52 protein-coding genes, 2 pseudogenes and 1 riboswitch (1 of these 55 running past the window's edge) are annotated in these 57,671 nt (G+C 43.7%); of the genes and pseudogenes, 26 read left to right on the forward strand and 28 right to left on the reverse strand.

All coding sequences use genetic code 11. From position 1 onward, the window contains the following. Positions 1 to 74: 74 nt before the first annotated feature. Together R8N47_RS09050 and R8N47_RS09055 are read right to left on the reverse strand one after the other, a co-directional pair. A pseudogene (locus tag R8N47_RS09050) lies at positions 75 to 167 on the reverse strand (thiol:disulfide interchange protein DsbA/DsbL); the annotation flags it as partial. 83 nt (positions 168 to 250) lie between these two features. Then, positions 251 to 631, reverse strand: coding sequence for a hypothetical protein (locus R8N47_RS09055; protein WP_025767950.1), 381 nt, complete (start codon positions 629 to 631; stop codon positions 251 to 253). Positions 632 to 909: 278 nt separating this feature from the next. Between R8N47_RS09055 and R8N47_RS09060 the strand changes: the two genes are divergently transcribed. The 10 genes from R8N47_RS09060 to R8N47_RS09105 all read left to right on the forward strand — a co-directional run bounded on the left by R8N47_RS09060 (position 910) and on the right by R8N47_RS09105 (position 9,949). Further along, positions 910 to 1,206 (forward strand): isoamylase early set domain-containing protein, encoded by a 297-nt coding sequence (locus tag R8N47_RS09060; protein WP_053349287.1) that lies wholly within the window; start codon positions 910 to 912, stop codon positions 1,204 to 1,206. A gap of 213 nt (positions 1,207 to 1,419) precedes the next feature. Beyond that, entirely contained in the window at positions 1,420 to 2,133 is a 714-nt protein-coding gene (locus tag R8N47_RS09065; RefSeq protein WP_053349288.1) for a response regulator, read from the forward strand. Next, on the forward strand, positions 2,133 to 3,431 hold the full coding sequence (locus tag R8N47_RS09070; RefSeq protein ID WP_042522686.1) for an ATP-binding protein: 1,299 nt from the start codon (positions 2,133 to 2,135) through the stop codon (positions 3,429 to 3,431). The genes R8N47_RS09065 and R8N47_RS09070 overlap by 1 nt, the downstream gene beginning before the upstream one ends. A gap of 119 nt (positions 3,432 to 3,550) precedes the next feature. Further along, positions 3,551 to 3,943, forward strand: coding sequence for a glycine zipper family protein (locus R8N47_RS09075; RefSeq protein WP_005373677.1), 393 nt, complete (start codon positions 3,551 to 3,553; stop codon positions 3,941 to 3,943). A gap of 127 nt (positions 3,944 to 4,070) precedes the next feature. Then, positions 4,071 to 4,427: a diacylglycerol kinase gene (locus R8N47_RS09080; RefSeq protein ID WP_017635149.1), complete on the forward strand. Its 357-nt coding sequence runs from the start codon at positions 4,071 to 4,073 to the stop codon at positions 4,425 to 4,427. A gap of 21 nt (positions 4,428 to 4,448) precedes the next feature. After that, positions 4,449 to 6,104 carry a phosphoethanolamine transferase gene (locus R8N47_RS09085; RefSeq protein WP_005373681.1) on the forward strand — a complete coding sequence of 552 codons (1,656 nt, stop codon included), beginning with the start codon at positions 4,449 to 4,451 and terminating at the stop codon, positions 6,102 to 6,104. Positions 6,105 to 6,227: 123 nt separating this feature from the next. Then, on the forward strand, positions 6,228 to 7,160 hold the full coding sequence (locus R8N47_RS09090; protein ID WP_042522689.1) for a Gfo/Idh/MocA family protein: 933 nt from the start codon (positions 6,228 to 6,230) through the stop codon (positions 7,158 to 7,160). A 218-nt stretch (positions 7,161 to 7,378) separates the two neighbouring features. Beyond that, positions 7,379 to 7,810 carry a YccF domain-containing protein gene (locus R8N47_RS09095; RefSeq protein ID WP_005373685.1) on the forward strand — a complete coding sequence of 144 codons (432 nt, stop codon included), beginning with the start codon at positions 7,379 to 7,381 and terminating at the stop codon, positions 7,808 to 7,810. A gap of 692 nt (positions 7,811 to 8,502) precedes the next feature. Beyond that, positions 8,503 to 8,841 carry a hypothetical protein gene (locus R8N47_RS09100; protein ID WP_017635147.1) on the forward strand — a complete coding sequence of 113 codons (339 nt, stop codon included), beginning with the start codon at positions 8,503 to 8,505 and terminating at the stop codon, positions 8,839 to 8,841. A gap of 259 nt (positions 8,842 to 9,100) precedes the next feature. Beyond that, positions 9,101 to 9,949: a patatin family protein gene (locus R8N47_RS09105; RefSeq protein WP_042522690.1), complete on the forward strand. Its 849-nt coding sequence runs from the start codon at positions 9,101 to 9,103 to the stop codon at positions 9,947 to 9,949. 142 nt (positions 9,950 to 10,091) lie between these two features. Here the strand turns inward: R8N47_RS09105 and R8N47_RS09110 are convergent, their stop codons facing one another. Then, positions 10,092 to 10,940 carry a pirin family protein gene (locus R8N47_RS09110; RefSeq protein WP_064369375.1) on the reverse strand — a complete coding sequence of 283 codons (849 nt, stop codon included), beginning with the start codon at positions 10,938 to 10,940 and terminating at the stop codon, positions 10,092 to 10,094. Between the two features lie 401 nt (positions 10,941 to 11,341). Between R8N47_RS09110 and R8N47_RS09115 the strand changes: the two genes are divergently transcribed. The 5 genes from R8N47_RS09115 (at position 11,342) to R8N47_RS09135 (ending at position 14,235) form a co-directional block, all read left to right on the forward strand. Beyond that, entirely contained in the window at positions 11,342 to 11,551 is a 210-nt protein-coding gene (locus tag R8N47_RS09115; protein WP_005373691.1) for a cold-shock protein, read from the forward strand. A 240-nt stretch (positions 11,552 to 11,791) separates the two neighbouring features. Further along, positions 11,792 to 12,001: a hypothetical protein gene (locus R8N47_RS09120; protein WP_005373692.1), complete on the forward strand. Its 210-nt coding sequence runs from the start codon at positions 11,792 to 11,794 to the stop codon at positions 11,999 to 12,001. Between the two features lie 50 nt (positions 12,002 to 12,051). Next, complete coding sequence (locus R8N47_RS09125) at positions 12,052 to 12,192, forward strand: PA3496 family putative envelope integrity protein (protein ID WP_017633782.1); 141 nt, start codon at positions 12,052 to 12,054, stop codon at positions 12,190 to 12,192. 237 nt (positions 12,193 to 12,429) lie between these two features. After that, positions 12,430 to 12,529: riboswitch (purine riboswitch) on the forward strand. A gap of 89 nt (positions 12,530 to 12,618) precedes the next feature. Next, a complete protein-coding gene (locus R8N47_RS09130) occupies positions 12,619 to 13,635 on the forward strand; it encodes an adenosine deaminase (protein WP_017819853.1) in 1,017 nt (338 codons plus the stop codon). A gap of 126 nt (positions 13,636 to 13,761) precedes the next feature. Continuing rightward, positions 13,762 to 14,235, forward strand: a complete 474-nt coding sequence (locus R8N47_RS09135; protein ID WP_005373699.1) for a peroxiredoxin — start codon at positions 13,762 to 13,764, stop codon at positions 14,233 to 14,235. Between the two features lie 50 nt (positions 14,236 to 14,285). Here R8N47_RS09135 and R8N47_RS09140 read toward each other — a convergent pair whose 3' ends face one another. The 4 genes from R8N47_RS09140 to R8N47_RS09155 all read right to left on the reverse strand — a co-directional run bounded on the left by R8N47_RS09140 (position 14,286) and on the right by R8N47_RS09155 (position 18,899). Further along, positions 14,286 to 14,693 carry an SPOR domain-containing protein gene (locus R8N47_RS09140; RefSeq protein ID WP_005373701.1) on the reverse strand — a complete coding sequence of 136 codons (408 nt, stop codon included), beginning with the start codon at positions 14,691 to 14,693 and terminating at the stop codon, positions 14,286 to 14,288. A gap of 212 nt (positions 14,694 to 14,905) precedes the next feature. Continuing rightward, complete coding sequence (locus R8N47_RS09145) at positions 14,906 to 16,075, reverse strand: D-alanyl-D-alanine carboxypeptidase family protein (protein WP_017819852.1); 1,170 nt, start codon at positions 16,073 to 16,075, stop codon at positions 14,906 to 14,908. Positions 16,076 to 17,258: 1,183 nt separating this feature from the next. Further along, entirely contained in the window at positions 17,259 to 18,116 is an 858-nt protein-coding gene (gene yghU, locus R8N47_RS09150; RefSeq protein WP_005373705.1) for a glutathione-dependent disulfide-bond oxidoreductase, read from the reverse strand. A 216-nt stretch (positions 18,117 to 18,332) separates the two neighbouring features. Beyond that, positions 18,333 to 18,899: a TetR/AcrR family transcriptional regulator gene (locus tag R8N47_RS09155; protein ID WP_054576133.1), complete on the reverse strand. Its 567-nt coding sequence runs from the start codon at positions 18,897 to 18,899 to the stop codon at positions 18,333 to 18,335. A gap of 99 nt (positions 18,900 to 18,998) precedes the next feature. On the opposite strand from R8N47_RS09155, the gene R8N47_RS09160 reads away from it, so the two are divergent. Continuing rightward, a complete protein-coding gene (locus R8N47_RS09160) occupies positions 18,999 to 19,541 on the forward strand; it encodes a dihydrofolate reductase family protein (RefSeq protein ID WP_054576134.1) in 543 nt (180 codons plus the stop codon). A 64-nt stretch (positions 19,542 to 19,605) separates the two neighbouring features. On the opposite strand, the gene R8N47_RS09165 is transcribed toward R8N47_RS09160, so the two are convergent. The 3 genes from R8N47_RS09165 to R8N47_RS09175 all read right to left on the reverse strand — a co-directional run bounded on the left by R8N47_RS09165 (position 19,606) and on the right by R8N47_RS09175 (position 23,620). Continuing rightward, a complete protein-coding gene (locus R8N47_RS09165) occupies positions 19,606 to 21,060 on the reverse strand; it encodes a sucrose-6-phosphate hydrolase (RefSeq protein WP_064354873.1) in 1,455 nt (484 codons plus the stop codon). Positions 21,061 to 21,091: 31 nt separating this feature from the next. After that, a complete protein-coding gene (locus tag R8N47_RS09170; RefSeq protein ID WP_054577739.1) occupies positions 21,092 to 22,015 on the reverse strand; it encodes an aminoimidazole riboside kinase in 924 nt (307 codons plus the stop codon). A gap of 165 nt (positions 22,016 to 22,180) precedes the next feature. Further along, positions 22,181 to 23,620 (reverse strand): sucrose-specific PTS transporter subunit IIBC, encoded by a 1,440-nt coding sequence (locus R8N47_RS09175; protein WP_017819848.1) that lies wholly within the window; start codon positions 23,618 to 23,620, stop codon positions 22,181 to 22,183. Positions 23,621 to 23,856: 236 nt separating this feature from the next. On the opposite strand from R8N47_RS09175, the gene R8N47_RS09180 reads away from it, so the two are divergent. Further along, positions 23,857 to 24,843, forward strand: a complete 987-nt coding sequence (locus tag R8N47_RS09180) for a LacI family DNA-binding transcriptional regulator (RefSeq protein WP_064354874.1) — start codon at positions 23,857 to 23,859, stop codon at positions 24,841 to 24,843. A gap of 63 nt (positions 24,844 to 24,906) precedes the next feature. Here R8N47_RS09180 and R8N47_RS09185 read toward each other — a convergent pair whose 3' ends face one another. The 5 genes and pseudogenes from R8N47_RS09185 to R8N47_RS09205 all read right to left on the reverse strand — a co-directional run. After that, entirely contained in the window at positions 24,907 to 26,280 is a 1,374-nt protein-coding gene (locus R8N47_RS09185) for a carbohydrate porin (RefSeq protein ID WP_031777226.1), read from the reverse strand. A 743-nt stretch (positions 26,281 to 27,023) separates the two neighbouring features. Next, positions 27,024 to 27,902, reverse strand: coding sequence for an alpha/beta hydrolase (locus R8N47_RS09190; RefSeq protein ID WP_017819845.1), 879 nt, complete (start codon positions 27,900 to 27,902; stop codon positions 27,024 to 27,026). A gap of 32 nt (positions 27,903 to 27,934) precedes the next feature. Further along, positions 27,935 to 29,878, reverse strand: a complete 1,944-nt coding sequence (locus R8N47_RS09195) for a TonB-dependent receptor domain-containing protein (protein ID WP_033906196.1) — start codon at positions 29,876 to 29,878, stop codon at positions 27,935 to 27,937. A gap of 151 nt (positions 29,879 to 30,029) precedes the next feature. Next, positions 30,030 to 30,983: a LysR family transcriptional regulator gene (locus R8N47_RS09200; protein ID WP_017819843.1), complete on the reverse strand. Its 954-nt coding sequence runs from the start codon at positions 30,981 to 30,983 to the stop codon at positions 30,030 to 30,032. Positions 30,984 to 31,179: 196 nt separating this feature from the next. Beyond that, a pseudogene (locus tag R8N47_RS09205) lies at positions 31,180 to 31,503 on the reverse strand (IS1-like element transposase); the annotation flags it as partial. Positions 31,504 to 31,897: 394 nt separating this feature from the next. Here R8N47_RS09205 and R8N47_RS09210 point away from each other — a divergent pair. Further along, complete coding sequence (locus tag R8N47_RS09210) at positions 31,898 to 33,502, forward strand: S8 family peptidase (RefSeq protein WP_064354875.1); 1,605 nt, start codon at positions 31,898 to 31,900, stop codon at positions 33,500 to 33,502. 258 nt (positions 33,503 to 33,760) lie between these two features. On the opposite strand, the gene fabG is transcribed toward R8N47_RS09210, so the two are convergent. The 4 genes from fabG to R8N47_RS09230 all read right to left on the reverse strand — a co-directional run bounded on the left by fabG (position 33,761) and on the right by R8N47_RS09230 (position 37,636). Next, positions 33,761 to 34,480, reverse strand: coding sequence for a 3-oxoacyl-ACP reductase FabG (gene fabG, locus R8N47_RS09215; protein ID WP_064354876.1), 720 nt, complete (start codon positions 34,478 to 34,480; stop codon positions 33,761 to 33,763). Between the two features lie 299 nt (positions 34,481 to 34,779). Continuing rightward, entirely contained in the window at positions 34,780 to 35,574 is a 795-nt protein-coding gene (locus tag R8N47_RS09220) for a metal ABC transporter permease (RefSeq protein ID WP_005373725.1), read from the reverse strand. A 3-nt stretch (positions 35,575 to 35,577) separates the two neighbouring features. Beyond that, a complete protein-coding gene (locus R8N47_RS09225) occupies positions 35,578 to 36,504 on the reverse strand; it encodes a metal ABC transporter solute-binding protein, Zn/Mn family (protein ID WP_169644445.1) in 927 nt (308 codons plus the stop codon). After that, the gene (locus R8N47_RS09230) at positions 36,494 to 37,636 is read right to left on the reverse strand and encodes a hypothetical protein (protein WP_064354878.1); all 1,143 of its coding nucleotides are present in this window, start codon (positions 37,634 to 37,636) and stop codon (positions 36,494 to 36,496) included. The genes R8N47_RS09225 and R8N47_RS09230 overlap by 11 nt, the downstream gene beginning before the upstream one ends. Positions 37,637 to 37,844: 208 nt before the next feature. Here R8N47_RS09230 and R8N47_RS09235 point away from each other — a divergent pair, with 208 nt between their 5' ends. Next, complete coding sequence (locus R8N47_RS09235) at positions 37,845 to 38,516, forward strand: cupin domain-containing protein (protein ID WP_064354879.1); 672 nt, start codon at positions 37,845 to 37,847, stop codon at positions 38,514 to 38,516. Positions 38,517 to 38,589: 73 nt separating this feature from the next. Here the strand turns inward: R8N47_RS09235 and R8N47_RS09240 are convergent, their stop codons facing one another. Further along, entirely contained in the window at positions 38,590 to 38,829 is a 240-nt protein-coding gene (locus R8N47_RS09240; protein WP_005373737.1) for a YdcH family protein, read from the reverse strand. Positions 38,830 to 39,057: 228 nt separating this feature from the next. Here R8N47_RS09240 and R8N47_RS09245 point away from each other — a divergent pair, with 228 nt between their 5' ends. Continuing rightward, the gene (locus R8N47_RS09245; protein ID WP_064354880.1) at positions 39,058 to 39,861 is read left to right on the forward strand and encodes an SDR family NAD(P)-dependent oxidoreductase; all 804 of its coding nucleotides are present in this window, start codon (positions 39,058 to 39,060) and stop codon (positions 39,859 to 39,861) included. Positions 39,862 to 39,938: 77 nt separating this feature from the next. Here R8N47_RS09245 and R8N47_RS09250 read toward each other — a convergent pair whose 3' ends face one another. Together R8N47_RS09250 and R8N47_RS09255 are read right to left on the reverse strand one after the other, a co-directional pair. Then, a complete protein-coding gene (locus R8N47_RS09250; RefSeq protein ID WP_064354881.1) occupies positions 39,939 to 40,841 on the reverse strand; it encodes a LysR family transcriptional regulator in 903 nt (300 codons plus the stop codon). A gap of 80 nt (positions 40,842 to 40,921) precedes the next feature. Then, positions 40,922 to 41,791, reverse strand: coding sequence for an AraC family transcriptional regulator (locus R8N47_RS09255; protein WP_005387011.1), 870 nt, complete (start codon positions 41,789 to 41,791; stop codon positions 40,922 to 40,924). A 124-nt stretch (positions 41,792 to 41,915) separates the two neighbouring features. Here R8N47_RS09255 and R8N47_RS09260 point away from each other — a divergent pair, with 124 nt between their 5' ends. Both R8N47_RS09260 and R8N47_RS09265 read left to right on the forward strand, forming a co-directional pair. Further along, the gene (locus tag R8N47_RS09260; RefSeq protein WP_064354882.1) at positions 41,916 to 43,064 is read left to right on the forward strand and encodes a PLP-dependent aminotransferase family protein; all 1,149 of its coding nucleotides are present in this window, start codon (positions 41,916 to 41,918) and stop codon (positions 43,062 to 43,064) included. Between the two features lie 411 nt (positions 43,065 to 43,475). Then, positions 43,476 to 44,504 carry a hypothetical protein gene (locus tag R8N47_RS09265; RefSeq protein ID WP_064354883.1) on the forward strand — a complete coding sequence of 343 codons (1,029 nt, stop codon included), beginning with the start codon at positions 43,476 to 43,478 and terminating at the stop codon, positions 44,502 to 44,504. 79 nt (positions 44,505 to 44,583) lie between these two features. Here the strand turns inward: R8N47_RS09265 and R8N47_RS09270 are convergent, their stop codons facing one another. Continuing rightward, positions 44,584 to 44,910, reverse strand: a complete 327-nt coding sequence (locus tag R8N47_RS09270; RefSeq protein WP_025767966.1) for a DUF4156 domain-containing protein — start codon at positions 44,908 to 44,910, stop codon at positions 44,584 to 44,586. A 224-nt stretch (positions 44,911 to 45,134) separates the two neighbouring features. Between R8N47_RS09270 and R8N47_RS09275 the strand changes: the two genes are divergently transcribed. Beyond that, positions 45,135 to 45,845 carry a biotin/lipoate A/B protein ligase family protein gene (locus R8N47_RS09275; RefSeq protein ID WP_064354548.1) on the forward strand — a complete coding sequence of 237 codons (711 nt, stop codon included), beginning with the start codon at positions 45,135 to 45,137 and terminating at the stop codon, positions 45,843 to 45,845. A gap of 51 nt (positions 45,846 to 45,896) precedes the next feature. On the opposite strand, the gene R8N47_RS09280 is transcribed toward R8N47_RS09275, so the two are convergent. From R8N47_RS09280 to R8N47_RS09290, 3 genes are read right to left on the reverse strand one after another with little or no spacing between them, the layout of a single operon-like run. Further along, a complete protein-coding gene (locus tag R8N47_RS09280) occupies positions 45,897 to 46,934 on the reverse strand; it encodes an HlyD family secretion protein (protein WP_064354547.1) in 1,038 nt (345 codons plus the stop codon). A gap of 1 nt (position 46,935) precedes the next feature. Further along, positions 46,936 to 48,252, reverse strand: a complete 1,317-nt coding sequence (locus R8N47_RS09285; RefSeq protein ID WP_064354546.1) for a glycosyltransferase family 2 protein — start codon at positions 48,250 to 48,252, stop codon at positions 46,936 to 46,938. Further along, complete coding sequence (locus tag R8N47_RS09290; protein ID WP_064354545.1) at positions 48,239 to 49,594, reverse strand: diguanylate cyclase domain-containing protein; 1,356 nt, start codon at positions 49,592 to 49,594, stop codon at positions 48,239 to 48,241. Before R8N47_RS09290 ends, R8N47_RS09285 begins: the two co-directional genes overlap by 14 nt. Positions 49,595 to 50,312: 718 nt before the next feature. On the opposite strand from R8N47_RS09290, the gene R8N47_RS09295 reads away from it, so the two are divergent. After that, positions 50,313 to 51,881 carry a DEAD/DEAH box helicase gene (locus R8N47_RS09295; protein ID WP_064354544.1) on the forward strand — a complete coding sequence of 523 codons (1,569 nt, stop codon included), beginning with the start codon at positions 50,313 to 50,315 and terminating at the stop codon, positions 51,879 to 51,881. Positions 51,882 to 51,986: 105 nt separating this feature from the next. On the opposite strand, the gene R8N47_RS09300 is transcribed toward R8N47_RS09295, so the two are convergent. Beyond that, positions 51,987 to 54,866, reverse strand: coding sequence for an MGH1-like glycoside hydrolase domain-containing protein (locus tag R8N47_RS09300; RefSeq protein WP_064354543.1), 2,880 nt, complete (start codon positions 54,864 to 54,866; stop codon positions 51,987 to 51,989). A 220-nt stretch (positions 54,867 to 55,086) separates the two neighbouring features. Between R8N47_RS09300 and R8N47_RS09305 the strand changes: the two genes are divergently transcribed. Next, a complete protein-coding gene (locus R8N47_RS09305; RefSeq protein ID WP_005392753.1) occupies positions 55,087 to 55,998 on the forward strand; it encodes a LysR family transcriptional regulator in 912 nt (303 codons plus the stop codon). On the opposite strand, the gene R8N47_RS09310 is transcribed toward R8N47_RS09305, so the two are convergent. Next, on the reverse strand, positions 55,951 to 56,886 hold the full coding sequence (locus R8N47_RS09310) for a LysR family transcriptional regulator (RefSeq protein WP_064354542.1): 936 nt from the start codon (positions 56,884 to 56,886) through the stop codon (positions 55,951 to 55,953). The genes R8N47_RS09305 and R8N47_RS09310 overlap by 48 nt on opposite strands. Positions 56,887 to 57,086: 200 nt before the next feature. On the opposite strand from R8N47_RS09310, the gene grxB reads away from it, so the two are divergent. Next, positions 57,087 to 57,671, forward strand: the 5' portion of a protein-coding gene (grxB, locus tag R8N47_RS09315; RefSeq protein WP_029825713.1) for a glutaredoxin 2. Its footprint extends 45 nt past the window's final position; only the first 585 of its 630 coding nucleotides appear in the window; its start codon is at positions 57,087 to 57,089; the stop codon falls past the right edge of the window.

The following is a 57,671-nucleotide window of genomic DNA, read 5'->3' on the forward strand; positions in this document are numbered from 1 at the left end:
ACCATTTGATCACATGACAAGATGTGCATCTACCTTAAATTTATGATTTTTATCAAAATCATTAGGGGATTCCTCAGAACTTTGTAGTGCTTCCCTTCTTCAAATTGCGCTGCATGAGCGGTAAAAGTCAGTAAAAGTGCACTACATAAGGCAAGTAGTTTTTTCATTGTTTATTTCCTTGTGGCATTCAAATGCCAAATCATTTCATTTGGTAAAAAGGGGTAAACCCCAAGTAATTTGAGATGAGGAATTAAACAATCGGAGGACGATAAAGCTTGGTGATCACTGTCACTACTTTTTCGACTAGAGGCCTACCAATCAAAGCAAGGCTATAAGGAAGAAGCAGTAAGTCGTTTTGAGATAAGTTGGCGGGAATTTTGACCATGCAGGAAGAGCTACAACTCGTGTGAGATTGTTGTGCCTTATTGATGGCTGACTCATCGTGATGTGATTCTACGCAGTCGTCATTGACGCCAAGTTGTTTGTGCAGAGCAGCCTGTTGAACAATAAGATCGCGTACTTCAATTGTTTTCATCGGAGCGGAAGCCTGCGCCACAGGAGCGACACTACTCAAAAGCATAGCAACTAAGCAAACTATCGCAGTCAACAATGTACGGTTCAACTTCAACATAGCTACATCAAGGAAAATGGTGATTTAAGATAATACATGATAACGGTTTGACTTCAAGATACGGACTCTCGGCTCGCTAACAAACTCTGTTCTTCGACTATTTTAGGCTAGTGAATTTTCTCTCTAACGCTCCCTCAGTACACGAAACCAGCACAACGAGCTATTCACCGTTCGGATACTCCCCTCATCAGATACCAGCAACAATTCGATAAAACTTGAAATCATTATGAAACACGAGTAATAGTTAGAACAGTTTTTGTACGAACAAGGAAAGATCAATGCTTAAAAAAAGATTCTTTAAGACAAAAGATGAAGTCGAAGTCACGTTCGAGCTAGATAAAGATCAGTGGGACTCTGTCCAAATTGCTGGAGACTTCAACAACTGGCAGCCAGAACCGATGAAATTAGTGAAGAAAAGTCGTCAGTTTAAATTTAAAACCCGCTTACCTAAAGCGCGGAATGTTCAGTTCCGTTACTTGCTCGATGACGCGAAGTGGGAAAATGACCCACAAGCTGATGCTTACGTTCCAAATGCATTTGGCAGCGACAACAGCGTCGTATGTACCACCGAATAAGCGGTAATTTCGCTTTAAGATTCCATACCTAGGCGCAAACGTTGCGCCTTTTTACATCTCTCGAAATGTGATTGGTGATTAGATTTAAATCATTAATTGGCAATTTTATCCAATTAACTCATCCGATAACCTTATTCTGAGAAAGCTTTATTTGAAATAATTCGTAAATTTGTTTAAGTTCCATTGATATTAAATATTGTATACATCACTTAAATGAACGCACAACAAATCAAACCATCTCTAATCATTGTGGAAGACGATCCCAAATTACAAACTATGTTGGGAGAGTATTTTGTTGAACAAGGTTTTCAGGTCAAATGTATCGACAATGGGACGGACGCACCTCATGCGATTATTGACACACAACCAGACGTGGTGCTGTTAGATTTGATGCTACCCGGGCAAGATGGTCTGAGTGTATGTCGTCAAATCCGAGAATGCTACAAAGGCAAAGTGTTGATGCTGACAGCAAGTGATGATGACTTCGATCATGTCGCCGCATTAGAAATAGGCGCAGATGACTTTGTTACTAAACCCATCAAACCTCGCGTATTACTGGCTCGTATTCGCATGCTATTAAGAAGAAAAGAGGCGGCGCCTACCGAGTCCGAAAACGGCCTACAAATTGGTGTTCTGTGTTTAAACCGATTGCGTAAATCGTGCGTAATGAACCAAGAAGAAATTGCGCTGACAGACGGCGAGTTCGATTTGTTGTGGGTTCTTGCAACGCATGCTGAAAAAACACTATCACGTGAGTGGCTGACCAAAACACTGCGTGGTATTGAATACGATGGAACAGACCGCACCATTGATAATCGCATAGTGACACTGAGAAAGAAGCTAGGCGATGCTTCTTGCTCACCACAAAAAATCATTACCGTTCGCGGCAAAGGCTACCTATTTATGCCTGATGCATGGAATGAATAATGAGACGGATTTATCTGGAAAGCTTTGTTGGCCTTATCATTCTGTTTATGGCTAGCTTGTGGGGATACGAGTTCTTAGTTTATGAGATCAACACAGATTATGACTACCTGTTACAAGAGCATGAGGGTCAAGCTTTTCACGATCTGATCTACCCTATCTATAAAGAACACGGATTAGAATATACTCAACAACAGTTGGAACAATTTGCCACATCAAGCCATCGTTTGTTGGTGCCTCATACGCTTGAAGAGCTTCCAACAGACATCAAAAAGGCGTTTGAAAATGATACCTCCGTTAACGTCGCTTACGATGAAGAAAGGGATATCTGGTTCCGCCTAGATGCGAGCACGCCTATCTTTAAAATGAGCGATAATCCGAATAGCCCTGTGGTTAAAGCTGCCAACTTTGATGACAATATCGTTTGGTTGTTCTTTTTAGCTGGATTTGCTCTGTATTGCATATTGTTGATCTGGTTCTTAAGCCGTCGGATTCGAGAGCTAGAGAGAGTGACCGTTGAGTTTGCCTCAGGTAACTTCAAGGCTCGAGCTAGTACCTCAAGCGCTAAGTCTGTTGGGACGTTAAACAAAAGCTTTAACACGATGGCCGATAAAGTATCTCGCTTGATCACTAGCAATAAAATGCTAACTAACGCCGTTGCACATGAATTGCGTACCCCAATCTTCCGCTTACAATGGCAAGCAGATTTGTTATCGGATTCAACCTTAACTGAACAACAGAAAAAGTATGTTTACAGTATCGTCGAAGACATTGACGAGATGGAAGAAATGGTTGAAGAATTGCTTTACTACGCAAAGATGGAGCGTCCTGACACAGCATTACAAACTCAAGAAGAAGTCGTCCTATTCAACTTAGTCAAAGAATTACGACAGAGATGGCAAAAAGAGACTACGCTCGCTATCTCGCTTCAAGAAGTAAACTCAGAAAACGTTCTCGCGTTTGCTGACCCAAAATTGTTAAAGCGAGCCTTAGATAACTTGCTGCGCAATGCAATGCGGTACGCAGATAAGCAGATTTTAGTGGAGATAAAACACGATCAGCACCGCTGCTTCATCAATGTTCATGATGATGGCATAGGTATTGAAGAAAAGCATTGGCCTCATCTATTCGAACCATTTTACAGCGCGGATGAATCTCGCAACAAAAAGACGAGCGGGTTTGGGCTCGGTTTGGCGATTGTCAGACAGATAATGGAGCTTCAACGTGGAGAAGTTTCGATTTGCCATAGCCCACTTGGAGGAGCTTGCTTCACACTTAGCCTCAAAAAATCAGACAGTTAACTTAACCTTCCTACCCCGTTTACAGAAGACGACACTTCAATACACTCAAGCGACAGAGCCCAACAATAAAACAGTGTACATTTAATCCATAAGATTCACACACTAAATGGATAGTACTCATGTATAAATCTTTTATCCTGATTATGGCGCTTACTTCTACGCTTACAGCTTGCGCCTACAACCAAAAACCTGTCGTCGACATGACCAATGTTGACCCTAGTACATATGAACAAGACTTTCTTTACTGCCAAGGCTATGCAGAAAATGTCGACAAATCAGAGGCAGCGAAATCTGAAGCCACTAATGGGGCAGTTACAGGCGCATTGATCGGCGCAGCTGCTGGTGCGCTAGAAGACGGATTAGGTGGAGCGGCTGTCGGTGCTGCTGCCGGCGGTGCTGTAGGAGCTGGAGCTGGTGCTTTGAGTGGAACAAATGATTCAACCAAAACCCAATCTCTCGTATTGCGTAAATGTCTCCAGAACAAAGGCTATACCGTCTACGATCTTGATTAAATAAGCACTTTTCTTAAATTATCGCGCGATGGATTCTATTCACAAATGTTTCACGCTGTAACGATTAATCTCGTTACCTCTCTGGGATATGTGTTCCATCCCAATGCTTAAATAGTAAGGTCATATTTTGAAGCCAGGTAAAACAGGTATACGCCGTGTCATGGATGCGACCGGCTATTCATTTCAAGGATTGAAAGCCGCATGGACACACGAAGCCGCTTTTAGACAAGAATTGATTCTCGCCTTGGTGCTTTCCGTCTGTGCTTTTTTCCTTCCTGTCACCACATACGAAAGAGTGCTGATGATCAGTAGCCTGTTCTTGGTATTGATCGTCGAACTCATTAATTCCGCCGTAGAAGCGGTTGTCGACCGTGTTAGCGATGACTGGCACGAGCTCAGTGGTAGAGCCAAAGATATTGGTTCAGCAGCAGTATTTGTTGCGTTAACTCTTGCCCTTTTTATTTGGGCTTCGTTCTTGCTCTAATTTTTATTCAAGACACTCATTATGAAGACACATGATTTACAACAGAGAGGTATCTCTTACGTTACCTTTACTTTCCTGTTGGCGCTGTATTTCGCTCTCGTCGTAAACATCCCTATTTATAAAGAACTGATCGGCATCTTTACACACTTAGATAATGTCAAGATTGGATTTATTATCACAATACCAATTTTCTTTCTTGCCGCGCTCAATTTCCTTTTTAATTTATTTAGTTGGCCTTGGATCGGCAAGCCGTTCTTTATAATTTTAATCATTGTTTCAAGTATGGTGAGCTACGCAAGCTATAACTATGGCACACTTTTCGATTCTGGAATGATTGCCAATATTGTTGAAACCGATTCGAGCGAGGCGAGTTCTTACCTGAGTGCTCACTCTGTAATTTGGACGCTGATTATGGGAGTTATCCCAGCGATAATTATCTTTAAGGTCAAGCTGCAATCTCAACGTCACCAATTACTGTACTTCTCTGTTACCAAATTAGTATCGATGCTGTCGTCGCTAGCTGTCATCGCCGTCATTGCCAGCGTGTACTATCAAGACTACGCATCTGTAGGGCGCAACAATAGCCACCTAAAAAAAATCATCATACCCACCCAGTTCGTTTACAGCGCGACCGGGTATGTGAAGGAGAAATATTTCACCACGCCAGAGCCATATCGAGAAATCGGCACAGATGCAAAGCAGTCAGATAGCGCCGTACAGCAAGCACAGCGCAAACCAACACTACTGGTTTTTGTCGTAGGAGAAACCGCTCGAACGCAGAACTACCAACTCAATGGCTATACACGAGAGACAAACCCTTATACTAGTAAACTGGATGTTATCTCATTTCAAGACGTCGCGTCTTGTGGCACCGCGACTGCTGTATCTGTGCCTTGTATGTTTTCACAGCTCACGCGAAACGAGTTTGAACGCACCAAAGCGGATAACCAGGACAATGCTCTCGATATAATGCTGCGCGCTGGGGTTGACCTCATTTGGAAAGAAAATGACGGTGGGGATAAAGAAGTAGCCCACAAGATCAAGAAAATTGAAGTGGATCGAAAGCAAGTAAACCCTATGTGTAATGGCCAAACTTGTTACGACATGGCGCTATTAGATCATTTTGATCAGGAAGTCGCGGATATGCACGGTAACCGAGTGGTCGCCATGCACCTTATAGGAAGCCACGGTCCGACCTACTTTCAGCGTTACCCAAGAGACAACGCCTTCTTTAAACCAGACTGTCCACGTGCAGACATCGAAAACTGTAGCATCGAACAAATAGTGAACACATATGACAATACAATACGCTACACCGATCTTGTATTGGCAGAAACCATCAAAAAACTTAAAGCGTTAGAGTCTGAGTATAATACCGCGCTAATTTACATATCGGATCACGGTGAGTCACTAGGCGAAAACGGATTGTTCTTACATGGTATGCCTTATGGCCTTGCACCAGATTTCCAAAAACGTGTTCCTTTGATTATGTGGCTGTCTTCGGGCTTTAAACAAGCGAAGCAGATCAATACCGACTGTTTGTATAAACAAGCACAGAATGCAGGCCAATACTCACATGATAACGTGTTCCACTCTTTATTAGGCATTATGGATGTACAAACTCAAGCCTACGATAGCAAGTTAGATATATTCAAAGCCTGCCGAGCCGTTTCCTAAATCATTCAATAAAGCCTGGCTCAAAGTGTGAACCAGGCTTTTTCTAACAAGGTATTTAAACTCATCGCCACGCCAAGCGTTATACTGACAGTCCGCGATCCATACATCGAGATAAGGACTAGGATGAAAATTGGTATTATTGGTCTAGGGGATATCGCTCAGAAAGCGTACCTTCCTGTTATCACTCAGCTTCCAAATATCGAACTTGTATTTTGTACCCGCAACCCAAACACACTTGAGAGCCTGGCTAAGCAGTATCGAATCTCAGAGATCTGCCAAGACTACCAGCAACTTCTACACTTTGGCGTCGATGCCGTCATGATTCATGCGGCAACAAGCGTACACCCTCAAATAGCGGCATTTTTTCTGCAGCATGGAATTCCAACCTTTGTCGACAAACCATTAGCGAACAGTGCTGATGACGTGGAAAAGCTGTACGACATTGCCGAAAAAGAGAGACAGCCACTCTATGTGGGCTTTAACCGTCGTCACATTCCACTTTACAACCAACATATGCCACAAGTGCAGCAAGGCAACATATATGACTTAAAGTCGCTACGCTGGGAAAAGAACCGTCACCAACTACCGGGGGATGTTCGTACCTTTATATTTGATGATTTTATTCACCCATTAGACAGCGTTAACGTCACAGCCAAAGCCGATCTAAAAGATGCTTATGTAACTCATCAACTTGAAGGTGGTCAGTTGGCGCGTTTAGATATTCAGTGGCAACATGGAGATACTTTGCTCCACGCCTCGATGAATCGCCACTTCGGTATCACTACAGAGCGCGTTCAAGCTTGTTATGCAAACAAGGCAGTTGAGTTCGACTCCTTCGTTGAAGGCAAACTATGGCAAGCTAACCAAGAGCAAAAAATCAATTTGAAAGACTGGACGCCAATGCTGACGAGTAAAGGTTTCCATTCGATGTTGCTCGATTGGTTTGGCGTCGTTGAGTCTGGAAATATTGCTGATGAAGTAGTAACACGCAACATTGCCAGCCATCGATTGGCAGAGCAAATTTGTCAATATCTCGAGAAAGTTGTCTCTAGATAATGCGATTCTTGGCTATATGCTTGATTGAGTATTACGCTCTATACTAAAAAGACTTGCCTTAGGGAAGGCATTCATTCTCTGTTAAGACTACGGCGATTATTCTATCAATCAGGTGAATGAGGGCACAAAAGCACACATCGACAAAACAGACGGTTTAGATTTGTTTTACGGTGCTCTCAGGTATCTGAATCATCACATTCAAGAATAAAGGAAATAGAATGAGAACACTTGGTAACATCATTTGGTTTGTATTTGGTGGCGTATTTATGGGGTTGCTATGGTGGTTTTTTGGTATTTTGGCCTTTATTAGCATCATCGGAATACCTTGGGGGCGTGCGTGTATCGTTATGGGTAATTTTTCCTTTTTCCCATTCGGTAAAGAGGCCATCTCACGCGATGAATTGACCAATGAAATGGACATTGGCACGAGTCCGCTCGGCGTTATTGGTAACGTCCTTTGGTTTGTATTTGCAGGCCTTTGGTTAGCTATCGGTCACGTACTTTCTGCCGCAGCATGCTTTGTCACCATAATCGGCATTCCGTTTGCGCTCCAACACCTCAAGCTAGCGGTTATTTCACTCGCACCAATTGGTAAAACGGTTGTATCGTCAGAAGAAGCTGCAATGGCTCGATACAACATCAATCGTTAGCAAAAAGCTAATGCGCTTTCTATCCTCTGGGCAGTCATGCTCAGAGGGTAACGCCCGTCAAAAGTAAGCCTATAATCGCTATCGCATATTCAATAATGGCTGATTGTATATTCATACCGTCACCTTTACGTTGAAGTTTATCCTAGCTCAGCACTGCTTTACTTTTATAATTAATCAATACACCCAAGTGAGTTCAAGATGCTAGACTCATAGCGTCGTCACTGATTCAAACTCCAAGAACGACGTAACGAAAAAGCGAGCTATCCTATGCTCGAAATATGGGTTCTTTCCCCCTCGAAGTAGAGTTCAACAACAAAAAAGACGAACTATAAGCATAGCCAAAATTAATGCTTTTCGACCTAAAATATCTCACATCAATCAAAGAAAGCTTCTAAGATTTTCTCTTTTTGAGTAAATATAGACAGTTACAGTAGCGAAATTCTTCTCGGTAAAAATCCCCACTCAATCTCATGATCAGTTTTTTAAAAAAACAACAAAAATTCGTTGTTATCTAGAGTAATTATTTTATTTGTCGCAGAGCAATTCCATCAATATCATTTGCGACATCGGAGTGCTAGAGCATTGAAATTTTTAGCATTTATCACAGGTATAGAACGTAAAAAAACTTTTATTACTTATTTTTCTTTTTTACATATGTTCTAACTCAACGTCTATTCAGACAGGAATATACCGTGGATAAATATCAAGCAGCTTATGCTAAACGTCTAGAGAAACTAAATGGGGATCCATCTCCTAAAACGATAGCCCGCCTTTCGGCTTGGGATGCGTTTTTTAACAAGGAGTACGAGCTCCAAGACTTGGAATACCAGCTATCGGACGCTGCGCACCAGCACTATGAACAGTCGCATGCGAAGAGCGACATTAGCTTCAAAGAATTCAAACGAGCGTTCTATAATGAATCCATCAAAATTTACAATTTAACTGATGGCGCTTCTATCCAGAAAGTATTCACCCCATTACTTTTGCTTACAACGCTCTGGATAGTGTTTGTATGCCTATTTAACAAGTGATCATCAAACTATTCCAACAACGATCAGTATGGGACTACAGGTATGGCTCTATGTAAGGGGGCTAATTCGCTCGGTCTCCTTCACTAAATTAGCGACTCAATTACCCGCAATTCCATAAGCTAAAAGTGACAAGGGCATCCGTTGATGCCCTTTTTATTCAAAGGAACGCAACCAATAGACCTTTGGCCCACTTGGGTATAAAACCATTATGCGTTAAGCTGCACGCTATTATCCGATTGATAAAGAGTGGAGCGAAGTGATGGAAAAAGTAGGCTCTCGAGCATTGATTGTCGAAGGTGGAGCCATGCGAGGCGTATTTTCATGCGGCATACTCGATCATTTTCTTGCTAGCGAGTTCTCTCCATTTGATAGCTTTTGGGGAGTGTCTGCGGGTGCTAGCAACTTGGCTGCCTACTTAGCTAAAATGCCCGGACGTAACTTAAAAATCTACCTCGATTACAGCTTAAGAAAAGAATTTATCTCTCCATCTCAACTTCTACGTGGTGGTGATATGATGAACTTAGACTGGATGTGGAATGTCACCCTCGAAGAACTTGGAATCGATAAATCTGCGCTCAAAGCTGATTCACGACCTTTCTTTTTAGGCGTGACGCGTCAAGACAATGGGCAAGCGGAGTACCACCTTCCTGATGTCGACGACTTGGCAGAAACAATGAAAGCCAGCAGCGCACTGCCTGTACTTTACCGAAATGGCGTATCACTGAACGGAATTCAATACGTTGATGGTGGCGTCTCAGACGCACTTCCTGTTGCAGAAGCAATAAAGCGAGGAGCCAAAAAGATTATGGTTTTACGCAGTCAGCCCGCAAGCTATCAAAAGCCAAGAGGAAAATTCAGCGCCCTAACTAGGAGGATGTTGAAAGAAACGCCCGGATTAATTGAACCTATGTTGACACGTGAAGTTCGCTACAATCAGACCTTAGCGCTGATCAACAACCCACCACCTGGTATCGAAATCATTCAAGTGTGTCCTCCTGAAACATTCAAGTTGAAACGGCTGAGTCGATCGCCAGCACCACTGCGTCATGCTTATGAGTTAGGAATTGAAGCAGGAAAGGAAGCCATCATACGCTGGAGTCAGAAGTAGAAAAAAGCCACGTGGATTAAACGTGGCTAACGCAAATTCGATGGCAGTGGATTATCGTATTTGCTTCTGGTCGAGCCCAATATTCAGGCTCAAAACTGTTTTAATTTGCTCGCTAACTGAGAAAGCGAGTAGGCTGTCAAAACTAGTAAGTTTCAAACAACCCAGAGTTGTAGTCTTGGATGGCTTGTTCTATCTCTTCCATGCTATTCATGACAAAAGGGCCATAATGCACCACGGGTTCATTAATTGGCTCACCTATAAAGATCAGTGCACCACTCTCTTTTTCGGCCTGTAATTCAACCCATTCACCTTTCGATAAAATGGCCATTTCGCCTTGATTGATCTCACGACCTTTTAATTGAATACGACCTTTATAGACATAGAGCATCATGTTGTTGTCTTGCTCCGTGTTCAAATTCAAAGCTTGACCACCCATCGCTCTCCAATCGGCTACCGTGGCAGCAACACCTGTCTCTGTTAGCGGCCCCTGAATTCGTTCGTTGTTTATAGTCATATGACCCGCAATCAAACGTACAACCCCCGTATTCGGAGTATCAAACTCAGTGATCGTTTCAGGTTGAAAGTCATGATATTGAGCTGGCTGCATCTTATTTTTCGCAGGCTGGTTAATCCAAATTTGGAAACCATGCAGTTCGCCTTCCTTCATAATAGGCATTTCGCTATGGATGACGCCTCTTCCTGCCGCCATCCACTGTGCACCACCGGAACGAAGCTCGCCAACATTATCCATATGATCACGATGCTGGAAATGACCTTTCAACATATAAGTAAGCGTCTCGATACCGCGGTGCGGATGCGGAGGGAAACCGCCGATATAGTCAGCGCGGTCTTCTGATTTGAGTTCATCCATCATCAAAAATGGAGAAAAGCTAGCATGATTGAAACCCGCTACACGGCGAATTTTCACTCCATCACCATCAGCAGTAGGTTGCGCAGGAATAAGCTGACGAATTTCTCTGAATGTACTCATACTAGTTCTCCTAGTTTATCTTTGTGACCGTTTACAAATCGCATGTTCAATCTATGGCTATCGATAAGGTTCTATTTTAGGTTGATGAGCTAAAATTATGAGCCATACTATTCGTTCTACTTATTCAACTTTTTCGAACAATACAATTTATCGAGTTAATAATGAGCACATTTAATTTATCTAAAATAAATGTAGCTATTTTCTAAACAAGGTGTATAGTGTGCCTTGGCTCTTAGAAGAGAGCTGTTAATGCAACATTTAGTTTAAGTTTCCTCTCAGTAAAATCTTGAATCCCCAATTCAGACACCTGCGTACAACTTCCTCTTGATTGAACATTCAATAGCTTAGAAAAGATCCACAAAACAAATCATAATTTTAATGTTTAATTCAAAGGTATTTTTATGTCTAAAGTAACTGGTTCAGTAAAATGGTTTAACGAAACTAAAGGCTTCGGTTTTCTATCTCAAGACAACGGCGGCCAAGATGTATTCGTACACTTTAACGCTATCGTTTCTGACGGTTTCAAAACACTGACTGAAGGTCAGAAAGTAAGCTTCAATGTAGAGCAAGGTAAAAAAGGTCCTCAAGCGACTGAAGTAACTCCTCTATAAGACTGCTTTTCTTGGTGTAGCATGCCCATGCTGCACCAAACCTCTCTCCTTCAAAAATATTCTTTCATCAATCACTCAGCCTAATTTTAGGCATTGCTTTGTGCTATCTAAAATAAACTGAATAGTACTGCTTAATTTATTATTTATAGGAAAAATCATGTCCTCAAAAAGAACTGGCCGTCAAAGGCATTGGTATCAATTACTTAACAAAGAGAAAATCACTAAAAAACAGGAGAATAAATGTTAGAAATTGAATTTAATTTAGAACAACCTCAAACCTCTTGGAACGCTAAAATACATCAATTAAATGGTGATATTTTACGAAGGCACGTATTACCGAAACTTCTTTCTCATAGCTTCATGATCGATTTTGAATATTGTGAGAAAACGCAATCTGGAACTATTCTCTGTGATTCAGGTTCAAAGTTAGGAAGTTTTACTGTTAACTGATTCAGTTTTCATGCATTAATGGATAATGCAACTAATTTGGAAGGTATCCAATGGCTAGAAAAAGTAAGAAGCAGTCAGAAAAAGACAAAAAAGAGTCTGAACAAAACGCGGCGGCGGTAAAGCAGAAAACTCGACGCCGCATAGAAGACATTATGGAACAAAGAGAATTTGATAAGTTATTCGATCTATAAATGCTCTCTAGTGCTTTCTCTGCCTTTATCGTTGTGCAAGGTACCGCCACCTACCTTTGCTCAAACGAATCTCCACTCTTTTAGACTACTCTTCTAATTACACGTGCCTCTCACACACGCAAAAACAACTGGCTCCTCTATACTCAAGTGACTTGCAAATAGTCGTTTCGCTCACAGGAAAACCCGTGACTAATGACAGTTAGGTTATTTGCGTATAGCCAAAGCGATATTTTTGCGTATAATCCCTCTCGTTTGCTTCGTATAACCCCAATGATATGGTTTGGGGGTCTCTACCAGTTCCCGCAAAGTGCTGATTACGAAGAGTTGAGATCATCGTGGGTCTTACTCTTTGTGATAGCGTTCGATTTATTTCTATCTATACCTATTCTTAGAGTAACTGCATCCACAATACACATAAGGTGGAATATGAACGCATTTATTCAAGGTCTTCCAAAAGTAGAGCTGCACTTACATATCGAAGGTTCACTTGAGCCGGAACTCTTATTCAAATTAGCAAAACGAAACGGCATCGAGATCCCTTACTCTTCTCCGAGTGAACTACGCAGCGCATATCAGTTTACAGACTTACAATCATTTCTCGACCTCTATTACCAAGGAGCGGGAGTTCTGCGTACGGAGCAAGATTTTTACGATCTCACTTGGGAATACTTACTGCACTGTAAAGAAGACAACGTTATTCATACCGAAATCTTTTTTGACCCTCAAACACACACAGAACGCGGCATAGACTTTGACACTGTTATCAATGGAATCGCTCGTGCGCTAAAAGATGGTCACGAAAAACTTGGCATTACCTCGCAAATTATTGCGTGTTTTCTCCGTCACCTTTCAGAAGAGAGCGCCATAGAGACCCTACAGGCTATTCTGAAACACCGTGATAAGATCATTGGTGTTGGACTAGATTCTTCAGAACAAGGTCATCCGCCAGCTAAATTCAAGCGCGTATTTAAACAAGCAGTAGAAGAAGGCTTACTTACCGTTGCTCACGCAGGTGAAGAAGGCCCCGCACAAAATATTAGCGATGCAATTGAAATGCTTTACGTGAGCCGCGTGGATCACGGTGTTCGCTGTGTTGATGATGAAGCATTAGTTGAATCCTTAATCGAAAGCCAAATGCCACTGACAGTGTGTCCGTTATCGAATCTTAAGCTATGTGTATTCGACGATATGAAAGATCACAATATTGTGGATTTGCTACGAAAAGGTGTCGCTGTAACGATTAACTCAGACGATCCTGTGTACTTTGGTGGCTACATGACGGATAACTTTCTGGCCGTCAACAACGCACATCCAATGAGTAAGAGTGAACTTGCCCAATTTACAATGAACGCGATTGATGCCAGCTTTATCGATAACGAGTTAAAGGCGAAATATCGTCACCTTGTTAGCCAATACGTAAACCAGCACGAAGCTTTGCAATAAAGGCATCAGTGCCACGCCTTAGGCCAAACGCGTAGGTATTAAAACCCTACAAAAACTCTGTGGTTAACCGCATTTATAAACGCTAGACTGAGAAAGCTAAACTAGCACACAAAAAGGAATAGAATCATGATTCAACAAGGCCAAGCTCTACCAGTTGCAACTCTAAGTGAGTTGACTGCCGATGGTATGGTGAACCACGACGTTACAGAACTGTTTGCGAACAAGAAAGTCGTACTCTTTGCTGTACCTGGCGCATTCACCCCTACCTGTTCAGAAGCCCATCTACCAGGCTATGTGGTATTAGCTGATGAGCTAAAGGCAAAAGGTGTTGATTTAATTGCGTGCGTTTCTGTAAACGATGCATTTGTGATGCAAGCGTGGGGCGAAGCTCAAAACGCTTCTGAGATTTTGATGTTGGGTGATGGCGACGCTAGCTTTACTAAAGCATTAGGTCTTGAAATGGATACAGGCGGCTTTGGTGGTATTCGCTCACAACGTTACGCAATGATCATTGAAAACGGCACAGTGACTAAGCTAAACGTTGAAGAGCCAAAAGAGTTTGAAGCAAGCAAAGCAGAAACGATTTTAGCGGCGCTTTAAGCTTACTCCTAAATACAAAAACGGAAGCCATCGCTTCCGTTTTTTGTTGGTTAACGCATTCTCACAACACTCGTTTGTTGCTTACGCTGCATTTCCGCAAAAGTCAGCACAAACGGGGATGACTGCTTTACACGGCTTGGTAATGAAGAAAGCGCATTGTAGGCATCCTGCTTCGTTTTAAAATCACCAACAGTTACCGTATACCAACGCGTGCCTCGGCTGTTTTTCCAGTTAACCCAAACCGGATGCTTAGGATCGATATAGCGAATATAATCTTTCACATCTTTTTCTTGCTTTAGCGCGAGTACCTGCATCGTGTAATGGTTTGGGTTTAAATAACCATATGCATCCTGAGAGGTCATGACTCCAACACATTGGCCGCTATCGACCTCCTGCTGGTAAGGCATAGCGCAGCCCATGAGCGATAAAATCAATGTCAAAGATAAAATCTTGTGCACGTGTCACTCCATTCTTGTTCTAGTTTCTTTTCTCTCGCACCCAAAAACACAAAACGCTCTTGGTCAGGTAAAAACACACCCTTACAAGAGGGCCTGTGTTTTAACGCAACGAGTATTCCAAAAACGTAAGGCGACCACGTTGGTCGCCTTAGTAAACTGATTTAATAGAAAATTAACAAGATAGAGTGATATAGACAGAAGTTCGCTACTGTTTAGAACCAGCTAGCGACCAATTGCTTAAACCAGTCTAAAATTCGCTTGAATAAACTGCCTTCCTCCACGGACTCCAATGCAACGAGCTCGGCTTCATTTACGACCTTACCGTCGACTTTGTAAAGCACTTTACCAACCACTTGTTGCTCAGAAATTGGCGCAACTAAATCACCGTTGTATTCAACTTCCGCTTGCAGATTTTTTACATCTCCTTTTGGCAAAGTGAGATAAACATCGTTAGCTACGCCGACAGTAAGCTCGTCTTTTTCGCCCATCCAAACTCGAGCTTTCGCAAGTTCCGCACCCGCCTCAGTCGGCATTACCGTATCGTAAAAGCGGAAGCCATAACTCAACAGCTGCTTGCTTTCTGATTCACGAACATTCTCACTCTTCGCTCCCATCACTACGGCAATCAAACGCATATCACCTTGTGTTGCAGAAGTCGCTAGACTATAACCCGCGCCACTTGTATAACCAGTTTTCATGCCATCGACATTCATACTACGATCACGAAGCAAGCCATTACGGTTGTATTGAGTGATGCCATTGTAAGTAAACGAGGTTTCGCTATACAGCGGATAGATATCAGGTAAGTCACGAATAATCGCTTGGCCCAACTTGGCAATATCATAAGGTGTCGAATATAAACCGTCACTGTCTAGGCCGTGAGGGTTGGTGAATGCCGTGTTAGACAATTCAAGCTTGGCGGCCCAACTATTCATCAAACTCACAAACCCTGATTCACTTCCCGCAACATGCTCAGCAATAGCGACACTGGCATCGTTACCAGATTGAACAATCAGACCACGGTATAAGTCAGACAAAGAAACGGAAGTATTGACTTCAATAAACATTTTTGAAGAATCTGGGAAATTTTTTGCCCAAGCATTTCGGCTGATGACAACCTCATCATTCAACGTAATATTGCCTGTATTAATTTCTTGACCAGCTACATAAGCAGTCATCAACTTCGTTAAACTCGCGGGGTTTAAACGTTTGTGGGCATCACGTTCAACCAGTACTTTCCCCGTATGGAAGTCCATCAAAACATAACCACGAGAACTGAGTTCTGGCGCATTTGGCACAACTGAAGGCGCAGCATAAGCCAACGAGGATACAGCAGCGAACCCTGTAATTAACACTGTGTGTAATATAGTACTTTTTCTCATCATGACATCTTATCTTAGTAGCATTTAAGGCTTACAAACGGTACCCGAATTAATTCAAAGCGCGGGATTACCTAGTTAAAAAACGAGTATATTGAAACGGCGCTCAGTTACAGCCACCTTGTTACGATTGGTTACTTTTACTCAATGTTTGTCGAAAATAATGAGAGGTAGGTAGAGCTTTCGTCTTGAAGAATGAAACAGGAGCGAAAATAATTCCGTAACGCTATGTTTTTTGAGAGGGGAGAAAAAGCGCGCAAGTCAATTCAGGGAGTAAGTTGGTATAGGAAAAGTAGTTGAGCTTTTATCCATATCTAAATAGGAAACAACAAAAACAATCAACAATAAGTCCAGCTAATTACTTACCAAGAAAACATATTGAAAACGCATCATAAAATCGTAATTAATTATCGATAAATTTAAAAACCTAATATTATAATTTATGTAAATTTCATTTATTATTAAACTGGAGAAAAATACAGCTTTCCTTTTTTAAAACTAAGAGACGATTTTTTCGATGTTTTTAGGTTTATCTCATCAGAGAACTTGGTATAACAGTGAGGGATAAGACATCCGGACTTAGCGCGAAAGGATAACCCACTGTTATTTAAGTTCACACGCTGCTTTTTAATGACTAGAGACTTTAAACTGCGGTTACCTTCGGTTTGTGCGGCTATTCTTTGACGTATCCCAACCCAGTACGACTCAAACGACGACATCATACATATCCTCTTTCATGATATAAGCATTAATAATTAAACATCGCTAAAAGCTAAGCTTGTCTTAAATAAAAGTACTAGAAATTGATTTTATTTCTTCAAAACAAATCAACACGCATATTCCACATAAATTTAGTGGTTATGTCAAATATTAATTATCATTAATTTTATTTATAATGGATATAAAATCAGTTTATAATTTTTAAATAATTTAATTATTAGAAAGCAGTATGACCAGTCCATATTTAACATGGAAATATGAGCTTTGTTTCGCATCATAATATATAAATACATTAAAAATTCATCTACGAACTAAATGCTCTTCAAGAGGTGATATAAATTAGCATTTCGAGACTAAATGAGAATAAAAATAGCGCACCGTATATGGTGCGCTATAGATTTGATTAAGGTCACTGTATAAGCATAGATAAAACTAAACTCATTTGACGTAGCTAGGCCAAGATTGCTTATGGTTTAAGTTTCAATACTTTATCAATATCTTCTGCGCTGTGGCGCTCAGGTAACTGCTCCCATTCTTCACCCCATGAACGGTTCACAATTCGACCACGTTTTACCGCTTCACGCTCATCAATTACTTTTGCCCAACGCACAACGTTTTTGTAGCTTTCTACGTCTAAGAATTCAGCCGCATCGTAAGCACGACCCAACACAAGGTTGCCGTACCATGGCCATGTTGCGATATCAGCGATGCTGTACTCATCGCCACCTAGGAATTCATTGTTCGCAAGACGCTTGTCTAATACATCTAACTGACGTTTTGCTTCCATTGTAAAGCGGTTGATTGGGTACTCGAACTTCTCTGGTGCGTACGCGTAGAAGTGACCAAAACCACCGCCTAGATATGGCGCAGAACCTTGCAGCCAGAATAACCAGTTCATTACCTCAGCACGCTTAGCGCCTTCTTTTGGTAAGAAATGATCAAACTTCTCTGCTAGATAAAACAAGATGTTGCCAGATTCAAACACGTTCACTGGCTCAGAACCCGAACGGTCAACCAATGCCGGAATTTTAGAGTTTGGGTTAACAGCCACAAAGCCAGAGCCAAACTGGTCGCCATCGCCAATCTTAATCAGGTATGCATCGTATTCTGCTGCCGTTACGCCAGCCGCCAAAAGCTCTTCAAACATGATCGTCACTTTCTGACCATTTGGGGTACCCATTGAGTAAAGTTGGAATGGGTGCTCACCAACTGGAAGCTCTTGCTCATGACGTGCGCCAGAATCCGGACGGTTGATGCTCGCCCACTGACCGCCGTTTTCATTATCGTTTGTCCAAACTTTTGGTGGAATGTATTCGTTAGCCATTGTTTTCCCTTATTGTGTTTGAATGCATCTTCAAACTGACGGGTCTTACGCGCCAGCAAGCATTATTAACATCACCTCTTCGCCAACTGCGATTAGGCATACTCAAGATATTAGGTCGAATTCGCTAAATAAAAGTCCTGCAATCTCTTTTAGTTAGAACCTTTGGTTATGGGATTTTCTTTCACGCTATAAGTAAAAACGTCGCGATAATGTGAACTAGGTTCGAGATGCCAATAACGAAGAACAGATCAGATTCAACGGCCCATCCATCATCTCCGTCTGAATCAAACTCGTATCGTGGCAACAACTGATCGAGAAAGCGAACCCGTGTAGGTAATCTGCCAATAGATCCAAACTGTCTTTCTCCACTTGCGGAGACAGTGCCAAAGGCTGAACAATGATTTGATAGCGCTCGGTAAACACTTGAGCAGGGCCATACGATGTCATGCTCAGCATGGTTTGCAATAACCCGTTGTACTCACGCAGCAGTTCAATGTAGCTAATACACAAATTTTTGAGTTCGCCTTGCCAATCTTCATTCACTTTCGGTTGATAAATTTCCTCCACCAGCGATGTGGTCAACGCTTCAAGCAACGCATTCTTGTTTTTGAAGTAGTAATAGATCGCCATAGGATCCACATTTAATTGCGTCGCTAACGAGCGAATACTTGGTACCTTGCTATCCTTTTTCATCAATGACTTAGCTGTATCTAGGATGCTTTCTGCGCTTAACTGCGACTGCTTAGCGGCTGGTCTCCCGCGTTTCTTTTCGTTGACAGACATTTGATCTTCTCGATAAACTCATACTTATTCTACATTGTAGAATTAATTTTAAACCATACTTTAGCTTGGCTCAAGCATCACCATTTTGATGAGGTACTCATGGCAAATATCGTATTTATTGCAACCAGTCTGGACGGTTACATCGCAGATAAGCAGGGCAAACTCGACTGGCTACATTCAGTACCAAATCCAGACAACATTGATACTGGTTTCTTCTCACTGATGGAGCGTATTGATGGCTTGGTAATGGGGCGCAACACCCTAGATGTCGTACTGAGCTTTGATTGCGATTGGCCATACAGCAAACCTGTGTTTGTACTCAGCAATACCATGACAGAAGTGCCACAAGGCTACGAAGACAAAGTCTTTCTAGTAAAAGGCGAGCAAAAAGATGTGCTTGCGGAGCTAAACGCAAAAGGCTTTAACGATCTTTACATCGACGGCGGAGTGACGATTCAGAACTTCCTGAAAGAAGATCTTATCGATGAAATGGTGATCACGCGCTTCCCTATCCTACTTGGCGGCGGCGCACCTCTATTTGGGGATTTAGAACAACCGCTAAACTTCAAAGTCACCAAGAATGAAGTTGTTCTGGATACCTTAGTTCAAACAACTTACGTGCGTGATAGGCAGTTAAGTTAGATAGTTAGAAAGAAAAACGCCCTTCACTAAATCAATGAAGGGCGTTTTAATGTATTCGAAACCGTTACTTAGCTGATTCAAACAAACCAGTTATACCTTTCAAAGGGAAAAGCCTTGCTTGTTCCAACCCTATCAACGTTACTTTACTAAGGTCATCAATAAAGAAACGACTGGTCATCGTGTGTTTGCCACCATTAATGAAAATCTCGATGACAGAATTGTCGATATATATATCAATCGTCTGCTTAGCGTCCAATCTTGGTGCTTTTCGAATGCTACCAAATTCTTCTGCGTACAAATGAGACATGTGACGACGGTCCAGCATAAACTCGTGCTCTGTCGCACTAAAGACGATGTTGTCACCTTTGAGGTTACTCAGCTCAAGTTCAAAGCCATCGCCCTCAAGGTCTAATTGGATCAAACAACTTGTGCTTTCCAGTGTATGGGATTGTGCAAAGACCACCTCTTCTTTTCTTAAACTCTTCAGCTCAGGGAGCGGAGCTTGAACAAGAAAACCATCTTTCAACGTTAGTTCTCTAGGAAGAGACAACATTCCTGCCCACTGGTGTGTGACCGATGGTGTGTCGATTTCTGGCAACCCTATCCATGCAATAAGAATGCGACGCCCATTCTCATCTAAATAGGTTTGTGGGGCGTAGAAATCAAACCCATAATCTGGCTGCAAAATATCTTGGTGGTTTTCTAAAATCATCGACTCTAGGTTCAACTGATCACCCACGATATACGCAGCAGAATAGATGTTTTTGAAATCATAAGGATTATTACTGCTCACGCCCTGTGGAGAAAACAGCATCACCGATTGACCATTAATCTCAAAGAAATCAGGACACTCCCACATGTACCCAAGGTCAGAAAACTTGGTCTTGATAGGACCTTTATGCTGCCACGTTTTCAAATCTTTGCTTTGATAGAGCGCCATTGAACCATGCTCAGTTTTGGTTTGAGCACCCACCACCATCAAATAGTCGTCGCCTTTCTTCCAAACTTTTGGATCACGAAAGTGCTCCGTGTAATGTTCGTTCTCAATGACCACACCATGCTTTTCAATGTTGCCATCTGAATCCATGGTGGCAAAGCACTGTGCTGGAATTCGATTCCAGTTTTGGTCACGCTTATTACCAGTAAAAAACAGCAAAGCCTTGTTGTTTTCCACCAAAGCACCGCCCGAATAGACACCATGTGAATCGTAGTCTTGGTCGGGATGAAGACCCACACCATGATCAGTAAAATGGATGAAGTCTTTAGTAGAAAGGTGGTACCAATACTTCATTCCATGGACTGGTCCCACAGGCGTCCACTGGTAAAAGATGTGGTGCTCACCATTGAAATAGCACAACCCATTTGGGTCATTTAACAGCCCAAATCTAGGGGCGATATGAAAACTAGGAAAGCCTTTATCTTGCTGACGTGAAAGTGTCATTTCTTCGATATCACACTGAGGGATTTGCTCAAGTCGGCGATATCTTTGCTCTACAGTCCAACGGTTGTTTAAGCTCATAATTTTTCTCAACTGAAATTGGATCTGGAGATCATTGCCCAATAAATTGCAGCAATTCTGTCTGGGTCGGAAGCGCGGTCATTGCGCCTTTTTGCGTCGTCGCTAATGCACCACAGCCATTTGCCCATTGAATCGCAGAGCTAACAACAGGATGATTTTTCCAATCGTCATACCTAGACAGGCATGCCAGTAGCCCTCCGACAAAAGCATCACCCGCACCTGTGGTATCAATCGGACTAACGACTTGACCTGTGATCAGTTCACTCTGACTTTCAAAGACGCGCCAAACACCTTTCGCACCTTGTGTCACCAAGACCAAAGCAATATTCAAAGCGGCTATTTGTTGTAAACCTTGCGCCATCGATGTTGAGTCAGTTAAGAACAAAAGCTCTTCTTCAGAGAACTTAACCACATCGGCCATCGCTACAGCCTTCATCACGACAGCTTGGATTTCTGATTGATCTTGCCACACTTCATCACGCAAGTTAGGGTCAAAGCTAATGAAACCACCAGCGGCTTTTACTCTTTTGATCGCCTCAAATGTGCTGCTTCGACTTGGCTCATTTGCCAGTGAAATCGAGCAGACATGCAGCCAATCACCTTGCTTAAAGTTAGGGATGTCTTCAACAGACATAAACTGATCAGCGCTCGGTTTTACCATAAACGTAAAGCTGCGCTCACCTTGCTCGTCTAAATCCACCACCACTGTTGATGTTCTTTGCTCAGGATCTTTAACGAGAAACTCCGTGCTCACGCCCTCTTGATCGAGCGTTGATTGCATGAATCGACCAAATGGGTCATCACCTACACGTCCAAAAAACGCACTCTTACCAGATAGACGAGCAATAGCTACGGCGACATTCGCTGGTGCACCACCGGGACATTTGAGTAAAGAAGTCTCAGATTCCGGTATTAGATCGACAACAGCATCACCAGTTACCCACACTTGATTCATCTTGCTTACCTTGAAATTAAAGCCCTGATAGTCCAACGTGTTGAACACCTTCACTACCAAGTAAAAATTGAAAAAGGCTAGCCAAGCCATTAGTGCTTGGCTAGCACCCCAAACATTTAGGAAAAGAAGTGGATTTTGGGGGACTCCACCCCTAAGGAGTTCAGATTAAGCCGCTGCTTTTCTACCGACTTTAGCGCGGTCACGCATACCAAGAACAATGGTGAGAACAAATGCGGTCAAGAACGCGATCACCATACCCGCGATGTAGTACCCAATCTTCTCTGGCGTAATGGAAATGATGCCTGGAAGACCAGCTGCGCCCAATGCCTGAGCTTTCACATTAAACATTGTGATGAACGCACTTGATAACGCCGCAGCGCAAACTGCCGCAATAAATGGGTAACGTAGTTTTAAGTTAACACCAAACATAGCCGGTTCTGTAATACCCAGCAAACCCGTAACACCCGATGGAATCGCGATACCTTTCATCTTCTTATCTTTGCTCATCACGCCCACCGCCAACGCTGCCGCTCCTTGAGAAACGTTAGACATCGCCGCAATAGGAAAGATAAAGGTGCCGCCCGTCGTCGCAATATCCGCAAGAAGTTGAGTTTCAATCGCAATGAAGCTGTGATGCATACCAGTAATAACAAACGGAGCATAAATAAGACCAAATACCGCACCACCAACAAAGCCAGCTGTGTTGTATAGCCAGTTCAGACCATCACCTAATAGGAAACCGATATCACGCGTGAACGGACCGACGACAGTAAACGTTAGCAAACCCGCTATGAAAATCGCCAGTAATGGCGTTAAAAGGTTGTCTAAAACAGAAGGTATGACTTTACGTAAGCCTAGCTCAACCTTCGCAAGAATGAATGCCGATACCAAAACCGGTAACACCGAACCCTGGTAACCCACTTTTTGGATTTCAAAGCCAAGAATATTCCAAACCGGAATGTTGCCAGACACAGATGCGCCGCCGAATCCCCAACCATTCAGCAAGTCAGGGTGAACCATCAACATACCTAGCGCCGCCCCTAAATAAGGGTTACCGCCAAACTTCTTACTGGCTGAAAATGCCAGCAGAATAGGCAGGTAAACAAACGGCGCGTTCGCAAACGTGTTGATCATGTTCGCCAAGTCTGTCAGTCCTGGGTTGGCATCAATCAAAGATTTGCCATCAATGAACAAGCCTTGAGCAGTCAATAGGTTATAGATACCCATCAACAAACCACCAGCGACGATTGCGGGAATGATTGGGACGAAAATATCAGACAGCCCTTTCACCGCGCGCTGAACAATGTTTTGTTTCTCTGCGCCAGCAGACGCAACGTCGTTGGTGGACATTTCACTCATACCCGTCAACTTCGCCATTTCTGCATAAACTTGGTTTACGATGCCTGATCCAAAAATGATTTGGTACTGACCCGCAACTTTGAACTGCCCTTTTACCCCTTCAAGGTTATCAATCGCTTGTTCATCTATTTTTTGCTCATCTGCAACGGCAAGGCGTAAGCGTGTCGCACAATGCGCAAGTGCGGTGATGTTGCTTTTACCACCTAATAGAGTTAACAACTCTTTTGCTACTGCCGGATAATTCATTTCATACCCCATTGGATTATTATCTGAGCTTGCGAAATTTTCGGGAACGTTTGCAAAACAGATTTTTGCTCAATAAAACCAAATGATCAAAGATAAAGCAGAGAGAATGTGAGAATGATCGTCAAATTCTCTCCCTAAGAGCAGTATAGGAGGTTAGAATCGCTACTTATCAAAGAGCTTTTCATCTTCTCTTTGCAAACAATCCCAAAAAACGAAAAACAGAATGGATAGGAACAATGGCGAGTCTGCATGATGTCGCCCGTCTGGCTGGCGTATCAAAATCAACAGTGTCACGGGTTATAAACGATGAGTATGGCGTAAAAGAAGCGACAAAACAGAAGGTCCGCCAAGCAGTAGCGGAGTGTGGCTATTTGCCGAACCAAGTCGCTAAAGATCTAAAATCTCAAAAGACCAATCTGGTTGGTGTCATTGTTCCTCGGGTTTCCTCTCATGCCACATCCCAAGGTGTCGATGGATTAACCGATGTCCTTGAAAAAGCCGGGAAACATGTCTTACTTGCTAGCACTCACCAAGCCCACGAAAAAGAACTGGAGTACATTCAGATCTTTAACCAAAAACGGGTTGAAGGGATCATTCTTTACGCCACCCACCTCGATTCCAAACTGGTAAAAGCAATTCAAAACTCAGCCGTTCCAGTTGTGCTCGTCGGTCAAGATGGTTCCATGTTTAATATTCCAAGCATCATTCATGATGACGCACGAGTAGGGTTTGAAGCGGGAAATAGACTGGTTGCAAAAGGTTGCCAAACCATGGGTTTTATTGGTGTGCAAGGTGACGATATCGCGGTAGATAAGCAACGCTCTGAAGGATTTGTTCAAGCGCTACAGCATCATGGTTTTGAGATCGCCTTCCATGCTCGTGGTGACTTTACCATCGATTCTGGCTATTCATTGGCAAAACAACACTTAACAAAGAACCCTAAGCTAGATGGCTTGTTCTGTGCGACAGACCGTATTGCTATCGGTGCGATGAGAGCGATTCAAGAGCTCGGGTTAACACCGGGTAAAGACGTTTTAGTTCTAGGAGTTGGTGATGATGAGCTCGCATCAGTGTGCACCCCAACCTTATCAACATTTAACTATGCATTTGATAAAGCGGGTGAAAATGGTGCGAAACTGCTACTAGATAGAATTGCCAACAGAAGTTTTGAAATGAGTAAGATGGTACTAACATTCAAAACAATTGAGCGTCAGTCCTGTTAATGAAAAAGCGCCAACTGAAATCAGTTGGCGCTTTTCTTATTACTCTTTGTCGGTTAGATCCCTTTAGAACCAAGTTTCCATTTGCAGTGCAAACAGAACTTCACCACCATCACCCATCGTTGCAGCACCCGCATCCTGGCTAATCGAGTAGCCATTCAAGTCTTCGCTCCAATCAACGTAGCTAACTGCAAAACGTAGCTCCGGACGGTCAAAGAAACCTGCAGCGGTAGACATCTTAAGCGTTGGTGCAATTGTCGCTTTGTAAAAACTGCCACTTGCTTTATCAATCGCATTGTCTAGGTCCATGTATTGGTATGAGCCTTCATAAACCATCTCAAAGTTCTGCGTAAACTCTTGCGCTAAGCGGATGTTGAACGATGCCCACGTAAATTCATCATTTTTAGCAAAGCGATCTTGGCTGTGTTCTGCTAGCAACGCAGGTGCTACACGCCAGTTGTCGCCGATGCGTGTTACACCATAGCTGAACAAGCGTACGGCTTTTGCGTCTTCTAACAAATCTCCGTTTGAACCGATGCCTTTAAGTTCCGCACCCAGTCCATCACCCATCAAAATACCGGTTTTAGAGAAGCCTTCACTCATGCCAAAGAAGTTATCGCCATGGTAAGCAAACATCGCATGTAAACCTTTGTCCGCTCCGCCTTCTACGCGATCATTGTTATCAGCAGACGTCATGCCGCTCAGCATCAATTGCCAATTACCGAAGCGGTTGTTCATTGTCGCGATATAGTTTTCAACATCTGTTGACGAGCTATCAATCTCACCAAAATCACGACCATAGATCGAGAAGTTTGCTTTCCACGAATCGCTCATTTGGACGTCATACACACCAGCACCAGTACCAGATAAGAAAACAATATCCGAGTCAAAGAAGTGAATGTCAAAGTTATCACGGTCAAATCGTTTACCAGCCCAAAACGTCGCGTCAGCAAAAGCTCTTGATTCAGAGAACATACTCAACTTGTTTAGCTCAGCATATATCTGACGAACGTTTAATTGACTCTCGCTCGCCGTCCATTCGTTATTGGTTTCCGTACTATCTGCCAACATGATTCGGAACAATGCGCTGGAACCATCATCTGCAAAACGTTTGTGAATAAGGTTTGCTTCCACATAATGATCATCCTCTACCCCTAATCGCCCAACTGGAGCGCCAATAGCACCAGCTGCCGTCATGTAAGGACCAGTACCCACTGCACCATTCAGATCGTCATTAATCAGTAGCCCGGAACGAGCGTAGCCATGAAACTCAAAGCTTGAGGCTTTCTCATTTGCTTCTGTGGATGCTTTTTCTGTCTGCTCAAGTCTCTGTTCTAATTCATTAATTCGCTTTTCAAGAGCGTCAACATCTGTTGCTGCGAATGCAGGTGCAGTAACCATTCCAAGCGCTACTGCCATCGTCAAAGTGTGTAGTTTCATTTCCATAGTCTCACGTAAATTTATACTTAGGCATATTGCAAACGTTCCCAAGGAAAAATCGCAAACTTATGGTGACTTTAAATGTCCATCTAAAGCTTGAATTTCAGAGCGCTCGTACTCAGAGCGTCTCTACTACTTATATCAATGAGGGCGATAATATATAAACTTTTCGGGAACGTTACCTTTAAGAGGCCATTTTGTTACTTCTATCACGTTCAATTGTGTTACTTACAGAAAAATCATTAACCAGCGCACATTTGAATTAATTGTTAGCGCTAGAGGAAGTAGTTTGAAGGTGACAGGCTACAAAGAAGGGGTTTAGTGTTCATTTGAGAGAATAGTGCTCACTCGCTTCCCTATGCTACTTGATGGTAACTCATCTCTATTTGTTGATGAAAAGTAGCAGCTAAGGTTGAACGTAACTAAGAGCGAAGCGGATCTCGATACCTCATTTCAAACAACTTGAAAGGCTGTTAAGACGAGATAAACGACCTTCATTTTCTGTGAAGAGCGCTTTGTTGTTCTAATTCAAGCTAACGAAACACTTTTTTGGACAGAAGTACGTTAGAATACATACCCTAAAGTAGTCATAGATTTATTCAACCACTGCCTGAAAATGGGCCAGCCGCTCCCATTAATCAGAATGATAAAATGCCCAATAGAGATACATGAAAAAGCCAACTGTAATCACAGTTGGCTCAGTATTTCCCCTTGAACTTTTAAGCCTTATATTGACTAGAGCGTTAGTTCGGAAAGTGTTTATTTAAGAAGTCCAAAACATGAGTAACGTACTTCTCGGTATCAAAGACAGGTGCACTGTGTCCTACACCTTCTTCAATGAAAAGTTGGTTGGTAACTCCATGCTCATCAAGCTTAGCCTTAAGTATCTCACTTTGAGATAGAGGCACTCGCTTATCCAAGGTGCCGTGTAACTGTATATATGGTGGAGTATTTTCATTCACATAACTCGTCGTTGATGCTTTCTTGGCAAGCTTTGGAATATTGTTTGGAATATCTCCTAAGAAACGAGATACAGACGATTTTTTGCTGGTTTTCTTGCCACCTTTATTACTTAACTCAAGTAAATCGGTAGGGCCAAAAAAGCTCACTACGGCTGAGACCTTGTACTTTGGTGGCTCATAGAAATCTACTTGGTTGTATGCCGAGTTAGTCGCACCAATAAAGCCAGCGAGGTGCCCGCCAGCAGAGCGTCCCATTATCACAACATTGTCCGCTTTAATACCGAGCTTTTCAGCATTGTCGTACAAATAGTTCAGTGCATCATTAATGTCTTGTACTGGTTGAGGAAAGATCGCTTCTCCACTTAAACGATAATCAACTGAAGCTAGCGCATAACCTTCATTCAACACAGACTGAAGTAATAATGGGTTCTTTTCTGGGATGGCGTCTTTGCTCCCACGTTTCCATGCACCACCATGTACCCAGACTAATAACGGGTACTGAGTATTTGATTCAACCGAAGGAGTATAAAGATCGAGTTTAATCTCTCTTTCACCTACAGTTTTGAACAAGATATCCTTCTCTACATTGAACTCCCCAGCCAAACAGACAAAGGGCATAAGTAGCAGAGAGGTCATCGCAGACTTAATTTTCGTATTCATTGTTTTGTTATTCGCTTAAAAAAGTAAGTAGATTAGAAAGTCGCTTCAGCAGCTAACCAGTAGCGTCGGCCATCTTCAATGTAGCCAAACTCTTCCTCTGTGATTTGCTCATCGAACAAGTTATAAACCGCTGCCATTAACTTCACATTCTTAGTTACACGCCAGTTCACACCGAGATCCACGTAAGTAATAGAAGGTGCCAACGTTCTTGTGCTATCACTAGTGATGTTGTTTTTCTCTTTGCCTTGATAGTTCATGCGGGCCCATGAAGCAACATCATCACGCACTGCCCAATCACCATTAAGTGAGAAGATATGTTCAGGTGCTTGTACAAGAGGCAAGCCATCATCATCGTCATTAGTGTTCTTTTCACTACGAGTATACGAGTAGGTTGCACTTAGTGTAATTGACTCTGTAATACCCTTAGATACGGAACTTTCTGCACCATAGCTGTTCGCATCATCAATGTTGACGTAAGTGCGGTCGCAACTTCTGCTATCAGTACACGTCGGATCGACAAACTCACTTTCGATCTTGTCTTTGAAGTCGCTGTAAAACAAAGTAATGTTTGCAGAAAGGTCTCGCTCATTAACGTAATACAGTCCCATCTCTGTATTGATGGAGGTTTCTGCTGTTAAGTCTGGATTACCGTAAATAGAACAACGCCCTCTACAGCTCTCTTGAACCCACTCTTCGTCCATTTGTGTCAAACTAGGTGCTCGATAACCCGTAGACACACCACCTTTTAGCGTCCAACTAGGGTCAATAGACCAGACCCCGTAAGCTCTTGGGCTAAATTGCCCGTCAAAGATCTCATTGTCGTCGTAACGTAAACCAAGGGTGAGAGCGAATGTATCCGTGAGATACCACTCGTCCTCAGCAAATACTGCCCATTGCTTGTTTTTAGAGGTCAATGACAGTTTATTATCAGTCAGATCCTTTTGCTCGAAAGATGCGCCCAGTGTTAAGTAGTGAGCATTAAGAGGCAGACCCCATTGCGTATTAATTTGACTATTCTCGACTTCTTTATCTGCACCGATATTTTTTACTGTTTCATTACTGATAAATGAAGAACTTGTACCCCAAGAGTAGTTTCCGTCGTGGCTAAAACCAATAGATTGGCGTTCATATTCTCGTACTGCAACTTGAGACTCTCGCTCCACTGATTTACCTAGAGTGGTCTCTCGCTCTTGGTTATGATTGGTGAACTCCAGAGTAAAAGTGTCATCCGAGGTAGGTGTGAGGTACAAAGAAGCTCGATAGTTGTCGAGTGTCTTACCTGCATAACCACCTTCAATTTCATCTTCTTTTCTTTCCTGATACAGTCCAGTCAAAGAAGTACTCAACAGACCATCAATGACAGGGCCAGCAAGGTAAAGCTGCCCTTGATAGCTATTTCCAGATTTTGAATTTTCTTGAAGCGTCGTTTCTGCACGCAAGCTTCCGTGCCACTCTTGATAATTTTTACGCGTAATAATATTAATCACACCCCCCAAAGCATCAGACCCATAAAGGGTTGACATAGGGCCACGTACAACTTCAATACGTTCAATTGCACTCAACGGGGGAAGCCAGTCTTGTTCAGTAAACGTACTACCATTAGTTTGAGTTTCTCGACCAGACTGCTTCCTGCCATCAACAAGAATGGCCGTATATTGAGCAGGCATACCTCGAATTGAGATATCTTGGCCATCACCACCTCCTGTAACGGTTACCCCAGGTATATCACTTAAAGCATCAGTCAAATCTTTATATGAGCGATTTTCAAGTTGCTCTCGGGTGAGAACACTTATTGTTGCTGGCGCTTCTGTGACATTCTGTTCGTAACCAGAGGCTGTAACCACTACGGTTTCCATTGCTGTTGTATTGATACCAGTCTCAGGTAACTGGTCATTTGCAACAACGACCATAGGTACAGTAATACAAGCAGAAACAACTGATGTAGAAAATAGAGAGTATGTGAAAAGAGGCTTCATATTGAATAGGCTTAAAATGTAATTGCATTTAATAATTATTATCAATTAAACCTGATTATCATAATCACTGACAAGTTAATCACTATCGAGAAAAGAGAATATCACTATCCAATATACGAATAGTTAACCACGAATTACCCGATATAAGCATTTAAGCTAAAGTATCGGTTCCAACATAGAGCTGTTTAAAGATCTCTCGTACCCATTCACACATAGGATCATCGTTAAAGCGTTTGTGCCAATATAGGAAGACTTCTTGAAAGTCCAACTGTAGCTCGGCAGGTACTTCTCGAACGATCAAGCGAGGGTCTTGACAAGCTGCCTCTGCAAAAGGTGTCGGTAGATGAAATATAATCTCAGTCTCCGCAGCGATACTTGGAGCAGAACTAAAGTTATTCAGTTGCACTGGCGCTGATAAACGCTTTTTTTTGTTCGCTAACCCTAGCTCTTGGTATTTATGCTCAAACGACAATCGCTTCTCACCCTGCAAAGAGACTTGTCCAAAGTCAAATTCGGCCAAACGCTCTGGAGTTAGCTCTAAATCGGCCAGTGGATGATAGCGGCTCATAAGCAAACGGAAAGTACGCTTAGCAACAACCATTCGATAGATATTTTGCTCAGAGCTTGGCGGTTGATGAGAGGAAAGTGCGAAATGAACATCTCCAGCCACCAACGCATCAAAATGACGTTTTGGTGCTGAGTCCAAACTGACCTTAAGGTTTGGAGCCTCTTGCCGAATCTTAGCGATAACCTTAGGCATTAAGGTATTAATCTGAGGAAGAAGGCCGTAAACCTTAACGGTGCTTGATACAGTGCTCGGATCAAACGAGTCTCTATGGGCAAGTTTTTCTAAACTGGTAATCACATTATTGATGTCTTGCCTTACTGACTCTGCTTTTGGAGTCAGTTCATAGCCGTATTTCTTGCGCACCAGTAATTCGTCATTAAAGAAAACTCTCATTTTTTGCAGTGCTCGACTTACCGCAGACTGGCTCATATTTAAAGCCATAGCGGTGTTAGATACATGCTTCTCTTCGAGCAAGTGCTTTAAAACAAAGAGCAAATTCAGATCAATTTGAGATAAGTTCACGTCAATACCACCCATCAAGCTTCCAGTAGGTGGTATAGTACATAAATCTCTAGAGTTTGTGGTAAGTGTTTTCGATACTACAAGGCACTATTGAAACACAAGTCTGGTAGCAGGACAGTTTCCGTGCTAACACGAAAAGGGGCAAAAGTGTGTTTCAGTTCTTAAATGGGGAAGTGTTTTCCTCATATACCTCAACCAATACAGCTAGCCTTTCAAGTTTACAAATTAGTCTTATATTTGCTTTATCGAAAGGCATTGAGGTTACTTACCTTGGCGAGATTTTTTAAAGTACTCAATACTGTGTTGTATACGACATTCAACACTTGTACTGTTTCCCTAACGCCAGAGCTATTCATTGACATATCAACAGTTTTTTCTTTTACATCTGGCTTGCGGGCTTCGTAAACGTAATCGAGTTAAAGCTCTTTCGACACTCGATACATCTGGAGCGAGGAGAGCCAGAATGCCCTTTTCCATGTTCACGAACGGGCTCTGTTTTATTACAGAAACGATATTGAACTTGGATAGTAACCATGAGTTAAAAACATCAGAAATCAGGTGGCTATATTAACATCTATCAACCGATTTGAGTTATGACCAATAAAAGGATAGTTAGGTTTTTATTGCGTAAATTATCGGTAAGATGAAGTCATATAACAGGCAATATGTCAGGTGTGTAGAATTATTCTATTTTAGGGATTTTGCTCTAAGTATAAATGAATCTTTGCATTTCAATTTCAATAAAGCTTGGTTATTGATCATGTTTCTGAGTATGCGAATTATTACCAGTTATGCATATGATTGCTCATTGTCTAGTTTGACTTGTGTAACGTCACTTCAGCACGCACTACGCTGATTGTCTGTGTTTTCGTGTTGACAGTTTGGTACTAGGTAAAAATCAACAAGACTATGATTTCAAGGAACATTTTATGTTAAAGAAACTACTAAGTTGTTGTATCACCTCCGCGCTCTGTTTTCATTCTTCTCTCGCTTTTTCGCAACCCAATGAGATTGCGGACAGTACAGAGTTACAACAAGCTCCCGACACATTGCCTGCCACTTTGATGCTTGCACCGGACGACATCGCCATTGCAGATCGCTATATTGTGGTATTTCAACAGCCGCAAATGATGGTGAGCAATTCAACGGAATTCGAGCAATTCACGCAACAATCCGTAGACCGCATGTCTGGTTTGTATTCGATACAAGTGGAGTCGGTTTTTGACCACTCGATAAGTGGATTTGTCGCTAACTTGAGTCCTGAGCAACTAAAAGATCTGCGTTCTGATCCTCGTGTGGACTACATTGAGCAAGACAGAATCCTATCGCTTGACCCAATAGTCTCGGCAGACGCAAATCAAACCAATGCCATTTGGGGACTAGACCGAATCGACCAACGAAACTTGCCACTCGATAACAACTACAGTGCCAACTTTGATGGGACTGGGGTAACGGCTTATGTCATCGATACTGGTGTGAATAACGCGCATGTTGAGTTCGGTGGTCGCTCAGTTTCAGGGTATGACTTTGTCGATAACGATGCAGATGCAAGTGACTGTAATGGACACGGCACACACGTAGCTGGCACCATTGGCGGCAGCTTGTATGGTGTTGCGAAAAACGTCAACCTTGTCGGCGTGAGAGTATTGAGCTGTACCGGATCGGGTTCTACTTCTGGTGTTATTGCCGGTGTGGACTGGGTGGCTGCGAACGCTTCCGGACCTTCAGTCGCCAACATGAGTTTAGGCGGCGGTCAATCCGTCGCTCTGGATAGTGCGGTGCAAAGTGCGGTTCAGTCAGGTGTCAGCTTTATGCTAGCAGCAGGTAACTCCAACGCCGATGCGTGTAACTATTCTCCAGCACGCGTTGCTTCCGGAGTAACTGTCGGCTCGACCACCAGCACGGACGCACGTTCGAGCTTTTCAAACTGGGGCAGTTGTGTGGATGTATTTGCGCCAGGTTCACAAATCAAATCTGCATGGTATGACGGTAGCTACAAAACCATTAGTGGCACTTCGATGGCGACGCCACATGTGGCGGGTGTAGCAGCATTGTATCTTCAAGAAAACCGTTCACTGTCTCCAAGCCAAGTAGAGTCCTTGCTCGTTAGCCGCGCAACTAGCGGAAAAGTGACGGACACAAGAGGCAGCGTGAACAAGCTACTTTATAGCTTAACGGATGCAGATTGTGGCCAAGACTGCGGTGGCCCAGATCCAACACCGGACCCAGAAGGCAAATTAACCTCGGGCGTGCCAGTAAATGGTTTAAGTGGTTCAACTGGTCAAGTAGCGTATTACTATGTTGATGTAGAAGCTGGGCAGCGCTTAACCGTACAAATGTATGGTGGCAGTGGCGATGCGGATTTGTATCTCCGTTTTGGAGCAAAACCAGCACTGAATGCATGGGACTGCCGACCTTTCAAATACGGTAACAATGAAACATGTACGGTCAGTGCGACGCAAAGTGGACGTTATCACGTCATGATTCAAGGTTACTCAAACTATAGCGGTGTCAGCATTCAAGCGAGCTACTAGTTATTCTTCTCTTTTAGTAAAGAGAACAAAGCCCGCTTTTCGGTGGGCTTTTCTTTTGGGAATACGGTGCTTTAGGGAATGCAGTGTTTAAGAGGAGACGCTATTCAAACGTATTGGCCTTTTGCTTCAAAAACTCAACTCGAAGCGGCATCGAAGCTTTCTATTAGTTAGTAGTACTCGCATAAGTCGGGTTCCTCAAACAAAAATGCCCTTCATATAAGTAAAGGGCGTTTGGTATTTGACGTTTTGATTAGCGAGCTATAACACCAGCCCACCGTCAATCTTGAGCACTTGGCCTGTGATGTAGGCGCTCTTGTCTGAGGTTAGGAAAGAGACGCCATTGGCAATATCTTGAACTGAGCCCATGCGCCCTAATGGGGTTTTGCCTTCCATCATTTGAATGACTTTATCTGGCAGGTTCTTGGTCATGTCGGTGGCGATAAAGCCTGGCGCGACACAGTTGACGCGTATCTGTGCACCCTTTCTTGAAAGTTCTTTCGCCCAGCCTTTGCTCATTGAGATGACGCCGCCTTTACTTGCGCCGTAGTTGCTCTGGCCGATATTACCATCCGTTCCCACTATAGAAGAAATGCTGACAATACTACCTGCACCCTGCTCTAGCATGACAGGAGCAACGCGCTGGGTGAGTAAGAACACCGCTTTTAGGTTCACGTCGATCACGCTGTCCCAATCTTGCTCTAACATGTCTGGCAACAGTGCATCTCGAGTGATGCCCGCGTTGTTAACCAGAGCATCGATTCTTCCGTGCTGCTCTACAACACTTTCTACTACTTCACTGACGGCTTTGGCATCACACAAGTTGACTTGATAACTGCTTAGCTGCGCCGACTGGCTCCATTCCACGGGCGATACATCTAGCCCGATTACGTGGAATCCATCCTCCAGTAATTGTTCACAAATCGCTTGGCCAATACCACGAGCCGCACCAGTGACTACTGCTACTTTTTCCGGTTTCATCTTGGTCTTCCTTAAATGTTGAGATTACAAATTCGCTTGTATCCCTAGCGTTTTTGTTTTTATGCCTAATCGCGTTACAGCTGCGCTTCTCATACGCAGGGTCTTTTATATCTTATAAAAACTATAGAAACAGTCTGGGAGTCGGATGTGAACTAATCAAGGCAACTTGATGACTATGGCAAGATCAACGTAAGAAAGTGTGTTGGAAGGCGCAAAGTTACACGATTGGAGGACTTGGATAGAAAAGTATTGGTCTGATTAATCAAATACTACTTCATCAGACCAATATTACTTGTCTCTTAATCTCTTACAAAAGCTGGTTTTGTTATTTTCACCAGAAAAGGCTGAAGCAAGAGATTAAACAACATGCCAGCAATAAACAGGGTGATCACAATACTCGCACCACTCGGTAAGTCATAGCGAGCCGATGCGGCAATACCCGATAAGATCCCAACAATACCAATGCTGATACTGGCGACAAAGAATCGAGTTCCCTTCAATGCTGCCGCACATAAAGCTGGAATCACCAACAAAGCAAATTCTAAATAAATGCCGGTTAACTTGACCGTAATGGGCATCAGAATAGCAAAGATCAGATAAAAACCACTACCGCGCATAAACGCAGGTTTTAACCAAACTAATAGCAACATCGCAGCGGTAATGAGTGCCAAAGGCCAAACGTCTGCCCAAGTCGCCCATAACAGTTGCCCATTAAGAATGCCTTGAATAAAGTCTCCGCCGTGTGGGTCTTTGCTCACCAGCAGGATCGCCAGCGATGCAGACACGACAAACAAGCTGCCGATCATGGGCTCTAAATGCTGCTGGTATCGTTTCTCCATTAAGGCGATCAAACCGCAAAGCATCAAAGACATCACCCAAGGGCCAATCATTTCGCCAAAGAATGAGCCTGAGAACAGCGCGTATTGGCTCAACCAGTAGTGGCTTAGTGCTGCCCCCAATGCCGCGACTTGCGCCACCGCCAAATCTATAAAGATGATCTGACGATTAAGAACTTGTTGCCCCAGAACGATGTTGCCAACTAACGCAATTAAACCACACAAAACCGCAGGTAAAAGCCATGCATAATCCGCCATGGCTTAGATCTTCACAGGAACGGGCGGCACTAACACATCCAGTAAATCATCAATGACCTGATCGTACATCTCATCCAAGCTTTCACCCTCAGAAACGGTCAATGGCAGTTGAATCACAGGTTTGTCAGTATGATCTTGCAACCAGTTCGCTGGACGCTGATCCTGATGAGAGGAGTAAACAATCGCATCAAAACTGTCAGCATCTAACTTGGTAAGTGATTGCAGGTGAGATGTGGTCGGTGAAATGCCCGGTTTAGGTTCGAGATCGGCAATCTGCTTCATTCCGAGCCAATCGTACAAATAACGATACGTCGCGTGATAACCGACAACTTGCTTACCCTTTAAAGCAGCCCCTTTCTCATTCCATTCTTTAAGCTTTTTACGCCAATGAGCACGAAACTTCATACCATTCACTTGGTAACTTTGTGCGTTGTCGGGATCAATCGCTTTTAGGCGATCCGTGACTTTACGAGATAATGGAATCATGTCATTTGCCGCAAATTGAACATGTGGGTTACCGTGAGCGTGTATATCTCCCATGCTACGGTCAACGTGAGCATGAGTATCTAACATGCGCACGAAGTCCGTCGCGTAGATCATGCTCGGCGCACCATTTTGCACCGCCGCATTGCTGCTACGAACTTGCAGCATAGGTAACCACCCAACCTCTAGTTCTGCGCCCGAACACATTGCCATGTCCGCTTGGCGCATCTTCGCAATCAAAGAAGGACGAGCTTGTACGTAATGTGGGTCTTGCTTAGCCGTTGTCGCTGAATAAATACTGGCATCTGGCGCGTGGCTTTCAAGAAAGGCTTTCCATTCTGGCTCACAAACGAAAATGTTTAGAGCCGAAGCAGGCGAAGCAATGATGGCAGCTCCTGCCGCCATCATCACCAAACTGCATTTATTCAATGTCAGCTTAGAACGCATGAGCACCGTGCGCTCCAAATGTCATCACATATTGCAGAGTGAACACGTTGTCTGTCTCGCTGTCTTGGTTATCAATGCGAGTGTATTGCGCACGGATAGTACCGAAATGAGAAGAATCCCATGCGATCATCGCATCCATTTCTTTATCATTCAGCTCAGTGAAATGCATGTGGTCGCCGTGTGCATGACCATCGTAGCTTTCTGCTTCGCCGTAACGTAGACCAGCTGACCAGCTTGGGTTGAAGCGATAAACGCCCGCAACATAGTATGCGCTTAGGTTGTCTGGTGACTCTGCATCGTTTTTATATTTGCTATCTACCACACCGTCTAACAGCATGTATTCAGCCGATAGCGTGAAGTTGCTGTATTTGTAATTACCGTCTGGTGCCCATTTCCAAACAAAATCAGCACCGTAAAGGTTCGCACCTGTCACTGCTGCGCCATGATGGTGATCGTGATCATGCTCTTCTTCATGACCGTGGTCGTGATCTTCGAATTCTTTAACCTTACCGTTTTCGTTACGTAGGTAGCTCAGGCCAAACTGCCAGCTTGAAGACTCTGAGAAATCGCTGCCAAGCTTAAGTGTTGTCGTGTAAACGCCAACTTCAGAACCATCTTCAACAGAAGACATCTTGCTGCCGCTTAACGCTTCTACACCCAACTTCACATATAGGTCTGTTGGAAGAACGATGTTTGCGCGCACACCGTCATCGTAGTAATGCGAGCCAAGGAAAGTACGGTAAGCAATTGGACGCTCAACAAAGCTGTCTGTGTGCATGTGTTGGTTGTTCAGGTAACCAAAGTCAGATAGGAATCGGCCAGCGCGCACGTTTACACCATATGGCAATGCCAAAGTTTCGATGAATGCCTCTTCAAGCTCTAATTCTGTATCATCACCATGACTTTCAAGAACCGCGGTCAATGCGCCGTAAAACTTGTCGTCGATATTTGATGAGAAGTTTAATTCCGTATGGCCTAGACCAAAGCCTTCTTCGCGCTCAGAATTATGACGCTGGCCATCTTGGTAGTAGCCATCAACAACAACACTAATCTGTGGGTTCGATAGTGTGTCGGCAAAAACAGGGGATGCAAAAATGCTACCGATCACGAGAGACACCAATTTCTTATTCACTACTTTTTCCTTTTTGTTATGTTATAACATTTAATTTTGCGATGTTATAATATAACAATTCTCATTACACAAGCAGAAATTTAAATTAGGCTCCGATTTCATGTTCGTACTCAATCCATGAATTAGGCTATCAACAAATGAATCAATTGATGTTTTTTAAACGTATACTAATGAGAATTAGTAATTAAATAAGTAACGGAATTTCAATATGTTGAATATGGATTTTTCAAAAAGAATCGTGATAGATACTGCTCAACAGGAATGGATCGCCAGCCCTTCCAAAGATGTGTGGCGCAAACCTTTGGAAAGAGAAGCCAAAGAATCAGGGCACACCACCAGCGTAGTGAAGTATGAGCCAAACTCGCACTTTTCGACTCATCCTCACCCTCAAGGAGAAGAAATATTAGTGCTCGAAGGAGTGTTCTCTGACGAAGATGGTGACTACCCTGCTGGAACCTACTTGCGTAACCCTCCTGGAAGTAAACATGCGCCCTATAGCAAAGAAGGCTGTGTGATTTTAGTTAAACTAAATCAATTCAATTCTGATGATCTTGAAACAGTTCGCATCAACACGAACGAAGCGAATTGGTTACCTGGCATCGGTGGGCTGAAAGTCATGCCATTGCATGATTTTGAGCATGAACATGTCGCATTGGTTAAATGGCCGAAAGGCGAGAAGTTTCAACCACACCGTCACTTTGGTGGTGAAGAAATTTTTGTGTTATCGGGGGAATTTAAAGACGAGCTAGGAACCTATCCTCCCTACTCTTGGGTACGCAGTCCACATATGAGTGAGCATTTTCCTTTTGTAGAGCAAGAAACGATCATTTGGGTAAAAACTGGTCACCTGCCGCTCCAAGCTCCTGCTCAGCACCCCTAATGTTTGCACACTTGGCATCGTCCATTGGAACTAAAATCGGCCCGCTATTTACGAGCCGATGATCATTTCGTCACTAAGAACCCATTATTCGCGAGTGGAGCCAGTCTTTGAGCTCAGCCCGGTTATGTTTTAACACGTTCATTTCGTGATCATCAATCGGGCTTCCTTGAAGTTCTAGTACGCGGATTTCCTTATCTAAAGCATTGTAGTTTTTAACGGTTTCAGCAAATGATGCATCGTTTTCGGTAAGCTGGGTAATGGTATCCAAATGTTCTGGGAATTCATGAGTTAATGAGTGATTTTCACCTAACATAGAGACCTCTTGGCTATTATTTGAGTACAAAATAGTGCCTAATTTTTGAGCACCACATGTATAACCGTAGCATCTAATGAGACGTTAATTCGTCGCACCGTCCACAAAAAGAACAACAAAGTTATTTTCAATTTTTCCTAGAAAGTGTTTTCTTTTTAGTCTCAATAGTCGAATGCAAAAGATGCCACTATGATCGTTCTATAATAACCCTCAACAATGAGAGCGATCATGCGAAAGACAATTCTAGTTACTGGATCTACTGACGGTATTGGTTTAGAAACCGCGAAAATGTTAATTAAGCGTGAACAACACGTAATAATCCATGGCCGGAATATAGAAAAAGTTCAACAAGTTGAGCAAAGTTTGAGGGAGATGAAAAGTGGTAAAGTTGAAAGCCTTGTTGCTGATTTATCCTCTCCCAATGCGGTAAAACAGATAGTGATGGAGATAACAGAACGGTTCAATCATTTAGACGTCATCATTAACAATGCTGGTGTGTACGCAACACCAAATCCAAGAACTAAAGAGGGTCTTGATGTACGCTTCGCAGTCAACACCATTGCTCCCTACTTACTCACTAGAGAGCTATTGCCGTTGCTCGGTGATACGGGTCGTGTGGTTAATTTGTCTTCAGCTGCACAAACAACAGTAAACACTAGCGCTTTACTCGGTAACAAACCATTGTCAGATGGCGAAGCATATGCCCAAAGCAAATTGGCATTAACGATGTGGTCACGAGCAATCGGACTAAAGCTTAAGAACACTGGCCCTATGTTGGTATCAGTAAACCCAAAATCATTCCTAGGTAGTAAGATGGTTAAAGATGCTTATGGGGTTGCTGGTGGTGATATCCGCTTAGGGGCAGATATTCTAACTCGCGCTGCGCTATCAGAAGAGTTTGCCCAAGCGCATGGTATGTACTTCGATAATGACATTGAAGCATTTGCGCCCCCACACCCTGATACATTAGATCAAAGCAAAACACAGCAGATAATTGATAGTATTGAATTAATCCTAAGCAAACCCTATTAATAACAATTAAGAATTATCTTGAGGTTCGTTTTTATTCGGACCTTAAAAACAATGTATTCGATAAGTGAAACTTGTTATCACTTTTCCGCAAACTCCCAATAAGGTGGCGTGCCATAGTATTCAGCAAAGTAATCAATAAAGGCACGCACCTTAGGCGCAATTAAACGAGAGCTTGGGTACACAGCCCAAATCCCAGCATCCATCGCTAAAGGGTGATCTTCGAGTACTTCCACTAGCTGACCACTTTGTAATTCTTGATAAACACTCCAAACCGAGTTGATAGAAATACCTAACCCGTTTACCGTCGCGTCTCTCATCGCATCACCATTATCGGTTTTAAAACGACCAGAAGTTCTTACATTGAACATTCCATCTTTTGTATTGAATGACCAATTATTCATTCCAACTAAGTTAATACATTCATGATTCGTCAAGTCTTGGGGCTTGTTAGGCCTCCCAAATTGTTCAATATAATCTGGTGATGCAACGATAATACGACGATCTGGCGCAAGCTTTCTTGCGACCAATGAAGAATCTTTCAACTCAGCGACACGAATGGCGACATCGAAACCTCCCTCAACCAGATCAATAATGGAATCAGAAAATCGGCAGTCCACGGTTAACCCTGGGTAACGCGCCATAAAACCTTTTAATGCGGGCACAATATGCAAGCGACCAAAAGTTGCAGAAGCGGTCATACGTAATACTCCCGTTGGCGCACTCTGCCCTGATCCAACAGCTCCCCTTGCTGCCTCCACTGTTGCAAGGACCTCCTCCGCGTGAGGTAAAAAAGCCTGCCCTTCTTCAGTTAAGGAAACTTTGCGTGTGGTGCGATGAACTAAACGAACTCCTAAGCTGTCCTCAAGTTTGTTGATGTGCGCACTAGCGACAGCAGGAGAAAGTCCAAGCTCCTGGCCAGCCATGCTGATGTTGTGTGTCGAAGCCAAACGGACAAATAGCTTTACATGATCGATGTTCATTTAATTTTCAATTATTTGTAAAAAATCACCATATAGAGCTTAGCATTTTCTTCCTTATGGATAGTAAATAAGTACTCCGGTTAGAAAAAACTGATGGGAAGATAGAAGTCCAGCTCAAACGCCTCATCATGGCTGAGGAAATGGTTTTTATGATAGTGAACATAAGCGGGAGTAGAACGCTGCTTAAAGCCTGAATTCGGCAACCACTTCTCTAACACCATACTCAATTGAGGAAGAAGCTCTCCATATACGCCTGTTAAGCGAAAAACAGCATGTAAACCACCCGGAATCGTCATTTGATTCACGACACCGCGTACTTTAAGCGGCTTATCAATCGCCATACAAGCCACATAGCGACACTTATCGAGCTCGACCCAAGCGGGGTTGGAGTGATGCAAACCGTATTGAACCGAAAAGTCCCGATTCTCAGAGCTTGCCCACGCCTTCAAAATTAGCCACGCATTGCGAATGGAACGGCTATAACCCTCATGCCGCACATAAGCCGCAAAGCGTTGTGGAACCTCCATAATTTTAGGTTCTGGCAACTCGCGTTTAGCAACCCGATGATAACCCGCAGCCACTTCCGGATCTTTTAGATACGGCTTTTCTGCGACTTGTAAATCATGCTTTCGCCACGCGCCAGGAGACATAGCGAACGTTGCTTTAAATGCTCGGCTAAAAGAAGATACCGAGCTAAAGCCGCACTTGTTAGCAATGTCTAACACCGACGAGCTGGTATCAAACATCAGTTGATTGGCGGCGTATTCCATTCTTGTGCGACGGATATATTGATGGACAGACTCCCCTACCACATCTTTAAAAATACGATGGAAGTGCTGTTCAGAATAGGCTGCTACATCTGCTAGCTCTTTAGCCGATAAATCTCTGCTAATGTCCTGGTGAATGTAAAACAGCACGTCATTGATCCTAGAAACTTGTTGGTGGCTCACGGAGTAAATTTTCGCTTAAATAGCATAAATGGACATGTTTAACAGCATAAATGGACACACCAAGCTTGGCAATTTACCTATACTATTTCTGACATAAAAAAGACAATTACGAGAAGCACAGCACATGGAAATCGCACAGTCATTACAACAAACTAAGTCATCCTACATCCGAGAAATCCTCGCTGCAGCGAGCGATAAGAACGTCATTTCTCTTGCAGGTGGTTTACCGGACGAAAAAACCTTCCCGATCGACTTAATGAAACCGACGCTCGAAAACCTCGCTAATATGCCAGAGGTGTTTCAATACGGCGCAACAGCAGGCTACGCCCCGCTACTTAACTTTTTGACCGATTATTACCAGCTGCCGGAATCTCATTTGGCTATGATCACAACGGGCTCTCAGCAAGGGCTAGATTTGATTGCGCGTGCGTACGTGAATCCGGGCGATAAAGTGGTGATGGAAGCACCGAGCTACCTTGGTGCTATGCAAGTATTCGGTCTAGTGCAAGCCAACATCGTGACCGTTTCACAAACCGAGCGTGGTCCAAACCTTGAAGAACTCGAACAATGCTTTGCCACGCAGCAACCAAAAATGTTCTACGCCGTACCCGATTTTCACAACCCAACGGGCGTATGCTGGGCGCTAGAGACTCGCCAAAAAGTTGCCGAACTTTGTATCCAATACGACGTTGCATTCATTGAAGACGCACCATACCGCGAGCTGCGTTTTTCTGGTGAAGCACTGCCGCTAGTTTCGGATTTCTGCCCGCAGCACTCCATCGTATTGCGCTCTTTCTCCAAAATAGCTTCACCAGGCTTGCGTATTGGTGTAGTTACGGGCAAGAGTAGCTACCTTGAGCCACTCATCAAAATTAAACAAGGTGCCGATCTGCACTCTAGTATTCCTATGCAAGCTTTGCTGCATGGTCTACTGCAACATGACAACTTCGAAACGCACATTTCAACCATCTGTGCGCTTTACAAATCACGTTACGATGTCATGTTTGCTGAACTGCAAAAACAGCTGCCAGAAAGTTGCGTACTCAAACCCGTCGATGGTGGTATGTTCGTTTGGGTCGAAATTCCAGAATGCGACACCTTCGAACTGGCGAAAAACCTTCTCGCAAACTGGGTTGCTGTAGTGCCGAGCCCGGTCTTTTATCCAGAAGGTTCAAAGGTAAAAGCCGCTCTGCGTCTTAACTTTACCAATGCTACACCAGAAGAACTGACGACAGCTGTCTCTCGACTCGCGGATGTCCTCAACACGTTGTAATTGAGCGCGAGTGTAAGAACCTGCCTTTGAGATTCAAAAAAAGTCTCAAAGGCAGCATCAAAAAAGTTCCCTAAAAAAATTTATATTTTTCCTTCAAATCAACTCTCTACAGTAAGTGCCTGTTTTCTCTTGAACCTCTCACTCATATAAAAATGAGAACTCAATCACGTATTTGATGGTTGGAAAAGTTACGTCTATCTTTCAGTCAAAGACATCAACTTCGCAGCGTTAATGCTCTCAATTTCAGACACTTTATCAATCGTGGCTTAGCGGTTGATAAACGACTAAAAAAGCATCTGTGGGCATACCCACTACGAAGGGTTGACCAGAACCATTCTGAATGTCGCGAGCCAATCTTTTGATTGGCAATTACGTCAGTGAATCGCACCAAATGACAGAGGGGTTATCAGGATGAATACTCGAACCACGACAGGACTCGTCACCATCGGCTGGTCCGTTACACTTTCACTTTTTACCGCATTCGCCGGGTATGCCAATACGTCGCCAAACTGTAGTGACGTATTAGTGGGCAACACAACCGCCGCATCGCAAAAAATGATAGTTTTATTAGGCGAAGACATCACCAAATCTAACCGTATCACTACGGTGATTCCTGCCGAAAACAATCCATTTGTGACCGAAGAACTGGTTTCGGTTTCTAACGACGTATCGCCAAACGGTCGTCTTTCACAAAAGAGTTTGGAAGAGATTCGGAAAGTCCGCTCAAATCTAGAGAAAGCAGCACAGGAAGTAAGCCGATTACAGGGCACTTTTGAAGTGGCTTTAATCAGTTTGATTGATGGTTACTGCCAATTTTCTAATCATAAACGTACTCAACATGCCAAAATCGACTTTGACCATTTGGAAGGCCTCACTTTGTATTCAATCCCCGCTTTAATAGCAATGGTCGATCAGTCGTACTACATGGCAAAGAATCGAATCGCTAATGAGCAGAAACAGTTAAGCGACATTGAAAAAGAGAAACAGAGGCAGAAACAGCAAGCAACTGCGGCAGCAGCCGCTCGTTACCAAGACAGTAACGTACTTGTAAGAGTCGAGAACTTTGATGGCGCTAATGTGACATTTTCCGTTACTAACATTGGTTCACAAGGATCATTGCAACCAAATTTCAACTCGTTTAATGCATATCGCACAGAAAGTGGAGAATTAATCTACAAGTCAGAATCTTTACTACACCTGGCGGATACTGCAGGTAACACACTTGAAACAATGGGTATCGCTGAGCTCTCATCACAAGGTGGAAGTGACATATCGATCTCTCCTGGAGAAACCCGAAAATTCGTTACTAGCATTGCTTCAGAAATCGCGCCACATACGCAGTTGAGTTTAGAGTTTCCAGCCAAAGTGCTTAATACCGAGCGAGACTTTACATTGTCGTTTTCTGATACATCAGCGGTGGCGACAGCAAACGTTAATTAACGTAAAGTCGCCAGTATTTGTAGAACGCATCAAAGACAGGCGAGCAGCGCCTGTCTTTCAATTATGATCAAGCCAATAGCTACTGTTTGCACTTGTAAGCATTTGCAAACATCGTCACTGACGTAGAAAAGCTCAACGGTTGATATAAGTACAAGGTATCTGCGCCTAAATCTGCCGCCTTGATGCGCATTTGGTTTAACGTACCCCAAACCATGTCTTTATCTGCGTGAAGCCAGTAGTCGTAAAAGTGCCCTTCTGAGCCGATCACGGTACCCATTAGTTCACAGTTTTCAATCGCATTCACATTATCCCAAAGCACCTGTACTTGCTCAGATTCTTGAGTTGGGAACGTCACACATCCCGTTAATGATGCCGCTAACGCGAGGGTCATCACTCGCTTTTTCATACTTATATCGCCAAAAAATTTCATAGATGGCAGATTTTATGAATGGCTGATGTGATGACTAGCAAAAACTTTTTATCGCGTGTTCAAGCAAACTTAATGGACAACGGAAAAGACTCAAAAGGTGATCATGCAACTAGCGAGCAAAAACCTAATCACTCAAACCTAGCAATAAAGCTGTATCTGAGATACAACAGTAATGATTAAATAGCCGCGAGGGATAGAGTTTGGTTGCTAAAAATAAGCTAATTCGCTACACAGCTACGGAAGTCGCTGATGCATTTGACAAAGAAGATGAGCTCATTAAACAAGTTCAGTCCAACCAACTCTCGCAAGTGCTATTGCTTTGGCAAGTAAAAAACCCAACGCTCGTGCTTCCCGCTGGTAAGAAATGGCCAGTGTCTAATGAGTTAGAACATGCGTTAAACATGTCGGGCTGGAAACTCTTTTCCCGTAAAACCGGTGGTGCACCAGTCCCTCAAGTGCCAGGTATTATCAATCTATCCCACATTTACCACTGGCCAGAAGGCGAGCCTTACAACATCAAAAAAGCGTATCTCGATTTATGTGCGATATTAACGGTTTTCTTTGAACAGCTCGGCGTGAAAGTGGATGTTCATGCTACACCGTATTCCTACTGCGATGGCGAGTACAACCTCAACATTGACGGGCAAAAAATCGTGGGAACCGCGCAGCGCGTTTTACTTAAAAAAGGCGGTGGACAAGTGGTGTTATCACAAGCATGCATTCTGATTGATGCCGACGTCGAGAAGATTGTCGAACCAGTACAAATGTGTAATCAGCTTTGCGGTCACAGCGATGATATTCGTGGTGATGTCCACACACCGCTCTTCCATCATATATCCGACCGTCCGTCGGTAGATTCACTCTTTCAGCAATTAACTAGCGCGTTTTTAATGCATGCAAAAGCGGAGTAAAAATCAGTGTAAACAAAAAGGGAGCAAAAGCTCCTTTTTTGTTTAACGATATTAAAAGCGAACTTCGACTTCTACGCCTTCAATCCAACGGCTTTTTTCTAGAGCTTCATCAAAACTCAGCGTCACCTTCAAATACGCAGGTTGACCTTCGAATGGGCTTTGCAGTTCAGAAGGCAATTTGTTCACAACCTCAACTGGCTTCGATACCGTCGCTCTAAACTTTCGACCATCAGGAAATACAACTTTCGCTTTAGTATCCATCTTACTGTATTGGAGATATTTAGGGTTTAAGAAAGCGGTTATCTCCGGCGTAACATTGCGAGCGATCGTAAGTAAGGGAGTATTTTCAGAGACATTTTGCCCTTCGTGTACATGAACATCGAGCACGCCCCCTTTCATAGGAGAACGAAAAGTTAAATTTTCTTGTTGCGCGCGTTTGACTACCAACTCACGCATTAATGATCGATACTCTTGTGTCACTGGACCAGCCAACTCTAACTCTTCCAAGTTACGCATCGCATCCACATAAGCAATTTTCTGACTGCTTAACTGATTGCTCAGTGAGTTATTCACACTCACAATAGCCGCGTAATCCACCTCAGACACCTGCCCTTTCTTTCTGTAAACGTCGTATTTTTTCTGAATATCACGGACCTTCTTCAAGCCTTCGGCTGAGCTTTCAATAGCACTTTTGTATAGCTCATCAGTACTCTGAACCTGATTTTTTGACAATTTAATCAACTCTTCTTTTATAAAATCAATCTCCTTGTTCAACGCATTATCTTTTAACAACAGCAGCGCTTGATCCTGAGTCACTTCCGTACCGACATTCACAGGCACTGGCCCAACAATGGCAGAGCGAGTTGCCGTCACCGTAAGTGGATGTGACGTGATAATGGCGGGTGCCGTCACTAATACTTGCGTTCTAAACAAGTAATAAGCCATAAACAAAAGCGGACTGATTACAATCGCTAAAATCAAGTACCAACGGAGACGATAACCGCCACGCTTTGCCTGTCCGTAGACGACTTTCATCCCGTTCTCAGACTGCGGTTTATTTTTCTTATCTAAGTGAAAGTTAACTTTCATACTAAAACTTTTTACCTCGCTTCAATACCCACCAAGGTGCCATACTCGACTCTTCATGACTTCTCCTCACAACTTCATTAACCATTGAGAAAGCGGTAATCAAACGCATGAAAAACTGGTAGAAAGGGTAAAGAAATAACCATTTCGCTGACTTCAAATCCTCTTTTTTTCTCTCTGATACAAGCCCAATGTAGACAACAAAAATCAGAGCTGATAAGAAGAGGTAGACAAAATAGAGCATTAGCATCAACGCCAATACAAATTTAAGTGGATAGACAATCACCATGTACACGCTAAATATCACCACAAGCAGCGGCAATAAAACGTTTTGAATCACGCCATAAGCCAAAGTGAATAAGAAGTTTCCCCAACCAAGTAACCGTGGAGACAACCCTTCATTGTGTTTACGCAAAAACAAAAACAATAAATCGCCATCCCAACGCAACCGCTGCAATACCAAACCTTTCAACGTATCTGGTACATCAGTATGGCCGATGGAGTGCGTCGAAAAGGCCAATTTATTATCAGGGTAACGACGTTTGTATTGCTTCAAGCGCATGGTTAAGTCGAGATCTTCTGCGGTATGCGTATCCCAGCCCCCCACTTGCTTAAGCAGGTTCTTCCGAAACGCTCCGAAGGCGCCAGAAATGTTATTGAGCACTCCCCACGTCGCCATCCCCGTTTTACCGGCTTGCATCGACAGCATGTACTCCAAGGATTGCATTTTGGTCAACAAGTTGGCGTTATGGTTGCGAACTCTTAACGCACCACCGCTCGCAATCACATTTTTATCCGCAAACTGTTTCATCATGGTGAAGACCATGTCGTTATCGAATGACGTATCTCCATCCACGTTAATGACGATTTCACCACTAGCCATTGATAAGCCGGCATTCAGTGTTGAGACCCTGCCTCCTCGTTGCCATTTTGGCAACACGCGCACTTTACGATTACGAACGCCTGCATGCCTTTTCTCACCATTTAACGCGGCTTGATAGGTATCTTGGTTTTGTACCGCCCCATCAACCACAGCAAGTATTTCAATATGACCTGGGTAAACTTGCTCAACTAACGTATCGATAGTGATTCCAATCGCATCACCTTCACCATAACAAGTAATAACGAAACTCACTGAAGGAAACCGCTTTAATTCTCGGTCTTCTTGCGCATATGACCAACGAAATATCCCTGTTAGCACCAGCAAATATAGAGGTAGCTCGATAATGATCATGACGGGAAACAGTAATAGCCATAACTCTTCATTGTGAAGTAGCATGCCTCGAAGATAGTCGAGCAGAACGAGACTATCTTGCAGCATAAATCTCACCCATCAGCGATTCCATCCAAACAGAAACACCGTCTTCAATGATCGGATCGGGCAGGTCCCAAGCAAAGACATCCAACTCAAACTCTTCGTCTTCAACTAGTTCACCCAGATCCGATAATTTTTGCTGTAAAATGGACAGGCTCGCGTTGGTCGTATTTGGCATTAGGACAAGCAAAACATCCTGTTTGTACTGACAACAGATATCGGTATCTCTAAACAAGCCGCTAAGACGACGCGTCAGTTGATCCATCAATGAGAACAATCTTGCATCGCCATATTGCTTACCGTATTCATCGATCGTCGGTAAATGCAGTCCAAGTAGAAGGTGCTGTTCTTTGTGTCTCAGCGCGACTTTATTCAACCATGCAAGCAAATTTTGGAAAAAGCTGACTTCCACTTTGCCTTTGATCGAGAGTTCAGGAGCTTGAATGGACTTACCGTGTTGGAAAATGTATTCACCCACTTCACCAAGTCGATATTGGTAAATTTTACGGACAACAAGCTCTTCAACCTTGATCTTTGAGTCACAACTTAAACATTGACTGATCGTCGCCGCTTCAACAAATAAACTGGAGCAACTATTACAAACGTGGTTTTCAAGCGGGCGATCATAATCAACGCCGATATGGCGCAGCTGAGTCAAACATTTGGGGCACTCGAGCTTTCCACGGCGCTGAAAGCTGTGTTGTTCACCAACATGGCCACAAGTGAAGCAGTGCAAAGAGCTTTGAGAGTCGATATCGATGCTGCTGCAATCCGGGCACACCTCTACATAATTCAAGTGCCCGCTATTACATTGAGAACAAACACGAATTCTGTCGATCAGTACTTCTGCTTCTAATACTCCGCGACCTTGCTCTGAGAGTACGTATCGATAAGTCGAATAAATATCAGGAAAGAACATATCGATAATTGGATACGAATAAACCGACATAGACTCTAAGCTTTTTAAAGCAGTCACTCTTCGCTGACGATTGACCCCAAGCCAACCAATCAAAGGGTCTAACACTTCCGGTTCATCAATGGCATCGAGCTTATTTTGAATAGATCGCCAAATTTTTATTGATTCTCTAACTTCAAATACACCGTCGGTAACGCATCGAGAATAAGGGGTTTCCACGGAGACATAAACCGCCCAAGACCAACGTCCTTTCTCCTGATAAAACGCTTTTAGCGCGGTATCTATTTGGTGTGAATCTTGATAAGCAATACACACCATGCCACCGAGTCCCGTTGCCACCTCATCAATATGATTAACCAAAACCATATCTTCAGCTAACTCACTGACAGGCTGTTCACCAACCCAGTAGAAATTGTTATTTATTGACGACATTTTATTAGTTCTCACAACCACAAAATTAATTCATAACATCAGAAATATAGAACTTGCAGTAACAAGGCACTCTAGGTAGACAAACCTTGCCACCGTTAAATACAACAATAGAACAAATATTTAGAGAGCTTTAACTCAGGCAGTAAAAGCAGAAAGATCTCTGAATAAAGTGTGAAGGAGTCTGTGAGTAGAGAAATCGGACAGCAAAGCGCATAGTACAACCTTTTGTTAGCAAGCTGGGATAATAGTGCGATTTGATGCAGAATTAGATCCTTGCATTCACATCAAGCTCATTGTTTTATATCAGTCGATTCCTTTCTGCTCAGCATTTAACCATACCGTCATGTATCAAATCTGAGACTTGGTAATACTTTACCAACTAATTTCCATTAAAATTGAGTGGCAAAACACTGAATAACATTCAATCATTCTGATTATTTATCAAATAAGTATTTTTAAGCCGTTTGAGTGATTAATAATCACCATTTTTCTCGCTGTTTTTTCCGAAAGAACACGTAACACATTCAAACTACAGAATGAATCTACGTCACTTTTCTATGCTCTTTTTTGTTCAAAAAAGAAATGAGATCCAGTTCAAATATTTATCCATGACGGAATTAGTTGAAGCCTGCGCTTAAAAGCCTCAGAATGTCGCACTTTTCGCACCGATTTGTTTTCGGCGCGTTGTTATCTAACTCTACAATTGAGAATCATACATATGGGTTTTACCTCGTTAGGTCTATCTGCTCCAATCCTTAAAGCTATTCAAGAGAAAGGCTACGACACCCCTTCGCCAATTCAGGCAAAAGCAATTCCTGCTATTTTGGAAGGGAAAGACGTAATGGCAGCAGCGCAGACTGGTACAGGTAAAACTGCAGGCTTTACGCTACCGATTCTTGAGCGTTTATCGAACGGCCCTCGCGTTCGTGCTAACCAAGTTCGTGCACTTATCCTGACGCCAACGCGTGAACTTGCGGCTCAGGTGCAAGAAAACGTGTTTATGTACGGCCGTCATCTTCCACTAAGCAGTGCGGTGGTTTTTGGTGGTGTGAAGATCAACCCGCAAATGCTGCGTCTTCGCAAAGGTGCGGATGTGTTGGTCGCGACACCAGGGCGCCTGATGGATTTGTACAACCAAAATGCGGTGAAGTTCGACCAACTGGAAGTGCTAGTGCTGGATGAAGCAGACCGTATGTTGGATATGGGCTTTATCCGTGACATTCGTAAGATCCTAGCTCTGCTACCAAAACAGCGTCAGAACCTACTGTTCTCGGCGACTTTCTCGGATGAAATCCGCGACCTTGCGAAAGGCTTGGTGAACAACCCGGTTGAGATTTCAGTGAACCCGGCAAACTCGACGGCGAGAACGGTTGAGCAAAGCATCTACCCAGCAGACGTGAAGAAAAAAGCACCGATGTTGGTTAAATTGATCAAAGACGGCGATTGGAAGCAAGTGCTGGTGTTTACGAAAACGAAACACGGCGCAAACCGTCTGGCGAAGTTCCTGATCGAACAAAATCTACCGGCTGCTGCCATCCACGGCAACAAGAGCCAAGGCGCACGTACCAAAGCACTGGCGGATTTCAAATCGGGTGAAATTCGTGTGTTGGTCGCGACGGACATTGCTGCACGCGGTATTGATATTCCTCAATTACCGCAAGTGGTGAACTTTGAGCTACCTAAAGTGGCAGAAGACTACGTTCACCGTATTGGTCGTACTGGCCGCGCGGGCGAAGTAGGTAAAGCGATTTCACTCGTGTGTGCGCTAGAAGCATCTGAGTTGTTTGCGATTGAACGTTTGATTCAAGAAGTACTACCACGTAAAGAGCTGGAAGGTTTTGCGCCAACCAATGTGGTGCCAGAATCCAAACTGGATACTCGCCCAATCAAACCGAAAAAACCTAAGAAGCCGAAAAAACCAAAAGCGCCAAATGCTTCGGGTGAAAACGCTCCAGCAACCGAAAAGAAAGCAGGCAATGGTGCAAACAAACCTAAGCGTCGCTTCAACGGTGGTAACAACGGCAACAAAAACAGCACCAACCAAGGCGGTGCAGGCAAGCCTAAAGGCAACCGTGAAGGCCAAGGTCGTGCAAACAGTAAACCAGATGACCGCAAACCTAACGGCACCAAGCCAAATGGCAATAAACCGAATGGAAATAAACCAAACGGTAATAAGAGTGGCAACGCTGGTAAACCGTCTGGTAACCGCAAGACAAACAATGCTAAACCTACAGGAAACAAACCGTCAGGTCAGCGCCGTAAACCTCGTCCGCAGGCCGCAAACTAATCTGTAAACGGCCACCGATAGCAAATACAACAAAGCCGCTGATATCTCAGCGGCTTTGTCTTTCTTAGAACACAATTTTCTAGAACACTGCTTTGTTAAAACAGCCTACATTAAAGGTGTGATTCGAATATCTGCGATTTGCGCTTCGTTCTTTTCACCCTCAATACCACCTGCGTAGATGTAGGTTTCATTCGATTTGAGGTAACTCATATTGAAGTGGTCCTTCAGCGCGACCTGATAGGTTTTTCCCTGCTCCAACGTCACCTCAATTGGCGTTGAGTAACGCATACCTTGGTTTTCACCAATATGGCCCATCTGCAAGTAACCTTGACCAACCACTTTACCTGCATCATCCAATACCTCTAACAATTTCACGGTGTTCGTGATGCCAGTATTAAGTTGCCCTAGGTTATTGTTGTACCAAGCATCGAACTGGTAAGTGCCCGTTACAGGGGCTGTAAACGACTCTGCACCTTTTACGATGCCACTGTCTTTACTCACCGTAACCACTGAGACATTGTCTTTGAGTGGCTGATATTCGCCATCAAGTTTGATGCGGATCTCTTCACCGACACAAACAGGTTGGCTTGGGTTAGAACGGAAGCCTTTATCGTTAATGCTTTCAGCCAAATAACAAGCAAAACCTGTTGGCGTATCGGAATAAGATTGAGCAATCACGTTCTTTTGAATCAGCTCGCCATTGCGATACAAGTTCACGTTGTACTTACTCGTCACGTCAATCGAAACCGAATTATCAACGCTTTTTACCACCAATGTTGGCTCTTGCGGAGAATAAACGCGACTATCTTCACTTGCGTACGGTTTCACACCAGAAACTAAAGTAATGCTGCTATCTACATTCACAAGCGCGCCCAATGTCACGTGGAAATGCCCCTCATCGTCCATCGTGACATTTTCAACTGGGTAGTAACCTGTGTCATCTTTGCTTACTTCAGGCAAGTCAATCGTTACCGAGTAGTTCTTTCCTTTGAAGGCAAAGTTTTCCAACGTGATTTGTTCAGACTGAGCCAACAAGTTATTGCGCACCCAACTTGTGATAAACGGCTTCACTTCCAACTTGCCCGTTTCGGTATGGATGCCGAATAGGGTCTCTACCACCATGTTCAAGTAGCCACCCACAGACCAAAGCTGACGCTGAGAGTTAATAACTGGGCCATCCATGCTTGGATCTTCACCATGATCACTATGGATGATGAATGACTTACCAGAAAGCCACTCTAAGTTTTCCATGTTGGATAAATTAGTTGCCGTACCACGAACCAACGATTGAATGGCATTGTTCGCTGCTGCCACATTTTGTGTTTGATGCGCGGCGCGCAAGCTGTACGCGGTAACAAATGGCCAAATTGCGCGATTATGGTACACAGGCACGTCCGGTTGTTGAGGGAAGTAAACCGGCACGCCAAACTCACTGTGTGGGTAATTGGCCATGATTTGTTTCGCCTGCGCATCACTTGCCACGCCACTGATGATCGCCAACGCTTCGCCCAGCATATCGTATTTGTCGACCGCGATGTCTTTGCCATTGTCAAACAAATAGCTTACGTACATACCGCGTTCGGCATTCCAAAACTGATCGTTGATAGCGGTTTTTAACTGCTCAGCCCACTCGGTGTATTTGACCGCGTTGGTTGAGTCGTACTTCTCTGCCAACTTAGCCGCGAGCTGAATCGCGCGATAGTGAACCACGTTTGTCGATAACGCTTTGCTGCTACCAATCGCATTGACATCGTTTGGCGTCCACGTTGAATACGTTTGCTCACGCCAATCGAGGAAGGATTGTTCACCAGTGTATAAACCGGATTTCGCATCAAAAGCCGCCAGGCGATCGGCTTCAAGTGTATTGCTGATAGCTTTATATGCGCGCTCAGCAAACTGGTTGTACTCTTCTCCATCCAATGCCGAAAGTAAGCGTTCTGCACCAAGCGCCCAAGTCGTGCGGTCGGTACTGATTGGCCAACTGCCGCCAGTGCCCGTGTCTTGCACAATCTGCTCGCCATCGTATTGCTGATCGGTCGTGTCGCGGAAAGCAGACAATTTGAAATTCAAACCATTTTGCACCCGAGTTGGATTCATCAATGCAAGCGAAAGGTCTGCTGCGTACGCCAAATCACGCGTCCACACGTAATGCCACTTCGCGCCCGTCTCAAAAACTTCCGCTTTGATTGGGTTGTTGTAGTTGTAATTGCCGTCTTTGATTTCAGAAACAGCAAGCTGGTCTAGCTCTTTCATCGTCAACGCAAACAACGCGTCAAACGCGACATCATCCGACACCACTCGCGGCCCTGCTTGCTCATTAATCACTAAGCCTTGGTCGAGCGCATCACGCAATTCTGTCGTCGTTGAAATACCAAATTCACGCAGTTCAGCTTTAGGATCTTTCACCGAGAAAATCACGGTATCACTCGAGTCATCGTAATTGGCGAACAGTTTCACTTCTTTGCTCTGATGCCCTTCATGCACCATTGCAGGGTCGAGAATCGCATCAGAGTAGTATTTTTCCGCTTCTTCTTGCGTTGCTTTCGTCACAGTCATTGTCGCGCGACTTTCATCGGCAAAGCTCACAGAAAACTTGTAATACCCTTTGTCTTCAAACGTGATCTCAGAGTTGCAATCATCGTTCATACACGCTTCATTCGTGTCTGGTTTTGGCAGGTACTCCTGAGCTTTATCGAACGCCGCGGGCTCCTCAAAATAGGTGTATTGGATCTGCCAACCCGGATCAGCAATCTTGAACTGATTGCTACCTCGAGCGACGCGCAGTACGGTTTCGTACTCGTTATTACCCAAATAGTTTAGCTTGGCATGCTCTGCCGTGCCCCAATCCCCATTTAAACCACGTAAATATAAGTCGGCTGAAATAATTGGTTTGTCGACCGGCACAGGCGCATCAGAGGAATCTGACCCACATCCAGCAAGACCAATACAAGACGCGACAGCAAGCGCAATAAAACTCGGTTTCATGTTCATCCCTTAGATTGTTGTTTTGGCGACAGTCTAAAGAACACCTTTTTGAGGGGAAAATAGGAAGTCAGGAGCGAGCTATAGATAACATCTATACGTCAGACCCCAACAGTGATGTAGATCTATGAAATGCGCATAATTTCAATCAAATGAGATTACAGATTTGTGATTTATAAATGAAATTGTGCAAAATACCCCTCGTTCTTAGAGGGGAAAGAAAATGGACAAATCTCTGCAGCAATTTTTACTGGTTGCACGCTGCCAAAGCATCAGCGCTGCGGCAAGAATGGCAGGGTTAAGCCAGCCAACGGTAACAAGCAATTTAAAGAAGCTGGAAGAGAATCTCGGCGTGACGCTGTTTGAACGTCATCCTAATGGCATGGTGTTGACCGAATACGGACGCATCCTCTATCGCCATAGCAACGCGATGCAGCATGAATACAACCAAATGATGCAAAGCATTGATGAACGGAAACAGTATCAAGTCGGAAAAATTAAAATGGGTACTGGCGATGCGTGGTGGCCGCTGTTCGTCAAACAAGCACTCAATGAACATCTGACCAAGCAGCCATCGGCATCTACACACGTCGAATTTGGCAACCACTTAGGCTTGATGGATTCATTAATCAACGAACAGATTGAATTTTTCATCGGCCACGAGATTGTCGGCTTGTCGTCTAAATGCGATGTTACGTTTATTCCGTTATTTCAAACGGTTGATGCCTATTTTGTTTCCCCAAACCATCCACTGCTAGGTAAAACCGTCACCGAAGAGATGCTGCACGAATACCCTGCTCTTTCGGTCACTTATGACGCTAAGAAATTCGCTCACGTCATCGATAACCCAATCCCGAAACAAAATGAACGCGAAAGGCAGCAACTGGATGACAGACCGACTTACGAAGTGGATTCTCTGCTCGCCAGTATTGATGTACTGAAAGAAAGCGTCGCGGTGATGTCTTATACCGGCCACCTCAAACCGTATTTGGAATCCTTTGGCTTACGATGCTTAACCATGGAAAACGAACCAAACCCTGGCACCGTCGGGATTTATCGCCACCGCCGAGAAACCTCTGAATCGCATCTAGATCTGATTGCTGGCATCACTCAGCGCGCTAAATTGCTCAACTAGAAAGTCCAAAAACAGGCGAACTCTTTTCGGTTGATATTGGCGGCTTTGATAAATGACATGTAGATCCGCTTCAGCGCCTTGCGAAAAGGCGCTGAAGTTTTTCATATACCCATCCAAAACCGTTACTAAACGTTGTTGTTTTAGGTCTTGCTGAATATCTAAAATCGATTTCAACGCAATCCCCGCCCCCTCCAACGCCCATTGTCGAATCACTTCACCATCATCAGAAAAGCGCTTTGGCGTGACCGTGATCGTTTGGTGAGACTCTTCATCTTTAAAGTGCCACGTCTTTAATTCTTCATTGCTGCGCACCATGGCTAAGCAGCGATGGTCCGCGAGATCTTGTGGACAGTTTGGGACACCTTGCTTCGCCAAATAATCAGGTGACGCGCACAGCACGCGTTGACTCGACGCCAGCCTGCGCGAAATGAGATTACTGTCCGCTAACTCACCGTAACGAATCACTAAATCGAGCCCCGATTCAGCCAAGTTCGATAAATTGTCATTAAGATAAAGATAAGGCGTCACATCCGGATATTGCTCAGAAAAAGCCGACACCATCGGCGAAATAATTTGTTTGCCAATATCTCGTGGAGCTGAAATTTTCAACGTTCCGCGCACTTCCGAAATACCCGTTTGCAGCAAGTTTTCCGTCTCTTTCACGCTATCAATGATGTTCAGACAAGCTTGATGGTACATTGCCCCTGCGTCCGTGAGTGATACGTGGCGTGTGCTTCGGTTGAGCAGCTTTACGCCATAGCGTTCTTCTATCGCTTGCAGCCTTGCCGTTACCGTCGCCGGAGACAAACCTAACTCCCTTCCCGCCGCTGCCAGACCTTGATGTTTAACGATGCTGACAAACAACGTCATATCCGAAAACTTATCCACCTTCGCGCCCTTATTATTTGGAAAAACTGAATAATCAATTCAGATATAACCCAATTATCAAATTAAGTCGAATCCATATACTGACCCTATCGACATTGTTTAGACCCAGAACGTTATGTGACAGGGCAAAGTTAAACGCCGTAACGCTGTTCAACGCACAACAACACGCCCTACCCAGCCAAGAGAATAGGAAACAAAAAATGAAACTGTACATTTATGAACATTGCCCCTTTAGCGCCCGCGTCCGTTTTGTCGCTGGCATGCTGAATATTCAGCTCGACGTCATCAACATTGCTTATGACGACGAGAGCACCACCACAAACATCATCGGCGCAAAACAAGTTCCTCTTTTGATCAAAGACGATGGTGAAGCGATGGCGGAAAGCTTAGACATCATCAACTACTTCCTTGAATTGGCATCTTCCAATGAAAGCAGCCAACCCTCAGCGCCGGTTTTAGACTGGCAAAAACAAGCGTTTTTACCGCTACAAAAAGTCGGGTATCCGCGTTGGTCAAACATGACGTTACCGGAATTTGCAACAGAAACCGCTAAACAAGCATGGCGTGCAAAAAAAGAAACCGAAGCGTTAAATTTTGAAGCCTTGATTAACGATACACCTGCGATTGCGAAAGAAGTCGCCGCTTTGATAGAACAAACCAAACCCTTGCTCAACCTAAGTTCAGAAAAGCAAACGTCACTGGTTGACCAAGCCATTATGTTCTCTATTCTACGCGGTTTTTTCAGTGCTCCCGAAGTGCAATGGGATCCAGCCGTACTTCATTGG

This window comes from Vibrio sp. 2132-1 (genome assembly GCF_033344315.1).

Coding starts and splice junctions, on each gene's coding strand:
- R8N47_RS09055 (WP_025767950.1), bottom strand. CDS start 631: ATGTTGAAGTTGAACCGTACATTGTTGACTGCGATAGTTTGCTTAGTT.
- R8N47_RS09060 (WP_053349287.1), top strand. CDS start 910: ATGCTTAAAAAAAGATTCTTTAAGACAAAAGATGAAGTCGAAGTCACG.
- R8N47_RS09065 (WP_053349288.1), top strand. CDS start 1,420: ATGAACGCACAACAAATCAAACCATCTCTAATCATTGTGGAAGACGAT.
- R8N47_RS09070 (WP_042522686.1), top strand. CDS start 2,133: ATGAGACGGATTTATCTGGAAAGCTTTGTTGGCCTTATCATTCTGTTT.
- R8N47_RS09075 (WP_005373677.1), top strand. CDS start 3,551: ATGTATAAATCTTTTATCCTGATTATGGCGCTTACTTCTACGCTTACA.
- R8N47_RS09085 (WP_005373681.1), top strand. CDS start 4,449: ATGAAGACACATGATTTACAACAGAGAGGTATCTCTTACGTTACCTTT.
- R8N47_RS09090 (WP_042522689.1), top strand. CDS start 6,228: ATGAAAATTGGTATTATTGGTCTAGGGGATATCGCTCAGAAAGCGTAC.
- R8N47_RS09095 (WP_005373685.1), top strand. CDS start 7,379: ATGAGAACACTTGGTAACATCATTTGGTTTGTATTTGGTGGCGTATTT.
- R8N47_RS09105 (WP_042522690.1), top strand. CDS start 9,101: ATGGAAAAAGTAGGCTCTCGAGCATTGATTGTCGAAGGTGGAGCCATG.
- R8N47_RS09110 (WP_064369375.1), bottom strand. CDS start 10,940: ATGAGTACATTCAGAGAAATTCGTCAGCTTATTCCTGCGCAACCTACT.
- R8N47_RS09115 (WP_005373691.1), top strand. CDS start 11,342: ATGTCTAAAGTAACTGGTTCAGTAAAATGGTTTAACGAAACTAAAGGC.
- R8N47_RS09120 (WP_005373692.1), top strand. CDS start 11,792: ATGTTAGAAATTGAATTTAATTTAGAACAACCTCAAACCTCTTGGAAC.
- R8N47_RS09125 (WP_017633782.1), top strand. CDS start 12,052: ATGGCTAGAAAAAGTAAGAAGCAGTCAGAAAAAGACAAAAAAGAGTCT.
- R8N47_RS09130 (WP_017819853.1), top strand. CDS start 12,619: ATGAACGCATTTATTCAAGGTCTTCCAAAAGTAGAGCTGCACTTACAT.
- R8N47_RS09135 (WP_005373699.1), top strand. CDS start 13,762: ATGATTCAACAAGGCCAAGCTCTACCAGTTGCAACTCTAAGTGAGTTG.
- R8N47_RS09145 (WP_017819852.1), bottom strand. CDS start 16,075: ATGAGAAAAAGTACTATATTACACACAGTGTTAATTACAGGGTTCGCT.
- yghU (WP_005373705.1), bottom strand. CDS start 18,116: ATGGCTAACGAATACATTCCACCAAAAGTTTGGACAAACGATAATGAA.
- R8N47_RS09155 (WP_054576133.1), bottom strand. CDS start 18,899: ATGTCTGTCAACGAAAAGAAACGCGGGAGACCAGCCGCTAAGCAGTCG.
- R8N47_RS09160 (WP_054576134.1), top strand. CDS start 18,999: ATGGCAAATATCGTATTTATTGCAACCAGTCTGGACGGTTACATCGCA.
- R8N47_RS09165 (WP_064354873.1), bottom strand. CDS start 21,060: ATGAGCTTAAACAACCGTTGGACTGTAGAGCAAAGATATCGCCGACTT.
- R8N47_RS09170 (WP_054577739.1), bottom strand. CDS start 22,015: ATGAATCAAGTGTGGGTAACTGGTGATGCTGTTGTCGATCTAATACCG.
- R8N47_RS09175 (WP_017819848.1), bottom strand. CDS start 23,620: ATGAATTATCCGGCAGTAGCAAAAGAGTTGTTAACTCTATTAGGTGGT.
- R8N47_RS09180 (WP_064354874.1), top strand. CDS start 23,857: ATGGCGAGTCTGCATGATGTCGCCCGTCTGGCTGGCGTATCAAAATCA.
- R8N47_RS09185 (WP_031777226.1), bottom strand. CDS start 26,280: ATGAAACTACACACTTTGACGATGGCAGTAGCGCTTGGAATGGTTACT.
- R8N47_RS09190 (WP_017819845.1), bottom strand. CDS start 27,902: ATGAATACGAAAATTAAGTCTGCGATGACCTCTCTGCTACTTATGCCC.
- R8N47_RS09195 (WP_033906196.1), bottom strand. CDS start 29,878: ATGAAGCCTCTTTTCACATACTCTCTATTTTCTACATCAGTTGTTTCT.
- R8N47_RS09200 (WP_017819843.1), bottom strand. CDS start 30,983: ATGGGTGGTATTGACGTGAACTTATCTCAAATTGATCTGAATTTGCTC.
- R8N47_RS09210 (WP_064354875.1), top strand. CDS start 31,898: ATGTTAAAGAAACTACTAAGTTGTTGTATCACCTCCGCGCTCTGTTTT.
- fabG (WP_064354876.1), bottom strand. CDS start 34,480: ATGAAACCGGAAAAAGTAGCAGTAGTCACTGGTGCGGCTCGTGGTATT.
- R8N47_RS09220 (WP_005373725.1), bottom strand. CDS start 35,574: ATGGCGGATTATGCATGGCTTTTACCTGCGGTTTTGTGTGGTTTAATT.
- R8N47_RS09225 (WP_169644445.1), bottom strand. CDS start 36,504: ATGCGTTCTAAGCTGACATTGAATAAATGCAGTTTGGTGATGATGGCG.
- R8N47_RS09235 (WP_064354879.1), top strand. CDS start 37,845: ATGTTGAATATGGATTTTTCAAAAAGAATCGTGATAGATACTGCTCAA.
- R8N47_RS09240 (WP_005373737.1), bottom strand. CDS start 38,829: ATGTTAGGTGAAAATCACTCATTAACTCATGAATTCCCAGAACATTTG.
- R8N47_RS09245 (WP_064354880.1), top strand. CDS start 39,058: ATGCGAAAGACAATTCTAGTTACTGGATCTACTGACGGTATTGGTTTA.
- R8N47_RS09250 (WP_064354881.1), bottom strand. CDS start 40,841: ATGAACATCGATCATGTAAAGCTATTTGTCCGTTTGGCTTCGACACAC.
- R8N47_RS09260 (WP_064354882.1), top strand. CDS start 41,916: ATGGAAATCGCACAGTCATTACAACAAACTAAGTCATCCTACATCCGA.
- R8N47_RS09265 (WP_064354883.1), top strand. CDS start 43,476: ATGAATACTCGAACCACGACAGGACTCGTCACCATCGGCTGGTCCGTT.
- R8N47_RS09270 (WP_025767966.1), bottom strand. CDS start 44,910: ATGAAAAAGCGAGTGATGACCCTCGCGTTAGCGGCATCATTAACGGGA.
- R8N47_RS09280 (WP_064354547.1), bottom strand. CDS start 46,934: ATGAAAGTTAACTTTCACTTAGATAAGAAAAATAAACCGCAGTCTGAG.
- R8N47_RS09285 (WP_064354546.1), bottom strand. CDS start 48,252: ATGCTGCAAGATAGTCTCGTTCTGCTCGACTATCTTCGAGGCATGCTA.
- R8N47_RS09290 (WP_064354545.1), bottom strand. CDS start 49,594: ATGTCGTCAATAAATAACAATTTCTACTGGGTTGGTGAACAGCCTGTC.
- R8N47_RS09295 (WP_064354544.1), top strand. CDS start 50,313: ATGGGTTTTACCTCGTTAGGTCTATCTGCTCCAATCCTTAAAGCTATT.
- R8N47_RS09300 (WP_064354543.1), bottom strand. CDS start 54,866: ATGAAACCGAGTTTTATTGCGCTTGCTGTCGCGTCTTGTATTGGTCTT.
- R8N47_RS09305 (WP_005392753.1), top strand. CDS start 55,087: ATGGACAAATCTCTGCAGCAATTTTTACTGGTTGCACGCTGCCAAAGC.